This window comes from Pandoraea sp. NE5 (assembly GCF_024363545.1).
Classification (GTDB): domain Bacteria; phylum Pseudomonadota; class Gammaproteobacteria; order Burkholderiales; family Burkholderiaceae; genus Pandoraea; species Pandoraea cepalis.
On sequence record NZ_AP025517.1, the window covers coordinates 2,170,119 to 2,227,058 of the forward strand.

The 56,940-nt window shown below is 63.5% G+C and carries 51 protein-coding genes and 1 tRNA gene (1 of these 52 cut by a window edge); 34 read left to right on the forward strand and 18 right to left on the reverse strand.

Annotated features, from left to right (window positions below; translation table 11 throughout):
• Window positions 1-118: 118 nt before the first annotated feature.
• Window positions 119-598: a MarR family winged helix-turn-helix transcriptional regulator gene (locus tag PanNE5_RS09920; protein WP_017234766.1), complete on the reverse strand. Its 480-nt coding sequence runs from the start codon at window positions 596-598 to the stop codon at window positions 119-121.
• Between the two features lie 202 nt (window positions 599-800).
• Window positions 801-1,955, reverse strand: coding sequence for a porin (locus PanNE5_RS09925; RefSeq protein ID WP_017234765.1), 1,155 nt, complete (start codon window positions 1,953-1,955; stop codon window positions 801-803).
• Window positions 1,956-2,273: 318 nt separating this feature from the next.
• On the opposite strand from PanNE5_RS09925, the gene coq7 reads away from it, so the two are divergent.
• The 17 genes from coq7 (at window position 2,274) to lpxC (ending at window position 22,411) form a co-directional block, all read left to right on the forward strand.
• A complete protein-coding gene (gene coq7 / locus PanNE5_RS09930; protein WP_261939694.1) occupies window positions 2,274-2,930 on the forward strand; it encodes a 2-polyprenyl-3-methyl-6-methoxy-1,4-benzoquinone monooxygenase in 657 nt (218 codons plus the stop codon).
• A gap of 462 nt (window positions 2,931-3,392) precedes the next feature.
• Window positions 3,393-3,821, forward strand: coding sequence for a division/cell wall cluster transcriptional repressor MraZ (mraZ, locus tag PanNE5_RS09935; protein WP_026132111.1), 429 nt, complete (start codon window positions 3,393-3,395; stop codon window positions 3,819-3,821).
• Between the two features lie 46 nt (window positions 3,822-3,867).
• On the forward strand, window positions 3,868-4,797 hold the full coding sequence (gene rsmH / locus PanNE5_RS09940; protein WP_017234762.1) for a 16S rRNA (cytosine(1402)-N(4))-methyltransferase RsmH: 930 nt from the start codon (window positions 3,868-3,870) through the stop codon (window positions 4,795-4,797).
• A complete protein-coding gene (gene ftsL / locus PanNE5_RS09945) occupies window positions 4,794-5,138 on the forward strand; it encodes a cell division protein FtsL (protein WP_017234761.1) in 345 nt (114 codons plus the stop codon). The genes rsmH and ftsL overlap by 4 nt, the downstream gene beginning before the upstream one ends.
• Window positions 5,135-6,910, forward strand: coding sequence for a peptidoglycan D,D-transpeptidase FtsI family protein (locus PanNE5_RS09950; RefSeq protein ID WP_017234760.1), 1,776 nt, complete (start codon window positions 5,135-5,137; stop codon window positions 6,908-6,910). The genes ftsL and PanNE5_RS09950 overlap by 4 nt, the downstream gene beginning before the upstream one ends.
• The gene (locus tag PanNE5_RS09955; protein WP_261939695.1) at window positions 6,898-8,481 is read left to right on the forward strand and encodes a UDP-N-acetylmuramoyl-L-alanyl-D-glutamate--2,6-diaminopimelate ligase; all 1,584 of its coding nucleotides are present in this window, start codon (window positions 6,898-6,900) and stop codon (window positions 8,479-8,481) included. Before PanNE5_RS09950 ends, PanNE5_RS09955 begins: the two co-directional genes overlap by 13 nt.
• A complete protein-coding gene (murF, locus tag PanNE5_RS09960) occupies window positions 8,478-9,887 on the forward strand; it encodes a UDP-N-acetylmuramoyl-tripeptide--D-alanyl-D-alanine ligase (RefSeq protein ID WP_261939696.1) in 1,410 nt (469 codons plus the stop codon). Before PanNE5_RS09955 ends, murF begins: the two co-directional genes overlap by 4 nt.
• 15 nt (window positions 9,888-9,902) lie before the next feature.
• Complete coding sequence (gene mraY, locus PanNE5_RS09965; protein WP_017234757.1) at window positions 9,903-11,072, forward strand: phospho-N-acetylmuramoyl-pentapeptide-transferase; 1,170 nt, start codon at window positions 9,903-9,905, stop codon at window positions 11,070-11,072.
• A 153-nt stretch (window positions 11,073-11,225) separates the two neighbouring features.
• Window positions 11,226-12,761 (forward strand): UDP-N-acetylmuramoyl-L-alanine--D-glutamate ligase, encoded by a 1,536-nt coding sequence (gene murD, locus PanNE5_RS09970; RefSeq protein WP_261939697.1) that lies wholly within the window; start codon window positions 11,226-11,228, stop codon window positions 12,759-12,761.
• Entirely contained in the window at window positions 12,758-14,026 is a 1,269-nt protein-coding gene (ftsW, locus tag PanNE5_RS09975) for a putative lipid II flippase FtsW (protein WP_261939698.1), read from the forward strand. Before murD ends, ftsW begins: the two co-directional genes overlap by 4 nt.
• Entirely contained in the window at window positions 14,023-15,126 is a 1,104-nt protein-coding gene (murG, locus tag PanNE5_RS09980; protein ID WP_410007572.1) for an undecaprenyldiphospho-muramoylpentapeptide beta-N-acetylglucosaminyltransferase, read from the forward strand. Before ftsW ends, murG begins: the two co-directional genes overlap by 4 nt.
• A 1-nt stretch (window position 15,127) precedes the next feature.
• On the forward strand, window positions 15,128-16,537 hold the full coding sequence (gene murC / locus PanNE5_RS09985) for a UDP-N-acetylmuramate--L-alanine ligase (protein WP_261939699.1): 1,410 nt from the start codon (window positions 15,128-15,130) through the stop codon (window positions 16,535-16,537).
• A 46-nt stretch (window positions 16,538-16,583) separates the two neighbouring features.
• Window positions 16,584-17,522, forward strand: a complete 939-nt coding sequence (locus PanNE5_RS09990; RefSeq protein WP_051060240.1) for a D-alanine--D-alanine ligase — start codon at window positions 16,584-16,586, stop codon at window positions 17,520-17,522.
• A gap of 47 nt (window positions 17,523-17,569) precedes the next feature.
• A complete protein-coding gene (locus PanNE5_RS09995) occupies window positions 17,570-18,406 on the forward strand; it encodes a cell division protein FtsQ/DivIB (protein ID WP_017234752.1) in 837 nt (278 codons plus the stop codon).
• A gap of 22 nt (window positions 18,407-18,428) precedes the next feature.
• The gene (gene ftsA, locus PanNE5_RS10000) at window positions 18,429-19,661 is read left to right on the forward strand and encodes a cell division protein FtsA (protein ID WP_261939700.1); all 1,233 of its coding nucleotides are present in this window, start codon (window positions 18,429-18,431) and stop codon (window positions 19,659-19,661) included.
• A 106-nt stretch (window positions 19,662-19,767) separates the two neighbouring features.
• The gene (ftsZ, locus tag PanNE5_RS10005) at window positions 19,768-20,958 is read left to right on the forward strand and encodes a cell division protein FtsZ (protein WP_017234750.1); all 1,191 of its coding nucleotides are present in this window, start codon (window positions 19,768-19,770) and stop codon (window positions 20,956-20,958) included.
• A gap of 538 nt (window positions 20,959-21,496) precedes the next feature.
• Window positions 21,497-22,411, forward strand: a complete 915-nt coding sequence (lpxC, locus tag PanNE5_RS10010) for a UDP-3-O-acyl-N-acetylglucosamine deacetylase (RefSeq protein WP_017234749.1) — start codon at window positions 21,497-21,499, stop codon at window positions 22,409-22,411.
• A 143-nt stretch (window positions 22,412-22,554) separates the two neighbouring features.
• Here the strand turns inward: lpxC and PanNE5_RS10015 are convergent, their stop codons facing one another.
• On the reverse strand, window positions 22,555-23,022 hold the full coding sequence (locus PanNE5_RS10015) for a DciA family protein (protein WP_017234748.1): 468 nt from the start codon (window positions 23,020-23,022) through the stop codon (window positions 22,555-22,557).
• Window positions 23,023-23,327: 305 nt separating this feature from the next.
• On the opposite strand from PanNE5_RS10015, the gene secA reads away from it, so the two are divergent.
• From secA to PanNE5_RS10035, 4 genes are all read left to right on the forward strand, one after another.
• On the forward strand, window positions 23,328-26,123 hold the full coding sequence (secA, locus tag PanNE5_RS10020; protein WP_017234747.1) for a preprotein translocase subunit SecA: 2,796 nt from the start codon (window positions 23,328-23,330) through the stop codon (window positions 26,121-26,123).
• Window positions 26,124-26,286: 163 nt separating this feature from the next.
• Window positions 26,287-27,516 carry a bifunctional glutamate N-acetyltransferase/amino-acid acetyltransferase ArgJ gene (gene argJ / locus PanNE5_RS10025; protein ID WP_017234746.1) on the forward strand — a complete coding sequence of 410 codons (1,230 nt, stop codon included), beginning with the start codon at window positions 26,287-26,289 and terminating at the stop codon, window positions 27,514-27,516.
• 206 nt (window positions 27,517-27,722) lie between these two features.
• Entirely contained in the window at window positions 27,723-28,604 is an 882-nt protein-coding gene (locus tag PanNE5_RS10030; RefSeq protein WP_017234745.1) for an ATP-binding protein, read from the forward strand.
• A 110-nt stretch (window positions 28,605-28,714) separates the two neighbouring features.
• The gene (locus PanNE5_RS10035; protein ID WP_017234744.1) at window positions 28,715-29,188 is read left to right on the forward strand and encodes an NUDIX domain-containing protein; all 474 of its coding nucleotides are present in this window, start codon (window positions 28,715-28,717) and stop codon (window positions 29,186-29,188) included.
• A gap of 131 nt (window positions 29,189-29,319) precedes the next feature.
• Here the strand turns inward: PanNE5_RS10035 and yacG are convergent, their stop codons facing one another.
• From yacG to PanNE5_RS10080, 9 genes are all read right to left on the reverse strand, one after another.
• Window positions 29,320-29,514 carry a DNA gyrase inhibitor YacG gene (yacG, locus tag PanNE5_RS10040; protein WP_017234743.1) on the reverse strand — a complete coding sequence of 65 codons (195 nt, stop codon included), beginning with the start codon at window positions 29,512-29,514 and terminating at the stop codon, window positions 29,320-29,322.
• 4 nt (window positions 29,515-29,518) lie between these two features.
• A complete protein-coding gene (zapD, locus tag PanNE5_RS10045; protein ID WP_017234742.1) occupies window positions 29,519-30,274 on the reverse strand; it encodes a cell division protein ZapD in 756 nt (251 codons plus the stop codon).
• Window positions 30,275-30,414: 140 nt separating this feature from the next.
• The gene (gene coaE / locus PanNE5_RS10050) at window positions 30,415-31,029 is read right to left on the reverse strand and encodes a dephospho-CoA kinase (protein WP_017234741.1); all 615 of its coding nucleotides are present in this window, start codon (window positions 31,027-31,029) and stop codon (window positions 30,415-30,417) included.
• Window positions 31,026-31,868: a prepilin peptidase gene (locus PanNE5_RS10055; RefSeq protein WP_017234740.1), complete on the reverse strand. Its 843-nt coding sequence runs from the start codon at window positions 31,866-31,868 to the stop codon at window positions 31,026-31,028. The genes coaE and PanNE5_RS10055 overlap by 4 nt, the downstream gene beginning before the upstream one ends.
• Window positions 31,865-33,085, reverse strand: coding sequence for a type II secretion system F family protein (locus PanNE5_RS10060; RefSeq protein WP_261939701.1), 1,221 nt, complete (start codon window positions 33,083-33,085; stop codon window positions 31,865-31,867). Before PanNE5_RS10060 ends, PanNE5_RS10055 begins: the two co-directional genes overlap by 4 nt.
• 117 nt (window positions 33,086-33,202) lie before the next feature.
• Complete coding sequence (locus PanNE5_RS10065; protein ID WP_017234738.1) at window positions 33,203-34,399, reverse strand: GspE/PulE family protein; 1,197 nt, start codon at window positions 34,397-34,399, stop codon at window positions 33,203-33,205.
• 113 nt (window positions 34,400-34,512) lie between these two features.
• Window positions 34,513-35,805, reverse strand: coding sequence for an HlyC/CorC family transporter (locus tag PanNE5_RS10070; RefSeq protein WP_026132106.1), 1,293 nt, complete (start codon window positions 35,803-35,805; stop codon window positions 34,513-34,515).
• A gap of 241 nt (window positions 35,806-36,046) precedes the next feature.
• Window positions 36,047-36,123 (reverse strand) — tRNA-Pro (locus PanNE5_RS10075).
• A 23-nt stretch (window positions 36,124-36,146) separates the two neighbouring features.
• Window positions 36,147-37,076, reverse strand: coding sequence for a polyprenyl synthetase family protein (locus PanNE5_RS10080; protein ID WP_083902357.1), 930 nt, complete (start codon window positions 37,074-37,076; stop codon window positions 36,147-36,149).
• Between the two features lie 328 nt (window positions 37,077-37,404).
• On the opposite strand from PanNE5_RS10080, the gene rplU reads away from it, so the two are divergent.
• The 4 genes from rplU (at window position 37,405) to proB (ending at window position 40,533) form a co-directional block, all read left to right on the forward strand.
• The gene (gene rplU, locus PanNE5_RS10085; RefSeq protein WP_010803930.1) at window positions 37,405-37,716 is read left to right on the forward strand and encodes a 50S ribosomal protein L21; all 312 of its coding nucleotides are present in this window, start codon (window positions 37,405-37,407) and stop codon (window positions 37,714-37,716) included.
• 28 nt (window positions 37,717-37,744) lie between these two features.
• Window positions 37,745-38,005: a 50S ribosomal protein L27 gene (gene rpmA, locus PanNE5_RS10090; RefSeq protein ID WP_017234735.1), complete on the forward strand. Its 261-nt coding sequence runs from the start codon at window positions 37,745-37,747 to the stop codon at window positions 38,003-38,005.
• Between the two features lie 151 nt (window positions 38,006-38,156).
• Window positions 38,157-39,287 (forward strand): Obg family GTPase CgtA, encoded by a 1,131-nt coding sequence (gene cgtA, locus PanNE5_RS10095; RefSeq protein ID WP_017234734.1) that lies wholly within the window; start codon window positions 38,157-38,159, stop codon window positions 39,285-39,287.
• Between the two features lie 112 nt (window positions 39,288-39,399).
• Complete coding sequence (gene proB / locus PanNE5_RS10100; protein WP_150564265.1) at window positions 39,400-40,533, forward strand: glutamate 5-kinase; 1,134 nt, start codon at window positions 39,400-39,402, stop codon at window positions 40,531-40,533.
• Window positions 40,534-40,651: 118 nt separating this feature from the next.
• Here the strand turns inward: proB and PanNE5_RS10105 are convergent, their stop codons facing one another.
• Complete coding sequence (locus PanNE5_RS10105) at window positions 40,652-41,230, reverse strand: CNP1-like family protein (protein ID WP_017234732.1); 579 nt, start codon at window positions 41,228-41,230, stop codon at window positions 40,652-40,654.
• 142 nt (window positions 41,231-41,372) lie between these two features.
• Window positions 41,373-42,023 carry an RNA pyrophosphohydrolase gene (locus tag PanNE5_RS10110; protein ID WP_017234731.1) on the reverse strand — a complete coding sequence of 217 codons (651 nt, stop codon included), beginning with the start codon at window positions 42,021-42,023 and terminating at the stop codon, window positions 41,373-41,375.
• Window positions 42,024-42,236: 213 nt separating this feature from the next.
• Here PanNE5_RS10110 and PanNE5_RS10115 point away from each other — a divergent pair, with 213 nt between their 5' ends.
• A complete protein-coding gene (locus PanNE5_RS10115) occupies window positions 42,237-43,976 on the forward strand; it encodes a proline--tRNA ligase (protein ID WP_017234730.1) in 1,740 nt (579 codons plus the stop codon).
• 119 nt (window positions 43,977-44,095) lie between these two features.
• Here the strand turns inward: PanNE5_RS10115 and PanNE5_RS10120 are convergent, their stop codons facing one another.
• Window positions 44,096-44,644 (reverse strand): hypoxanthine-guanine phosphoribosyltransferase, encoded by a 549-nt coding sequence (locus PanNE5_RS10120; RefSeq protein ID WP_017234729.1) that lies wholly within the window; start codon window positions 44,642-44,644, stop codon window positions 44,096-44,098.
• A 110-nt stretch (window positions 44,645-44,754) separates the two neighbouring features.
• Window positions 44,755-46,119, reverse strand: coding sequence for a signal recognition particle protein (gene ffh / locus PanNE5_RS10125; RefSeq protein ID WP_017234728.1), 1,365 nt, complete (start codon window positions 46,117-46,119; stop codon window positions 44,755-44,757).
• Window positions 46,120-46,232: 113 nt separating this feature from the next.
• Here ffh and PanNE5_RS10130 point away from each other — a divergent pair, with 113 nt between their 5' ends.
• From PanNE5_RS10130 to PanNE5_RS10150, 5 genes are all read left to right on the forward strand, one after another.
• Window positions 46,233-47,117 (forward strand): inner membrane protein YpjD, encoded by an 885-nt coding sequence (locus PanNE5_RS10130; RefSeq protein WP_017234727.1) that lies wholly within the window; start codon window positions 46,233-46,235, stop codon window positions 47,115-47,117.
• Between the two features lie 6 nt (window positions 47,118-47,123).
• Window positions 47,124-47,402 (forward strand): PP0621 family protein, encoded by a 279-nt coding sequence (locus tag PanNE5_RS10135; protein ID WP_017234726.1) that lies wholly within the window; start codon window positions 47,124-47,126, stop codon window positions 47,400-47,402.
• Window positions 47,403-47,580: 178 nt separating this feature from the next.
• The gene (locus PanNE5_RS10140; RefSeq protein WP_026132105.1) at window positions 47,581-48,093 is read left to right on the forward strand and encodes a DUF1269 domain-containing protein; all 513 of its coding nucleotides are present in this window, start codon (window positions 47,581-47,583) and stop codon (window positions 48,091-48,093) included.
• 460 nt (window positions 48,094-48,553) lie between these two features.
• Window positions 48,554-49,153, forward strand: coding sequence for a 1,6-anhydro-N-acetylmuramyl-L-alanine amidase AmpD (gene ampD, locus PanNE5_RS10145; RefSeq protein WP_261939702.1), 600 nt, complete (start codon window positions 48,554-48,556; stop codon window positions 49,151-49,153).
• 374 nt (window positions 49,154-49,527) lie between these two features.
• Window positions 49,528-52,482: a ribonucleoside-diphosphate reductase subunit alpha gene (locus tag PanNE5_RS10150; RefSeq protein ID WP_017234722.1), complete on the forward strand. Its 2,955-nt coding sequence runs from the start codon at window positions 49,528-49,530 to the stop codon at window positions 52,480-52,482.
• A gap of 111 nt (window positions 52,483-52,593) precedes the next feature.
• Here the strand turns inward: PanNE5_RS10150 and PanNE5_RS10155 are convergent, their stop codons facing one another.
• Window positions 52,594-53,556, reverse strand: coding sequence for a hypothetical protein (locus PanNE5_RS10155; RefSeq protein WP_017231516.1), 963 nt, complete (start codon window positions 53,554-53,556; stop codon window positions 52,594-52,596).
• A 544-nt stretch (window positions 53,557-54,100) separates the two neighbouring features.
• Between PanNE5_RS10155 and PanNE5_RS10160 the strand changes: the two genes are divergently transcribed.
• From PanNE5_RS10160 to PanNE5_RS10170, 3 genes are all read left to right on the forward strand, one after another.
• Complete coding sequence (locus PanNE5_RS10160) at window positions 54,101-55,243, forward strand: ribonucleotide-diphosphate reductase subunit beta (protein ID WP_017231515.1); 1,143 nt, start codon at window positions 54,101-54,103, stop codon at window positions 55,241-55,243.
• 375 nt (window positions 55,244-55,618) lie between these two features.
• Window positions 55,619-55,921: a hypothetical protein gene (locus PanNE5_RS10165; RefSeq protein WP_150550492.1), complete on the forward strand. Its 303-nt coding sequence runs from the start codon at window positions 55,619-55,621 to the stop codon at window positions 55,919-55,921.
• A 28-nt stretch (window positions 55,922-55,949) separates the two neighbouring features.
• A complete protein-coding gene (locus PanNE5_RS10170; protein ID WP_261939703.1) occupies window positions 55,950-56,561 on the forward strand; it encodes a histone H1-like DNA-binding protein in 612 nt (203 codons plus the stop codon).
• Window positions 56,562-56,675: 114 nt separating this feature from the next.
• Here the strand turns inward: PanNE5_RS10170 and PanNE5_RS10175 are convergent, their stop codons facing one another.
• A protein-coding gene (locus PanNE5_RS10175; protein ID WP_017231513.1) for a hypothetical protein crosses the window boundary here: on the reverse strand, window positions 56,676-56,940 show its 3' portion. 215 nt of this gene lie beyond the right edge of the window; only the last 265 of its 480 coding nucleotides appear in the window; its start codon lies off the right edge, out of view — the gene reads right to left on this strand; the stop codon is at window positions 56,676-56,678.

Below are 56,940 nucleotides of genomic sequence, written 5' to 3' on the forward strand. Positions count from 1 at the left end.
GCGAAGGGCGACACCGAGCCTTGAGCGTCAACGCGGCGCAGGTCGAACGTTGGAGATCCCGGATCTAAAGTGAGTGGCGGTGTCGCCGTTTCAGATGGGATACGGCGTCTCGCATCCCTCAGGCAATCACCGACTTCAGGTCGCCCAGCAGGGCATAAAGTTGCTTCTGCCTGTCTTCCGGCAGCCTTCCCAGGCGCTGCTCGATCCACTGTTCATGAGCACGAGCCATATCGGAGAACGCCTTCTTACCGCGTGGCGTGAGCTTGATCAGAAAGGCGCGCCGGTCATTGGCGACCGTCTGGCGCGTGACCCAGCCTTCCTTCTCCAACTGATCGGTAATACCCGTGACGTTTCCGCCGGTGACCATCATCCGCTTGCTAAGCTCCCCCATCTTCAGCCCCTCGGGGTGTCGGTCGAGTTGCGCGAGCAGATCGAAGCGAGGCAGCGTGCAATCGAAATCCTGGCGCAAGCGCGAGCGGATGTCTGTCTCGATCATGTTGGCGCAGGTGAGGAGGCGCAGCCATAGCCGCAGGGCATCGTGCTCGCGATCGTGGGCTCGGGTTTCGAGATCGAGAGAGTCGGCGTCGGCGAGGCTCATGGTGGGCAACGTAAAATTTACAGTATGGAAATTTTAGGTTTGAAATAAACCCTCGGTCAAGCTGGGGTCGTTACGAAGTCCTGGTGCACGCGATGCCAGCAACCGGCAAACGGTGGCAGCAGTTGCTGCTTCGCCGACACGATAAAAAAAGGGCACCCGAAGGTGCCCTTTCGTCAAAGCCTAAGTGACAGAAGCTGTCAGCTTAGAACTTGTGACGGATACCAGCCGTAACGGCGAACTGGTTCGTGCTGTTCGCGAAGCCTTGGCCGTTCATCGACGCGCCGCCAGGAGCGTCGTTGTTGGCGTGTTGCCACAGACCAACCAGGTACGTGTCCGTGCGCTTCGACAGGAAGTAGTCGACGCCCAGGTTGACTTGGTGGTACTTCGGCGAAATATCGGTCGTGCCCGATGCCAGCTTCGTCCAGGTGTACGTGTAAGCCAGGCCCAGTTGCAGGGCCGGGGTCAGCATGTACTTGCCGTTCAGTTCGACGTTGTCGAACTTCCAGCTGCCGCCGCCGATGTAGTCATACTTGCTGTGGCTGTAGACCAGGCCAACCGTAGCCGGACCGAAGGCGTACGAACCGCCTGCCGAAGCAATGTATGCCTTGTCGCTGGAGGCCAGGCCGCCGGCGGTCATCGCCGTGTTCTGGTCGCCGCTCAGCAGCACGCCGCTCGAGTTGCTGCCCGGTGCGCCGAGGTACAAGTAGCCAGCGCCCAAGGTCAACGGACCGTTGGCGTAGCCCATACCAACCGACCATGCACGGTTGTTCGCGAAGCCCGTGCCCGTCGAACCGTTGTTAGCCGAGTTCGAGAAGCCGTACAGAGCGCCAGCGCTGAAGCCGTTGTAGTTGGCGGTCGTGTACTTGATCGAGTTGTTGATGCGGAACGAGTTGTTCAGGTTGTCGTTATCGAACGGGTGAGCGCCCGAATACGTTGCCCATTGGCTGCCCGAAGCGAACGGACCAACGAAGTCAACTACGGAGTCGTACTGACGACCGATCGACACCGTGCCAGCCGTTGCGCTGCTCAGGCCAACGTAAGCTTGACGACCGAACAGGCGACCGCCTTGAGCCGACATGCCGTTGTTGACGTTGAAGCCGCTTTCCAGCACGAAGATCGCCTTCAGGCCGCCGCCCAGATCTTCAGCGCCCTTCAGGCCCCAACGCGAACCTTGCAGGTTGCCGCTGTTCAGCGAAATGTTCTTGGTGGCGTTGCCCGTGCCGGCAACGTTGCCGCCCGTCTTGTTCACGTACGTGAAGCCACCGTCGATGATACCGTACAGGGTCACGCTGCTTTGAGCGTGAGCAGCGCCAGCGAATGCGCCGAGCACACCCAGAGCGAGAAGCGACTTTTTCATTGAGTGATCTCCAAAGGATTGTGAGATTTGTTTAACAAGGTCACTAGTGATAACGTCCTTGCTAATCAACTTCGCGAGAAGTTGGACGTAATGTAACAAATTCACTGTGGGCGGCAAAGGAAAAGGCCGGTTTTGCGCGGGTTTGCGGCGTCCTTTGTTTCGTTTACGCAACAGCCCGCAAACCGGCGTCCAGCGGGGCTTTCATGCCTTTGCGCCCGCGCAAGGCGCGCCGGACAAAGGCGCGTATCATCCGTGACGGACGTGACGCAATCGTCTGGCGTCCCACATTGTGAAAAATCGAAGTGAGTTGAAAGTACGATGTTTTCCGACAGCCTGATCTCTGAACTTGACCGCGGCCTGCGAGCGATCGCCGGCGTTACGCAAGCCTCCCGCCCGACACCTGCTGTCGATGCTTCCCGCTCTACTATATTGAGTGACGCACCGATCGGCGACGACGCGTTGACGCCGCAAGAGCGGCGGCATGTTGCGGGCCTTATGCGCGTGAATCACGTGGGGGAAGTGTGCGCGCAGGCGCTTTATCAGGCGCAGAAGCTGGCGACAACGCGTCCGGAGCTGCGCTCCGCCTTCGAGCGCGCCGGCAAGGAGGAAGAAGATCACCTTGCCTGGACGGCGCACCGTCTCTCGGAACTCGGCTCGCGCCCGAGCCTGCTCAACCCGCTCTGGTATGCCGGCGCGTTTGCCATCGGCTTCGTGGCGGGCAAGTGCGGCGACAAAGTCAGCCTGGGCTTCGTGTCGGAGACGGAGCGGCAGGTCGAGCACCATCTTGATAGCCACCTCAACGACTTGCCACCGCACGACGTGCGCTCGCGCACCATCGTTGACCAGATGCGCCGGGACGAGATCGAGCACGGTCAGGCGGCGCGCGACGCCGGCGGGATTGATCTGCCCGCCCCGGTACAGCGCGTAATGCGCGCGGCCGCGAAAGTCATGACGACGACGGCCTACTATATATAGAGCACTTGAAATAGCGCGCCCGAAATAGAGCACTTGAATAGAGCCCCTGAAGCGTTTCCTCGATTGACCCCCACCTCCCGTGTCGATCTTCCCCTCGTGTGGCGCGTGCCAACCGGCAGTTGCCGCGCCTTGGCTCGGCGTAAGTGCGCACTACTCGCTAGCGATAGTGCTGGCGGGCCTCCCGCGAGGCAGTATCTAAAGTTTGAGGTTCCACATTCACTATCGCAGTTATGTCTTTAATTTTCCTGACAAAATTCCGTTTTCCGGCTTTAGGAAAGTGAGCTAAGTCATTGTTCTGCCTAACAAATTCCCTCCGAAAATCGGGTGAAACGCTTGACCGCCCAAACACTCTCCTCTAAAGTGGGAAATAGTGTGAGAAAGTGTATTTTTGTGTGGTGTAGAGCACAAAATCTTTCTCGTTCGGCATGACGGGCAGGCGGACGAAACCTCACGGGAGCGCATGTGTTTCAGGGAGCCTCGGCACTTTCACTGGATGCGAAGGGACGGATGTCGATTCCGGCCCGGCATCGTGACGTGCTGCAAGGCGACGCGCAAGGCAAGGTGACAATCACCAAGCACCCCGACGGATGTCTGCTGCTGTTCCCGCGTCCCGAATGGGAAATCTTCCGCGGCAAGATCGCCGCACTGCCGATGGACGCGCACTGGTGGCGACGCATCTTCTTGGGCAACGCTGCCGACGTCGAGATGGATTCGGCGGGACGTGTCCTGGTGGCGCCCGAGTTGCGCGCGGCCGCGGGCATGGACAAGGAAGTCATGCTGCTGGGCATGGGCAGTCACTTTGAACTCTGGGATGCCGCGACGTACGCCGCCAAGGAACAGGCGGCAATGGCGCAAGGCATGCCGGATGCACTGAAAAACTTCACTTTTTGACAGATCAGGTGGTCCGACGAGCATGACGCACGCGGTGGAAACGGTTATGCAGCACCGCACGGTCCTGCTTGAGGAGGCCGTGGATGCCTTGCTGTGGCGCGACGACGGCGTCTACGTCGACGGCACCTTCGGCCGCGGCGGGCACAGTCGCAGGCTTCTCGAGCGGCTGGGCGCCAAGGGGAGGCTGATCGCGTTCGACAAGGATCCCCAAGCGATCGCGGAGGCGGCAAAAATTGCCGATCCGCGATTTTCGATTGAACACGACAGCTTTGCGACGTTGCGCGAGGCGCTAGCCCGCCGCGGTATCGACAAGGTGTCGGGGGTGTTGCTGGATCTGGGCGTGTCGTCACCGCAGGTCGACGACCCCGCGCGCGGATTCAGTTTTCGTTTCGACGGCCCGCTCGACATGCGCATGGATCCCACGCGCGGTGAGTCGGCCGCCGATTGGCTGGCCCGGGCAACGCTGGAAGACATGACGGAGGTCATCAAGGACTATGGGGAAGAACGGTTTGCTTTTCAGATTGCAAAGGCGCTTGTTGCTCGCCGGGCAAACGCCGATCGCCTCGGTCCACTCGTCAGCACACGCGAGCTTGCCGAGATCGTGGCGGGCGCCGTCAAGACCCGTGAGAAGGGCAAGGACCCGGCAACACGCACCTTTCAGGCTCTACGGATTCACGTCAATCAAGAGCTTGCGGACTTGCAGATAGCCCTCGACGTAGCGGCCGATGTCCTCGAAACGGGAGGCAGACTCGTGGCGATCAGCTTTCATTCGCTGGAAGACCGCATCGTGAAGCGCTTCATGCAAGCGCGCTCGAGTGCGCCGGTGGTGGACCGCCGCGTGCCCTTGCGTGCCCACGAAATTCCCGAACCGCCGTTCAAGGCCAGCCGCAAGATCAAGCCGTCCGCCGCCGAGGTGGAGGCGAACCCGCGTTCGCGCTCGGCCATCATGCGGGTCATGGAGCGGGTGTCACCATGAGCCGGCTCAATGCGCTTCTGCTCGTGTTGCTCATCGGCTGCGCGCTGTCGCTGATCAATGCCCAGTATCGGGCACGCGGTACGTTCGTCGAACTCAATCGCGAGCAGGCGCTCGAGCATCAATTGTTGCAGGACTGGGATCGCCTCCAGTACGAGCAGAGCGCGCAAAGCAAGAGTGCCCGCATCGAAAGCGTTGCGCGCAACGACCTGAAAATGCAGGCCGTCTCGCCCGGTCGCACGCAATATCTGTCCGCACCGGCCGGTAGCGCCGGCGCGATGGTTGACGTGCCGGTGCCGAGCGCGAGTGCCGCGTCCGCGCCCGAGAGCGGAGGCAAGCGATGAATCGCCGCAAGGACGCCAAGGCCAAGACCAAGGATGTGCAGTTCTCTGCCAGCCCGGTCCTGTCCGTGCGTCTGCCGATGTGGCGATCGAAGATGCTCGTCTTCGTGATATTCGGTGCGTTCGGATCGCTGGTCGCGCGCGCCTTCTGGATTCAGGGCCCGGGCAATGCCTTCTATCAGCGCCAAGGTGAGAGCCGTTACGAACGCACACTGGAGATGTCCGCCACGCGCGGCAAAGTGTTCGACCGTAACGGACAGGTGCTTGCCACCAGTCTGCCCGTCAAGGCCATCTGGGCCATTCCCGAAGACGTGCCCGACGATATCTCGACGCAACAGGTGCGCCAGCTCGCGCGTCTGCTCGAGATGGGCGAGCCGGATCTGCGCCGGAAGCTGAATCAGGAAAAGAGCTTCGTCTATGTGAAGCGCCAGGTGTTGCCGGACGTGGCCAAGCAGGTCGCCGATCTGGACATCCCGGGCGTGTACCAGCGCAAGGAATACAAGCGTTTCTATCCGGAAGGCGAGATCGCGGCCCACGTGGTCGGCTTCACGAACGTGGAAGACATCGGGCAGGAAGGCGTCGAGTTGTCGATGCAGAAGGATCTGGCGGCCACGCCGGGAAGCCGTCGCGTCATCAAGGATCGTCTCGGCCGGGTGGTCGAAGGTGTCGACATCCTGGCGCAGCCGCGCGACGGTCATGACATCACGCTCTCGATCGACAGCAAGATCCAGTTCCTCGCCTATAGCGAACTGAAAGACGCCATCGAGCGCACGGGTGCGAAGGCCGGCAGCGCCGTGGTGCTCGATGTACGCACGGGTGAAGTGCTGGCGCTCGCGAACCTGCCGACGTACAACCCCAACAACCGTACCAACCTGACCGGCGCGCAGTTGCGCAACCGCGTGATGACCGACACGTTCGAGCCGGGCTCGATCATGAAGCCGATCACCATTGCCGCTGCCCTCGAAAATGGGCACGTGACGCCGACGTCGACGGTGATGACGACCGGCCGGGCCAACTTCTTCGGCGCGAACATCACGGACACGCACGACTACGGTCTGCTTACCGTGGCGGGCGTCATCCAGAAGTCCAGCAATATCGGCACCGCCAAGATCGCGCTGCAGATGAAGCCGCAGGAAATGTGGGACATGTTCACGAGCGTCGGCCTCGGCCAAGCGCCGAAGATCGGTTTCCCGGGCGCGGTGGCGGGGCGTTTGCGTCCGGCCAAGAGCTGGCGTCCGATCGAGCAGGCGACGATGGGCTACGGCTATGGCCTGTCGGCGTCGCTGATTCAACTGGCGCGTGCCTATACCGTGTTCGCGCATGACGGCGAGCTGCTGCCGATCTCCATTTACAAGACAGATGGCAGCGTCGTGAAGGGCACGCCGGTGATTTCTCCCGCGACGGCCCGCGAAGTGCGCAAGATGCTGGAAATGGTGACGTCGCCCGGCGGTACCGCCACGCGGGCGCAAGTGATCGGCTATCGCGTCGGCGGCAAGACCGGCACGGCGTACAAACAGTCGGGCAAGGGATACGACAAGAGCAAATATCGCGCGTCGTTCGTTGGCATGGCACCGATGTCCGAGCCGCGCATCATCGTGGCCGTCACGCTCGACGAGCCGGGGCGCGGGTCGCACTACGGTGGCGTGGCCGCCGGTCCGGCGTTCGCGGCGATCGTGGGCGGCACGTTGCGCGCGTTGAATGTGGTGCCGGATTCGCCGGTAACGAAGCTCGTCGTGAGCGACAAGGTGGAGGAGAGCGAGCCATGGGCACCGTGACCCCGACGCCGCACAACCCCGCCACGCTCGCGCTCATCGCCGACGCCGCCGAGCGCGCCACGCTGACGCAGGCGTGGGACTGGCTGCGCCGTACGGTGCCGGCCGGTGCAGCGCTGCAGGCTGACAGCCGTCGCGTGACGTCGGGCGATGTCTTCGTCGCGTACGCCGTCAAAGGCGCCGACAGCCGCGGTTTCATCGCCGACGCCGTGGAGCGCGGCGCTGCCGCAGTGCTTTGGCAGAGCGACGACTTCACTTGGCCAGCGTCGCTGGCCAGCCTCGCGAACGTGCCGGCGTTCGGCGTGCCGCGACTTGACTGGCTGGCAGGCCCGCTGGCGGCGCTCTGGTGCGGTGAGCCGAGCGTTGGCATGACGACGTTGGGCGTAACCGGCACAAACGGCAAGACATCGTGCAGTCAGTGGCTCGCGCAACTGTTGTCGAAAGCGGGCAAGCGCAGCGCGGTGATCGGCACGCTGGGTAGCGGCTTTCCCGGGCATCTGACGGTGACCGGGTTCACCACGCCCGATGCGGTCCAGTTGCAGCGCAGCCTGAGCGACCTGCGGGCGCAGGGCGCGGCGGCGGTCGCGATGGAGGTGTCGTCGCACGGTCTCTATCAGGGACGCGTGAACGGCGTGGCCTTCGACATCGCTGTCTTTACCAATCTGACGCAAGACCATCTCGATTACCACGGCACGATGGCCGAGTACGAGGCGGCGAAGACGCGTCTGTTCGACTGGCCGGGCCTCAAGGCGGCCGTCATCAATCGCGACGACGCGATGGGGCAACGCCTGCTCGCGCGTCTGGCCGGGAAGACGCCGGTCTATGAATACGGCCTGCATGGCGACGCGAAGTCGGCGCATGGCAACGTTGTGCTGCGCGCCGAGGATATCCGCGCGACCACTGCAGGTACGCGCTTCACGCTGTATCTCGGTGATCACAGTCAGCAGATCACTGTGCCGCTCATCGGCGAATTCAATGTGAGCAACGCGCTCGCCGTGCTGGGTGCGGCGCTCGCCGCCGGGGCGCCGCAAGACGCCGCCATTGCCGGGCTTGCCGCGCTCACCCCCGTGTCCGGGCGTATGGAGCAAATCGGACAGCCGGGGCAGCCGCTGGTCGTCATCGACTACGCGCACACCCCCGACGCACTCGATAAGACGCTCGACGCGTTGCGGCCGGTAGCCTCGGCGCGTGGCGGCAAGCTCGTCTGTGTCTTCGGCTGCGGGGGTGACCGCGATACGGGCAAGCGTCCGCAAATGGGCGCGGTGGCGGAGCGCCTGGCCGACGCCGTCGTGCTCACGAGCGACAACCCGCGCACGGAAGTGCCGGCCGACATCATGGCGCAAATCGCCGCGGGCCTTGCGCACCCGGGCGCGGCACGTTGCATCGAAGACCGGGCGAGCGCGATTCTGCAGGCCGTGCGCGGTGCGCAAGCCGCCGATGTCGTGCTCATCGCCGGCAAGGGACACGAAAGTACGCAGGAAATTATGGGTAAGAAAAGGCCGTTCTCCGATCAGGAGCATGCGCGTCTGGCACTCGCCGCGCGTGCGACCACCGTGCGCGGAGGTGGCGAATGACGATGATGTGGCAATTGAGCGATGCCCAGACCGCCGTTCGCGATTCGCACGTGACGGGCGCCCCAGCGACCGCCTTTGCGCGCATCGTGACCGACAGCCGCGCGGTGCAGCCGGGCGATCTCTTCGTGGCGATCCGGGGCGAGCGCTTCGACGCGCACGACTTCCTGGCCGACGTGGCGCGTGCCGGGGCGGCTGCGGTGGTCGCGTCGCGCGTGCCGGAAGGGTTCGCGACGCCGGCGCTCATCGTGCCCGACACGCGCATCGCGCTGGGCGAGCTGGCCGCTGCGTGGCGCCGCCGCTTCGCGATTCCCGTGGTCGCCGTCACCGGCAGTAACGGCAAGACGACCGTCAAGGAAATGATCTCGGCGATCTTCGCCGAGGCGGTGGGGGCCGAGGCGCGTCTGGCGACCGCCGGCAACCTGAACAACGACATTGGCCTGCCGCTCACGCTGTTCCGTCTGAACGGCAGCGACAAGCTGGCGGTGCTGGAGCTGGGCATGAATCACCCCGGCGAAACGGCGTACCTCGCGGCGATTGCACAACCGACGGTGGCCGTCATCAACAACGCGCAGCGAGAACATCAAGAGTTCATGGTGAGCGTGGCCGCTGTCGCCGAAGAGCATTCAGCCGTGCTGGCAGCGCTGTCCCACGACGGGGTTGCCGTATTCCCTGCGGAGAGCGAATTTGCGCCGATGTGGCGCGAGATCGCAGGCAAGCGCCGTGTGCTCGACTTCGCGCTCGATGGCCGCGCCGCTGTCTCCGGACGCTACGACGTCGCAACGCGCGTACTGCGTGTAACGTCGCCGGCCGGTGAGTTTTCGCTTGCATTGCCGCTGCTCGGTGAGCACAACGCGCGCAATGCGTTGGCTGCGATTGCCTGTGCGTTGGGTGCGCATGTCGACATTGGCTCGATCGTGCGGGCACTCGAAGGGTTTTCCGCCGTCAAAGGCCGTCTCCAGGTGTCAACGCTCTCCAAGGGGCCGCTCGCGGGTGTCACATTGATCGATGACACCTATAATGCGAACCCCGATTCGGTCCGCGCCGCGATCGACGTGTTGGCGCAGACGCCGGCCCCACGGGTGCTGGTGCTCGGCGACATGGGCGAAGTCGGCGACAACGGACCGGCGTTTCACCGCGAGGTGGGCGAGTACGCCGCCCAGCGCGGTATCGATCGTTTGCTCGCGATGGGCGACCAGACGACAGCCAGTGTCGCGGCCTTCGGTGACGGCGGCGAGCATTTTTCCGACGTGACGGATGTGGCGCCGCTCGTGGCCGAGCTGAATGCCACGTTGAGCGCGCCGGCCACGATATTGGTCAAGGGAAGCCGCTTCATGCGGATGGAGCGCGTGCTTGAGCAGTTGCGCGCGACGAGTGAAAGCGGGGGCGGCAACGCCCCTGCCAAGTGAAAAAGGATTGATGGAATGTTGCTGACGTTGGCGCAATGGCTGCAAGCGGATGCGAGCTATTTGCGCGTGTTCAACTACCTGACGTTTCGGGCCGTGATGGCAAGCCTCACGGCGCTGGTGATCGGGCTCGCGTTCGGGCCGATGGTCATCCGCAAGCTCGCCGAAATGAAGGTGGGCCAGGCGGTGCGTACCGATGGCCCGCAGACTCACCTTGTGAAGTCGGGCACGCCCACGATGGGCGGTGTGCTGATTCTCATCGGTATCACGGTCGCCACGCTGCTGTGGGCGGACCTGAGCAACCGCTTCATCTGGATCGTACTGACCGTTACGCTGGGCTTCGGCATCATCGGCTGGATCGACGATTACCGGAAGGTCGTCTACAAGGACCCCCGCGGCATGTCGTCGCGCGAGAAGTACTTCTGGCAGTCGATCATTGGTCTGTTCGCCGCGATCTATCTGGCGTTCTCTGTGTCGGAGACGAGCAATCTGAAGGTCTTCGAGCTGTTCATCAGTTGGGTGCGTAATGGCTTCCCGCTTGATCTGCCCCCGAAGGCCGACTTCATCGTGCCGTTCTTCAAGACGATGAGCTACCCGCTGGGCGTGTTCGGTTTCATTGCGCTCACGTATTTCGTCATCGTCGGCTCGTCCAACGCGGTGAACCTGACCGACGGTCTCGACGGTCTCGTCATCATGCCGGTCGTGCTGGTCGGCGCGGCCCTCGGCGTGTTTGCGTATGTGATGGGTAACGTCGTGTACTCGAAATACCTGCTGTTCCCGCATATTCCGGGCGCGGGCGAATTGCTCGTGTTCTGTTCGGCGATGTCGGGCGCGGGGCTTGCGTTCCTCTGGTTCAACACACACCCGGCCCAGGTGTTCATGGGCGACGTGGGGGCGCTGGCGCTCGGCGGCGCGCTCGGCACGGTGGCCGTGATCGTGCGTCAGGAAGTCGTGCTCTTCGTGATGGGGGGCGTGTTCGTGGTGGAAACGTTGTCGGTGATGCTGCAGGTGACCTGGTTCAAGTACACGAAACGGCGCTTCGGAGAAGGGCGACGCATCTTCAAGATGGCGCCGCTGCACCACCACTTCGAATTGTCCGGATGGAAGGAAACGCAGGTGGTGGTTCGCTTCTGGATCATCACGCTGATGCTGGTGCTGATCGGTCTGTCGACGCTGAAGCTGCGCTGACGAGGCCCGGGGCCCGCGAAAAGGCGACCTTGTGAAATGACAATGTCGCCTTTTCGCAAAGCAGGACTCAAGGTAAGGCCGCTCGCGCCGATAGCGGAATATCGGCGACGTTGAGGTGATGCATTCGTCGGTGGTGTGAATCGATAAAAGGGAATGAGCGACGTGTTCGGCGAGAAGTTTGGTGAATCCTGGCAACCGCGTGTCCTGATCCTGGGTCTGGGAGAGTCCGGCCTGGCGATGGCACGTTGGTGCGCGCGTTACGGCTGCCGTGTGCGGGCGGCCGACACGCGCTTTGCGTCGTCGGAGACACCGCCGAATGTTCTCGCCTTGCGTGCCGACGCCGCGCAGGCCGAATTCGTCGGCGGTGCGTTCGGGGCTCAGGTCGACACGCTGCTCGCCGACATCGAACTGATCGGTATCAGCCCAGGCCTCTCGCCGCTCTCCGCCGATGTGGCGGCGCTGCTGGCGGTGGCGGCCGAGCGGGGCATTCCCGTGTGGGGCGAGATCGAATTCTTCGCGCAGGCGCTGCGCCACATGCACGCGACGAGCGGCTACGCACCCAAGGTGCTGGCCATTACCGGCACGAACGGCAAGACGACGACCACGAGTCTGACGGGGTTGCTATGCCGTCGCGCCGGCAAGCGCACGGCGGTCGCGGGCAATATCAGCCCGACGGCGCTCGACCGTCTGAGCGAATGCATCGCCGACGCCACGTTGCCCGATGTCTGGGTGCTCGAACTTTCCAGCTTTCAGCTCGAGGCCACGCATTCTCTCGCGCCCGATGCGGCCGCGATTCTCAATATCACGCAGGACCATCTGGACTGGCATGGCGATATGGAGGCCTATGCCAAGGCCAAGGCGCGCATTTTCGGCCCGCAGACCGTTCGCGTGCTCAATCGCGACGATGCTCGCGTGATGGGTTTCGCCACGCCCGAGGCCAATGTCGTGACCTTCGGCACCGGCAAGCCCGAGGCCGTGGGCGACTTCGGCCTGGAGATGGAGGGCGGGATGTCGTGGCTGGTCGAGGGCTTCTCGCGCGACGACGCCCCGCCGGCGCCGAAGCGCCGCAAGGCCGGTGCCGTGGAGGCGACGCTCGAGGTGATCGGCAAACGCCTCATGCCCGCCGACGCGCTGCGCATCCGCGGTCAGCACAATGCCGCCAACGCGCTGGCGGCGCTCGCGCTCACGCGCGCCATCGACCTGCCGATGGCCAAGCTCTTGCACGGCTTGCGCGAATACCCGGGCGAGCCGCATCGCGTGCAGCTCGTCGGCGCGATCAACGAAGTCGAGTATTACGACGACAGCAAGGGCACCAACGTGGGCGCGACGGTTGCGGCCATCAACGGCCTGCAGAAGACGTTGCTCCTGATCGTCGGCGGCGACGGCAAGGGGCAGGACTTCTCGCCGCTGGCCAACCCCGTGGCGCATCACGCGCGCGCGGTGTTGCTGATCGGCCGCGACGCGCCGCAGCTGCGCGAAGCGCTGGCCGACACGGGCGTCGATCTGATCGATGCCCCGACGCTCGAAGCCGCCACGCGAGACGCTGCGAAGCTGGCCCAGCCGGGCGACGCGGTGCTGCTCTCGCCGGCCTGCGCGAGCTTCGACATGTTCCGCAACTACGAGCATCGCGCGCAAGTGTTTCGCGACACCGTGGTTGATCTGGCCGCCGACGCGGGGGTGATGCTATGAACCGTATCAAGTCGTTCTTCAGCAAGAAGCGTCAGGCCGGCTTTGCCGGGGCAGGTACGGCGGCCGCTCCGGGCGCCGCGACCCATGCCGCGAGCCGTACGCTCGGCAGCATCAAGCCGACCCGCTCGCGCATGCTCGAATACGATCACGCGCTCGTCTGGGTGGTGATTTCGCTGCTGTCGCTGGGGCTGGTGATGGTGTATTCGGCATCGGTCGCGCTGCCGGACTCACCGAAGTACAGCGGATACACGACGTACCACTTTCTCGTGCGTCACATCGTCTCGCTGACGATCGGACTGGTCGCGGCCCTCATTACGCTGCGTATTCCGGTCAAGACACTCGACAAGCTCGCGCCCAAGGTCTTTCTGCTGGCGCTGATGTTGCTCGTGATCGTGCTGATCCCGCACCTGGGCAAGGGCGTGAACGGCTCGAAGCGCTGGATTCCATTCGGAGTGCTCAATCTGCAGCCGTCGGAAATCATGAAGCTCGCGGTCACGCTGTACGCCGCGAACTACACCGTTCGCAAGCAGGAATTCATGCAGAGCTTCCGCAAGGGCTTCTTGCCGATGGGCGTCGCCGTTGTGTTCGTCGGTATGTTGCTGCTGCTCGAGCCGGACATGGGCGCCTTCATGGTGGTCGCGGCCATCGCGATGGGGGTGCTGTTCCTCGGCGGCGTGAACGGTCGCCTGTTCGGCGGACTGGCGCTCACGGCCGTGGGCACGTTCGCCATGCTGATCTGGTTGTCGCCGTGGCGTCGCGAGCGGATTTTCGCGTATCTCGATCCGTGGCGCGAGGACTACGCGCTCGGCAAGGCTTACCAGCTCACGCATTCGCTCATCGCGTTCGGACGCGGTGAATGGACTGGCGTGGGGCTGGGCGGGAGCATCGAGAAACTGCACTACCTGCCCGAAGCGCACACCGACTTCATCCTCGCGGTGATCGGCGAAGAGTTCGGCTTCGTGGGCGTGCTGGTCGTCATTCTGCTCTTTTACTGGATGGTGCGCCGCGCGTTCGAGATCGGCCGTCAGGCACTGGCGCTCGAACGCACGTTCGCCGGCCTGCTCGCGAAGGGCGTGGGCGTGTGGCTCGCTTCGCAGACCTTCATCAACATGGGCGTGAATCTGGGCTTGCTGCCGACCAAGGGCCTCACGCTGCCGCTGGTCAGCTACGGCGGCTCGGGCATCTTGCTCAACTGTGTGGCCGTGGCGATTCTGCTGCGGGTCGATTACGAGAACCGCGTGTTGATGCGGGGAGGAAAAGTATGACCGAGCGCGCCACCGCGATGTCGGCCCCGGAAACGAAGACGCGCACGCTGCTGGTGATGGCCGGCGGCACGGGCGGTCACGTCTTCCCGGGGCTCGCGGTCGCCAACTTCCTGCGTGTGCAGGGGTGGCGCGTGGTGTGGCTTGGGAATGCGGCAGGCATGGAAGCGACGCTCGTGCCGAAGTACGACATTCCGATGGCGTTCGTGAAGTTCGGCGGCTTGCGCGGCAAGGGCCCGATGACCAAGCTGCTGCTGCCGCTCAATCTGCTGCGCGCGTTCTGGCAGAGCTTCCGCGCGATCCGCCGCGTCAAGCCGAACGTGGTGCTCGGGATGGGCGGCTACATCTCCTTCCCGGCGGGCATGATGGCGTCGCTACTGGGGCGTCCGCTCGTGCTGCACGAGCAGAATTCGGTGGCCGGCATGGCGAACAAGGTCCTTGCGCGCGTGGCCGACAAGGTGCTGCTCGCGTTCCCCGACACCATCGCCGGCGGCGAATGGGTCGGCAATCCGATCCGTGCCGACTTCGACGAGATGGTGCCGCCGGCAGAGCGCTACCGCGCGCGCACCGGGCCGCTGCGTATTCTGGTGGTGGGCGGCAGCCTCGGCGCGACGGTGCTCAACGAGATCGTGCCCAAGGCGCTGGCGAAGCTGGCGCGCGACGCGCGTCCACAAGTCACGCACCAGGCGGGCGTTAAACATATTCAGACGCTGCAGGCGAACTACGCGGCAGCGGGGGTGACGGTCGATGCCGTGCCGTTCATCGACGACATGGTCGCGGCTTACGCGGCGGCGGATCTGGTGATCTGTCGGGCGGGCGCGATGACGGTGGCCGAAGTTGCGGCGGCGGGCGTGGCGGCGTTGTTCGTGCCGTTCCCGCATGCCGTCGACGACCATCAGACAACCAATGCGCGTTTCCTCGCCGACAAGGGCGCGGCAACGCTGATCGACCAGCGCGAGCTGTCGGTCGAGACCCTGGCCGAGTGGTTGCGCCGTCAGACGCGCGAATCGCTGCTCGCGATGGGAGAGAAAGCCAGGGCGCTCGCCAAGCCGGACGCCACCGAACAAGTGGCGCGCGTGTGCGCGGCTCTGGCCAAGGATTGAAATGAAACACATCGTCAAACACATTCACTTCGTCGGCATTGGCGGCTCGGGCATGAGCGGCATTGCCGAGGTGTTGCTCAACCTGGGGTATCAGGTGAGCGGCTCCGATCTCGGCGACAACGCGGTGACGCAGCGCCTCGTCAGTCTTGGCGCGCGCGTGGCCCGCGGCCACGCGGCCGAGCATATCGAAGGGGCGGACGCCATCGTCGTGTCCACCGCCATCACGGCGGACAATCCGGAAGTGCTCGCGGGGCGTGCCCGCCAGATCCCCATCGTGCCGCGCGCGCTGATGCTCGCCGAACTCATGCGCCTGAAGCAGGGCATCGCCATTGCCGGCACGCACGGCAAGACAACCACGACGAGTCTCGTGGCGAGCGTGCTTGCGCAGGGTGGGCTCGATCCGACGTTCGTGATTGGCGGCCGACTGAACAGCGCCGGCGCGAACGCCAAGCTCGGCACGGGCGACTTCATCGTGGTAGAGGCCGACGAATCGGACGCCTCGTTCCTGAACCTGAATCCGGTCATTGAGGTCATCACGAACATCGATGCCGATCACATGGACACCTATGGACACGACTTCGCGCGTCTGAAGCAGTCGTTCGTGGCGTTCACGCAGCGCCTGCCGTTCTATGGCATCGCCGTGCTGTGCGTGGACGATTCGAACGTGCGCGAGATCCTGCCGTTCGTCTCCAAGCCGATCGTGCGTTACGGCCTGTCGGAAGACGCACAGGTGCGCGCCATCGATGTGCGTGCGGACGCCGGCCAGATGCGCTTCACCGTGCTGCGCCGGTTCGGCGCCGGTGCCGCGCCCCTCGACATCACACTGAACCTGCCGGGTGAGCACAACGTGCGCAACGCGCTGGCGGCGATTGCGATCGCGACCGAACTTGAGGTGCCGGACGCTGCTATCCAGCAAGCGCTAGCCGAATTCAACGGCGTGGGCCGGCGCTTCCAGCGCTACGGCGACATCGCGCTGCCGAAGTCGAGCGGCGGCGGCACGTTCACGTTGATCGACGACTACGGACATCACCCGGTCGAGATGGCGGCAACGCTCGCGGCGGCCCGCGGCGCGTTCCCGGGACGTCGCATCGTGCTGGCCTTCCAGCCCCATCGATACACGCGTACGCGCGATTGCTTCGAAGACTTCGTGAATGTGTTGTCCGACGCTGACGCCGTGGTGCTCGGCGAAGTCTATTCGGCCGGGGAGGCGCCCATCGTGGCGGCCGACGGTCGGGCCCTGTCGCGCGCCCTGCGCGTGGCGGGCAAGGTAGAACCGGTTTTCGTGGAAGACGTTGCGCAACTGCCCGACGCCATTCTGCAAGTCGCCCGTGCGGGCGACGTCGTGATCACCATGGGTGCCGGCTCCATCGGCGCGGTGCCCGGCAAGTTGCAAGTTCAGCAAGGAGTTTGAAGTGAGTGCTTTCGATCCGAAACGTTTCGGCAAGGTGGGCGTCCTGATGGGCGGGCGCTCGGCCGAGCGTCAGATCTCGCTGATCTCGGGCAATGGCGTGCTCGAAGCCCTGCGCGCGCGCGGGGTGAATGCGCATGCGTTCGATACCGGCATGCACGACCTCGCGGCGCTCGCCGCGCAGAAGTTCGACCGGGTGTTCATCGCGCTGCATGGCCGCTATGGCGAAGACGGCACGCTGCAAGGCGTGCTCGAGCATCTGGGGGTTCCGTACACCGGCAGCGGCGTGTTGGCCTCCGCGCTGGCGATGGACAAGGAGATGACCAAGCGCGTATGGATCAACGAAGGGCTGCCGACGCCGCGCTTCGCGATGCTGAGCGCCGACAGCGACTTCGATGCCGTGGCCCGCGATCTCGGCCTGCCGCTCATCGTCAAGCCGTCGCGCGAAGGCTCGACGATTGGCCTGACAAAGGTCACCGAGGCGTCGCAACTGAAGGCGGCCTTCGAGAAGGCAGTCGCCCTGGATCCGGACGTCCTCGCCGAAGAATTCATCGATGGCGACGAACTGACCGTGCCGGTGCTTGGCGTGGGCACGAAGGGCGCGGCGGCCGCGCGTGCGCTGCCGGTGATCCGCATCGTGGCGCCAGACGCGAACTACGACTACCAGAACAAGTATTTCAAGGACGATACGCGCTACGAATGCCCGCCGCCGCTATCGGTGTCGTTGCAGGAGGAGGTGCAGCGCCTGGTGCTGCGCGCCTATCTCGCGCTGGGCTGTCGTGGTTGGGCGCGCGCCGACGTGATGCTGCGCAAGCGTGACAACAAGCCGTTCCTGCTGGAGATCAATACCTCGCCGGGCATGACGGGCCATTCGCTGGTGCCGATGTCGGCGCGCGCGGCGGGGCTGTCGTACGAAGACCTGGTTGTCGAAATCCTGGCCACCGCGACGCTCGATCTGCATCCGAACGCGCAGTGGAAACCCGAGTAAAACCTTGAACGCGTTGAAGAACGCCCCGATACGGAAAGCAAATCGCCATGTGGCAAAACGTACGCCTGCTCAACGCCATCGCGAGTGCGCTCGTCGCACTCGTCGTGCTGGCGGCGCTCGCTGCGGGCGGCCATTGGCTGATTCAGCGGCCGATCTTCACGCTGACGGCGGTGCAGATCGATGGGGACGTGTCTCACATCAACGGTCCGACCTTGCGCGCGAATGCCGTCTCGCGCCTGAAGGGCAATTTTTTCACGATCGATCTGGACGCCACGCGAGCGGCGTTCGAGGCCGTGCCGTGGGTGCGCCATGCAAGCGTGCGACGTGTGTGGCCGAACCGGCTCTCGGTGACGATCGAGGAATACAAGCCGCTGGCCACGTGGAACGATGGCCGTCTGGTGAGTGTGGACGGCGAGCTGTTCGCGGCGAATCTGGCCGAAGCCGAGGACGACGGCAAGCTGCCCGAGTTCGCCGGCCCGCCGGGCAGCGAAAAGGATGTGACGGCGCGGTACTACGACTTCGTGAGGTGGTTCGCGCCGCTGAAAATGAAACCCGAAGCGGTCACGCTGTCGAATCGTTACGCATGGAGCGTACGGCTCTCCGGGGGAGTGCAACTGGCGTTGGGACGGGAGCGAACCGCCGAATCCCTCGCCACACGCAGCAGGCGTTTCGTACAAGCGTATCCGCAGGTAGCGGCGCGCTGGGGAAATCAGATCGAGTATGCCGATCTGCGTTACCCGAACGGTTTTGCCGTGCGTGCCGCGGGCATGCGTTTCTTGAGCGAAGACCAGGCCAAGAAGCTTGCCGCGGCACCGGTGCAAAAGCGGGATTCGCAAAAGCCGGCCGTTGCACAACCTGCCGCGCGGCAGAAGCGAAGCCAGTGAGACTTCAGGACTTACACACGCTATGAGCAAAGATTACAAGGATCTGTTGGTCGCCCTCGATATCGGCACGTCGAAAGTCGTGGCGGTGGTGGCCGAACTGCGCCCTGAAGGCCGCTATGAAGTGATTGGCCTCGGCCAGAGCGAATCGCGCGGGCTGAAAAAAGGTGTCGTGGTGAACATTGAGGCCACGGTGCAGTCCATTCAGCGTGCACTCGAAGAAGCCGAGTTGATGGCCGACTGCAAGATCACCAACGTGTTCACAGGCATTGCCGGCAGCCACATTCGCAGCTTCAATTCGAGCGGCATGGTGGCGATCAAGGACAAGGAGGTGACGCAGGCCGACGTGGCGCGCGTCATCGAGACGGCCAAGGCGATCAACATCCCGACTGACCAGCAGGTGCTGCATATCCTCACGCAGGAATTCATCATCGATGGTCAGGAAGACGTGCGCGAGCCGATCGGCATGAGCGGCATCCGCCTTGAAGTGAAGGTGCATATCGTGACCGGCGCCGTCTCGGCGGCGCAGAACATCGTGAAGTGCGTGCGCCGGTGCGGCCTCGAAGTGAACGACCTGATTCTGCAACCGCTCGCGTCGAGCATTTCGGTGCTCACCGAAGACGAGAAGGAACTGGGCGTGGTGCTGATCGACATCGGCGGTGGCACGACCGATATCGCGATCTTCAGCGAAGGCGCGATTCGTCACACGGCCGTGATTCCGATTGCGGGCGATCAGATCACGAGCGACATCGCGATGGCGGTGCGCACGCCGACGCCGGATGCGGAAGACATCAAGATTGCGCACGGCATCGCCAAGCAGTCGCTGGCCGATCCGGACGAAATGATCGAAGTGCCGGGGCTGGGCGAGCGCGGTCCGCGCACCCTCTCGCGTCAGGCGCTGGCGGCGGTGATCGAGCCGCGCGTCGAAGAGCTGTTCTCGCTGGTGCAGCAGGTGGTGCGCGAGTCGGGGTACGAAGAACTGCTGTCCTCGGGCATCGTGCTCACCGGCGGCGCGGCGATGATGCCGGGCATGGTCGAGTTGGGCGAGGACATCTTCCTCAAGCCGGTGCGCATTGGCGTGCCGGAGTATGCGGGCGGCCTGGCCGACGTGGTGCGCAGCCCGCGCTACGCGACCGCGATGGGGCTGCTGCTCGAAGGACGTTCCCAACGCATGCGCGGGCGCAAGGTCGCGGTGCAGTCGGGGCAGGCGAATCAGGTCTGGTCGCGCATGCGCGACTGGTTCTTCAGCAATTTTTAATGGTGTTTTTTGAGGGGTGTGGATTCGGTGTTGAAAACACGCGTGGCTTACCCGAGCTGCCCGTGACCCGCAATACCGGATCTGCTTTTATATCACTGGAGGCGCTATGAACTTTGAAATGTTGGAAACGGAAACCAACGGCACCATCATCAAGGTGGTGGGTGTTGGTGGCGCTGGCGGCAATGCCGTCCAGCACATGATCAACCGGGGTGTGCAGGGCGTGGACTTCATCGCCATGAACACCGACGCTCAGGCACTCGGCCGCTCGCAGGCCAGCGTGAGCATCCAGCTCGGCAAGACCGGTCTGGGCGCAGGCGCCAAGCCGGAGATGGGACGTGCGGCGGCTGAAGAAGCCCGTGAGCGCGTGGCCGACGCCCTGCGTGGGGCGCACATGGTGTTCATCACCGCCGGTATGGGCGGCGGCACGGGCACGGGCGCGGCACCGGTGGTGGCGCAGATTGCCAAGGAAATGGGCATTCTGACCGTCGGCGTGGTGTCGAAGCCGTTCGAGTTCGAAGGCGGCAAGCGCATGCGCGTGGCCGAGACGGGCGCGCAGGAGCTGGAAGACAACGTCGATTCGCTGATCGTCGTGCTCAACGACAAGCTGTTCGAAGTCATGGGCGACGACGCCGAGATGGACAAGTGCTTCCAGTGCGCCGACGACGTGCTGCATAACGCCGTGGCCGGCATCGCCGAAATCATCAACGTCGACGGTCTGGTGAACGTCGACTTTGAAGACGTGAAGACGGTGATGGGCGAACAAGGCAAGGCCATGATGGGGACGGCGACGGTGGCAGGTGTCGATCGTGCGCGTCTGGCGGCCGAGCAAGCCGTGGCGAGTCCGCTGCTCGAGGGTGTGGACTTGTCGGGTGCGCGTGGCGTGCTGGTCAATATCACGGCATCGCGTTCGCTGCGTCTGTCGGAAACGCGTGAAGTGATGAACACCATCAAGAGCTACGCTGCCGAAGACGCGACCGTGATTTTCGGTACCGTCTACGACGACAAGATGGGCGATGCGCTGCGCGTGACTGTTGTGGCAACCGGCCTGGGCCGCGCTGTCGCGAAGAAGGCTGCCGCACCGATGACGTTGCTCAAGACCGGTACCGACAATATGCCGATCGCCACCGGCCACGTGCCGAATGTCGGTCAGGCGGGCGGTACGGACTACGGCGCGCTCGATACGCCGGCCGTGTGGCGCAGCACGCGCGAGACCGCGGCGTCGCACGTTGCCGCATTGCAGGAAAAGGGTGTCGACACGTACGACATTCCGGCCTTCCTGCGCAAGCAAGCCGACTGACAGGGTCGCGCGCGGACCAGGTGCCAGTGCCTGGTGCCGCCGCACCTTGGGAATCGCGAGGCCTATGCAGGTCGTCGTGAGGATTCGTCGTCGCTCCAACGACCATGCCGTGTGGCGTGGGGATGGCGCGCCGCAGTACGAGTCCGCATGACGATACGGCGAGGTTGTGAAGACGCGAGATGCCGTATCGCTGCGACAACCAGCATCGCAAGCGGTGTCTACCCTTCACAGGTCACGAACGTTACGGGTAAGCGTTCGGATCCCTGACCCGGTCTCGCGGATCTGTCCCCCGACCGCTGCGGCATGCCTCCGTCGCGGCGGCCGGGGTGCCCCGACGATGGGCGACGCCCGGGCTTTGGCCTGATGTCGATTTTTGAAACGGCCTATTTCGTGTCGCGATAGGGATGTGGACGAATCGATGCGGCAGAATTCGGAATGTTTAGTAACGAAGCGTTGCGTTTGTGGCACAGCGATGAAGGCTTCCATCTGGTATAATTGCATCTATGGTCACTAGCGTCTGATAGTTTAAATAAATAGCATGCTCAAGCAGCGCACTCTCAAATCCATCGCCAAGACAGTCGGCATCGGCTTGCACTCCGGTCGCAAGGTCGAGTTGTCGCTGCGTCCGGCGCCGCCCAACACGGGCATCGTCTTCTGCCGTACCGATCTGAATCCTCCTGTGGAGATTCCGGCGTCGGCGATGGCGATTGGCGACACGCGTCTTGCGTCGGTGCTGCAGAAAGAGGGCGCGCGGGTCTCCACTGTGGAGCACCTGATGTCGGCATGCGCGGGGCTGGGCATCGACAATCTGTATGTCGATGTGACGGCCGAAGAAATTCCGATCATGGACGGCAGCGCAGCAACGTTCGTCTTCCTGATTCAGTCGGCGGGCATCGAAGAGCAGGCGGCCGCCAAGAAATTCATTCGTGTGACGAAGCCGATCGAGATTCGCGAAGGCGACAAGTTCGCCCGTCTCGAGCCGTACGAAGGCTTCAAGCTCAAGTTCACCATCGATTTTCGTCACCCGGCGGTCGATCGTACCGGTCAGGCGCTGGAGATCGACTTTGCCGATACGTCCTACGCGAAGGAGATTGCGCGCGCCCGTACGTTCGGCTTTGCGCATGAGGTCGAGATGCTGCGCGAACTGGGCCTGGCGCGCGGCGGCAGCATGGACAACGCCATCGTGCTCGACGAGTACCGCATCCTGAACAACGACGGTCTGCGTTACGACGACGAGTTCGTGAAGCACAAGATGCTCGACGCCATCGGCGACCTGTACGTGATTGGCCATCCGCTGCTGGCGTCCTACACGGCGTACAAGTCGGGGCACGGTCTGAACAACCAGCTCTTGCGCGAGCTACTCGCACAAGAGGCCTATGAGATTGTCACGTTCGAGCACGCCGAAGACGCACCGCGCGGCTTCCAGTTCGAGCCGCAGACCCAGTTCGCGTAAATCGCGCAGGCCATAGGAAGCGCCGGCGGGTGGGGCGCGGATGTAACAAAACGAAAGCGCCGACTCTGCGGCGCTTTTTTATTTGACGCGCGTGCCAAATCGGCGTTGCGCTTGAATGCGTCGCGCCATGGCGACCGACGGATTCAAGGCTTGCGCGGACCGCCGTAGGAATGGCGGGCCACCAGGCGAGCCAGGGCATCGCGAAGCGGGGATGGCTCCAGCGCGTCGCGCAGATCGCGCAGGCTGACAAGGCCCTGCCGGGACAGGCGCGCCTCCTTGGGCGGCTTCTGGGGTTCGGGCGCCGTGATGCTCACACGGATCCGGATCGTGCGAATCAGCCAACCGCGTGTCGCCAGCCCCTCGATCAGTGACGGCGTTTGCTGGCGCAGCCGAGCCGCCAGTGCATTATTGGCGACGAGGAAGACCAGGGCGCCCTCGCGCGGCGGTGCTAGCCGGACGCTGCCGCTGAGCGCGGCGGGTAACAACGCGTGTACGTCGCGCTCGAGTCGACCCAGTTGTTCGGCGGCGGCCAGCAAAGAGCCGGCGCCGTCGGAGGCGCACAGCAGATCGGTGAGCGGGCGGGCAACGCGGGGAGCTTTGGGTCGTTTCATATGATGAGACAGAGGTTGCCGCGTATTTTACCCCGCCATCGGGCGTCACCTCGGTCCGAACGCCGAAAACGCCGGACGGCCCGCGTCCGAGGCCAGCGGGACGCGCCATGACAGCATGCTAGAATCCTTTTTTTAGTATAGGTATCGAACCGGCGAGAGGCCTGAGTGCCAAACACCGGTGACCCGCAGCGCGCAGGCGCGTTGGGCGATTCGGCACGCGTGGGGCAAAACCCCTGAAGCGTTGCGAAGTTTGCCGACCGACTGCACGATTGCGAACGACATTTGCCGCCCTAACCAGTGATCCGATGATTCCCGGTCTTCTTAAAAAAGTATTTGGCAGCCGTAACCAGCGGCTTATCAAGCAGTACCAGAAAACCGTCTCGGCGATCAACGCCCTCGAGCCGCAGATCGCCCAGCTGAGCGATGAGCAACTGCGCGGCAAGACCGAGGAATTCAAGCAACGTATCGCCCAGGGGGCGAGCGTGGATTCGTTGCTGGTCGAAGCCTTTGCGGTGTGCCGCGAAGCCGGCAAGCGCGTCCTCAAGATGCGCCACTTCGACGTTCAGCTGATTGGCGGCATGGTGCTGCACTTCGGCAAGATCGCCGAAATGCGCACGGGCGAAGGCAAGACGCTCGTTGCGACATTGCCCGCCTATCTGAACGCGCTATCGGGCAAGGGCGTGCACGTCGTGACCGTCAACGATTACCTGGCCCAGCGCGACGCCGAGTGGATGGCACGTCTGTACAACTTCCTCGGCCTGTCGGTGGGTATCAACCTGTCGCAGATGCCGCATGACGAGAAGCAGACAGCGTACGCGGCCGACATCACGTACGGCACGAACAATGAGTTCGGCTTCGACTACCTGCGCGACAACATGGTCTACGAGACCGAGCAGCGGGTGCAGCGCACGCTGAACTACGCCATCGTCGACGAAGTGGACTCGATCCTGATCGACGAGGCACGTACGCCGCTCATCATCTCCGGCCAGGCCGAAGATCACACCGAGCTGTATGTGAAGATGGATCGCTTGCCGGCGATGCTCGAGCGTCAGATCGGTGAAGAGAAGTCGGACGGCACGGGCGTCGAGGTGCCGGGCGATTACACGCTCGACGAGAAGGCGCGTCAGGTGTTCCTGACCGAGCGCGGCCACGAGAAGGCTGAGCAACTGCTCGCCGAGTGGGGCATGATCGCCGAGGGCGACAGTCTCTATGCGCCGCAGAACATTACCCTCATGCACCATGTGTACGCCGCCCTGCGCGCGCACACGCTGTTCCACAAGGACCAGCATTACGTGGTGCAGAACGACGAGATCGTCATCGTCGACGAGTTCACCGGCCGTCTGATGGCCGGTCGCCGCTGGTCCGAAGGTCTGCACCAGGCGGTGGAAGCGAAGGAGCGCGTCTCGATCCAGCATGAGAACCAGACGCTGGCCTCGATCACGTTCCAGAACTACTTCCGCATGTACGCCAAGCTCTCGGGCATGACCGGGACGGCGGATACCGAAGCGTTCGAATTCAACGAGATCTATCGCCTCGAGACGGTGGTGATCCCGACCAACCGCCCACCCAAGCGGATCGACCGTCAGGATCAGATCTACAAGACGGCCAAGGAAAAGTACGACGCGGTCATCAAGGACATCCGCGATTGCGTGGAGCGTGGTCAGCCGGTGCTGGTGGGCACGACGTCGATCGAGACGTCGGAGTACCTCTCGCAACTGCTCACGAGCGCGAAGCTGCCGCACCAGGTGCTCAACGCCAAGCAACACGCGCGCGAAGCCGAGATCGTCGCGCAGGCGGGGCGTCCGGGCGTCATCACCATCGCCACCAACATGGCCGGTCGTGGTACCGACATCGTGCTGGGCGGCAACGTCGAGAAGCAATCGGGTTTCATCGAAATGGATGCGAGCCTGTCCGACGCGGACAAGCAAGCCCGCATCCAGCAATTGCAGGACGAATGGCAGGGTCTGCATGAGCAGGTGAAGACGGCAGGCGGTTTGCACATCATTGGTACCGAACGCCACGAATCTCGCCGTATCGACAACCAGTTGCGCGGCCGTTCGGGCCGTCAGGGCGATCCGGGCTCGTCGCGTTTCTACCTGTCGCTGGAAGATCCGCTGCTGCGCATCTTCGCCGGCGACCGCGTTCGTTCGATCATGGATCGGCTGAAGATGCCGGAAGGCGAAGCCATCGAGGCGGGCATTGTCACGCGTTCGATCGAGTCGGCACAGCGCAAGGTCGAAGCGCGAAACTTCGACGTGCGCAAGCAACTGCTCGAATACGACGACGTGTCCAACGATCAGCGCAAGGTGATCTACCAGCAGCGCAATGAACTGCTCGAAGCGCAAGACGTCTCGGACACCATCGCCGGCATGCGTCAGAGCGTGTTCCAGGATCTGGTGCGCACCTGCGTGCCGGCCGGTACGGTCGAAGAACAGTGGGACCTCAAGGGGCTGGAGACGGTGCTGCGCGAAGAGTGGCAGCTCGATTTGCCGCTGCAGTCGCGTATCGAAGGCTCGGAAGAAATCGACGACGAGGACATCCTCAAGGAAGTGATGGACGCCGCCGAAGCGTCGTATCAGGCCAAGGTTGAACTGGTGGGACGCGAGTCGTTCTCGGGGTTCGAGCGCTCGGTCATGCTTCAGAGCGTGGATTCCAACTGGCGCGAGCATCTGGCCGCGTTGGATCACCTGCGTCAAGGCATCCATCTGCGCGGTTACGCGCAGAAGAATCCGAAGCAGGAATACAAGCGCGAAGCGTTCGAATTGTTCGCCCAGTTGCTTGAGACCATCAAGCTCGAAGTCACGCGCGTCATCATGAACGTGCGTATCCAGTCGCAGGAGGAGCTCGAGCAGGCGACGGAAGCGCTCGACGACAGCGCGGGCGGTCTGATCAACGTCGAGTTCAAGCACGACGAACTCGAGACGGTGGGCGGCGACGGCGAAATCGACGAAGACGCGGGGCGTCCGGTGGTTTCGGCGCTGGCCCAGGCGGCAAGCGCGGCGATGGCCGGCGGCGACTTGTTGCCGAAGGTTGGTCGCAACGATGCCTGCCCGTGCGGCAGTGGCAAGAAATTCAAGCACTGCCACGGCAAACTGTCTTAAGATGTGAACCGATCGACGCGGCGCCGACTCAGGATCGGCGCCGCGTCGTTTGTAGCGCCGGTTTTTCGACCGGCCGCACCGATCAACCGCCGCCCCGGCGGAGTGTCGTGCCGACATCGCCAGGGCGGGAGCTGTAACGCTCATCTCTCGCGGGCGAACCCACATGGCCGTCAATTTCCCCTCGATCGAAGCCTCCCAACTGCGCGCCGTGCCCGGCGTCGAACTCGGCTGGGCCGAAGCCAATATCCGCAAGCCGAACCGTAAGGACGTGCTGGTCATGCGACTGGCCTCCGGTAGCACGGTGTCAGGCGTTTTCACGACGAACCGCTTCTGCGCGGCGCCGGTGACGGTCTGCAAGGCCCATCTGGCCGCGCAGGCGGGCATTCGTGCGCTTGTCGTCAACACGGGCAACGCCAACGCGGGCACCGGCGAACCAGGCATGGTCGCCACGCGGGCAACGTGCGACGCGCTCGCCAAGCTGCTGTCGGTCAATCCGAACCAGATTTTGCCGTTCTCGACCGGCGTGATCCTCGAACCGCTCCCGGTTGACCGTTTGGTCGCCGGTCTGCCTCAAGCCATTGCCAATCTGGCGTCTGCGCACTGGTACGAGGCAGCGCAATCGATCATGACAACCGATACGCTGCCGAAAGCCGCCTCGCGTGAGATCGTGATCGAAGGCAAGACCCTCGTCCTCACCGGCATCAGCAAGGGGGCGGGCATGATCAAGCCGAACATGGCAACCATGCTCGGCTTTGTGGGCACCAACGCGCGCGTGGCGCAGCCGGTGCTCGACGCGCTCGTCAAGTACGTGGCGGATCGTTCGTTCAACGCCATCACCATCGACGGCGATACGTCGACCAACGATTCGTTTATCGTCGCGGCCACGGGTCAGACCGATCTGCCGGAAATCGCCAGCACGGACACGCCTGCCTTTGCCGCGTTCCGCGACGCCTTGCTGTCGATCTCGCAGGAATTGGCGCAATTGATCGTGCGCGACGGCGAAGGCGCGACCAAATTCATCACCGTGACGGTCGAGGGCGGCCGCGATGTGGCGGAGTGCCGTCAGATCGCCTATGCCATCGGGCATTCGCCGCTGGTGAAGACGGCGTTTTACGCGTCCGATCCGAATCTGGGCCGCATTCTGGCCGCCATCGGCTATGCGGGGGTGAACGACCTCGACGTCAGCAAGGTCGACCTCTATCTCGACGACGTGCTGGTCGCCCGCGCGGGCGGCCGCAATGCCGACTATCGCGAGGAAGAGGGACAGCGCGTGATGAAGCAAAGCGAAATCACGGTCCGCGTGGTGCTCGGGCGCGGCGACGCCGCCGCCACGTTGTGGACGTGCGACCTCTCGCACGACTACGTGAGCATCAACGCGGATTACCGTTCCTAAGCCCTGACGCGAGCGCCGCGCGCCTCCCACCGGGGGCGCAGCGTGTCGATGCCCGATCGGCGTCGGCCCTGCGTCAGCGGCACTGGCCGGCAGTATCGGCCCATCGCCGGCAGGTGACAAAAGCACCGCGGCGGGCAGCGAAAGGAAACGACAACACGACGAAGCATCGACACAAGCGCCCGTGAGCGGCGCGGGGATTTCGAAGCATGGACAAGTTGGAGCAGTTCCTCACGCGCGCGGAAGGCGTGCTGGCCCGGCTGGAGGTGATGTTGCCGCCGGCCACTCCCGAGATCGACTGGAGCGCCGCGGTGGCCTTTCGCTGGCGCAAGAAACAGGGGCGCGGATTTCTGCAGCCCGTGGCGCATGTGTCGACGATCACGCTGGGCGATCTGCAGAATATCGAGCGCCAGAAAGGGCTGATCGAACAGAATACGCGTCAGTTTGTGCATGGCGAGCCGGCCAACAACGTGTTGCTCACCGGTGCGCGCGGCACGGGCAAGTCGTCACTGATCAAGGCTTGCCTGAATCAGTACGCCTCGGAAGGCCTGCGTCTGATCGAAGTCGACAAGGATGACCTGGTCGATCTGGGGGATATCGTCGATCTGATTTCGCAGCGTCCCGAGCGCTTCGTCGTGTTCTGCGACGACCTGTCGTTTGAAGATGGTGAGTCGGGCTACAAGGCGCTGAAGGTTGCGCTCGACGGCTCGGTGGCCGCGCAGTCGGACAATGTGCTGATCTACGCGACGTCGAATCGCCGTCATCTGTTGCCCGAGTACATGAAGGACAACGAAAGCTATCGCCACACCGATGACGGTGAGATTCATCCGGGTGAAGTGATCGAAGAGAAGATCTCGTTGTCCGAGCGATTCGGGCTGTGGGTGAGCTTTTACCCGTTCAAGCAGGACGACTACCTGACGATCGTCGGCCACTGGTTGCAGCATTTTGGCGTGCCGGCGGATCAAACGGAATCGGCGCGTCATGAAGCCCTGATCTGGGCGCTCGAGCGCGGTTCGCGTTCGGGGCGCGTGGCTTTCCAGTTCGCTCGCGACTGGGCGGGCAAGCTTCGGAGTGCGTCACACGCCTCGTAACGTGCGGTCGAGCGGGGCGCCGTGGGCCATCGGCCATGACATGCACCGTTCGACCGGGAAATCCGCAGGCAGCGCAGAGTGCGCAGATGGCGCAAGGATGGCGAAGGACTATGACAGTGTCGAAACGATATGCGCCCGATGGGCGTCCCATCACGGAAGTGGCCGTCGGCGTGATGGTGCGCGCGGATGGCTCGGTGCTCCTCGGTCAGCGTCCGGCGGGCAAGCCGTACGCGGGTTATTGGGAGTTTCCGGGGGGCAAGCTGGAGGCGGGCGAGTCGGTCGCCGCGGCGCTCGCGCGTGAACTGCACGAGGAACTGGGGGTGACGGTGGAGCGTTGCGCGCCGTGGCGCGTCCTCGAACACGATTACCCCCATGCCTATGTGCGTCTGCATTTCTGCAAAGTCACCGCATGGCAGGGCGAGCCGCACGGCAAGGAAGGGCAGGCACTGGCATGGCAGCGCCCGCCGGTGAGCGTGGAGCCGTTGCTGCCGGCGGCGCTGCCGCCGCTGAGCTGGCTCTCGGAGGAGCTCGCCGCAAAGTCGTCGGGGGCGGCCGTAGCGGCCAGTCGCGACGCTGCCGAGTGATCGATTGACCGGTTGACCGGTGACGCCGCGGTTCCGAGCGCGCTCCCAGACGCACAAAAGGCACCCGCGAGGGTGCCTTTTGCGTTGGGTGGGATGAGGGTCGTCCGTGCGCGCTGTGCGGCATCAGCGCATCAGCGCTGCGTCGGATCGAGCGGGGCGTCTTGCGAGGGATCGTCGGGCGAGTCGGCGGGGATCGTGTACTTCTCTGCCGCCCAAGCGCCGATGTCGATCTGCTTGCAACGCTCCGAGCAGAACGGGCGGAATTTCGCCTCGGGTCCCCAAACCACTTTCTTGCCGCAGGTCGGGCAGTTGACGACGGTCGTCATGGATTTAGAGATTGCAGAGCGTGAGCAGGAACGGCACGTCGCTGTCGACCGGACGCGGTTTGAGATCGCCGTCCTGTGTGGTGAAGCGCACCCACAGCATGTACTTGTTGGCGCTGGCTTCGGGAATGACCCGCAACTCGGGCGCCACTCTCACCTGCATCAGTTGATAGACACGGCCGGTCAGCATCTGCTGGTAGCTGCCTTGCTGCGCCATCGCCTTGCTGGCGTGACCGGACTCCCGGGCGAGCCCCAGCACGATGCCAAGGGCGTCGCGTATCGGAAACAGCGGGCCGATCCATTTATCGATGTCCTGACGGCGCTGCTCGGCATCGTTGTGACGCCACGCGTAATACGACGGAAGGTCGAAGCGGCACGTGCCGCCGGGGATCACCGAGCGGCTGCGAATGCTGGCTAGCCATTCGTTGTCGTTCAGATGCTGGCCGGGCTTGCCGGGAATCTGGTTGAGGTTCGCGATCGCCAACTCGACTTCGCCGATGAACTGTTCGAGTGCGTCGGAGGCGATATCGGGATTGCCGCGATAGGTGGTCAGCGTCTGACGTTGCCGGTCGAGTTCCTTGACCAGTTCGTTCTTCAGGTCGGTGCGTCCGGCGATGTCGGCAATCTCGAACATCGTGATCAGCGCCGCGTGATGATCGAGCGGCTGATCCTGCCCGACGAAGAAGGCAAAGCGCCCGAACAGCTCTTCCAGCCGAAGCAGCGTGCGAATGCGTTCGTTGAGCGGATATTCGTACAGGATCAAGCGCGTTGGCCCAGAAGTTGGCGCTTTTCAGCGTAATGGCGACATTCTAATGCCGGAATCTGTCGAGGCGCAACGCGCGTGGGCGCTCAATCGAAGGCGGGGCGTGCGAGCGGCGCTGTTCATGCGAACGCCGGCGTCGATCAACGGCCTTCGGCCTGCGCCGCAAACTTCAGATACGCCGCATGCAAACGGTCGACCTGTGGGGCGAGTGGGGCATGCTGGGCATCGTTGTCGATGACGTCGTCGGCGGCGGCGAGCCGCTGCGCCCGACTTGCCTGACGCGCCATGATCGCCTGCACCTGATCGCGCGTGAAGCCATTACGGGACATGACGCGCGCGATCTGCGTCTGCTCGGTGCAATCGACGACGAGCACGCGCTGCACGCGCTCTCGCCACTTCCCGGATTCCACCAGCAGGGGCACGACGAAAATCAGATAGGGCCCTTGGGCGTCGCTGGCGGCACGCTCGCACTCCGTGCGAATCAACGGGTGGGTAATGGCCTCCAAACGCGCTCTGGCCGCATCGTCCGTGAAGACGGCGTCGCGCATGCGTGCGCGGTCGAGCGAGCCGTCCGGGGCGACAAACGCGTCGCCGAACTCGCGCCGGATCGCGGGCATGGCCGCGCCGTTCGGAGCGGTGATGCTGTGCGCAATGGCGTCGGTGTCGATGATGGCGATGCCGTGCGTGGCGAACAGGTTGGCGACCGTCGTCTTGCCGCTGCCGATGCCGCCGGTCAGGCCGATGGCGTAAGTCATGGCGTTCCTCCAATCCAGATCAACAGGCCATTACCGCCAAACAGCGTGGCGATGCCTGCGGCGGCGAGAAAGGCGCCGAAAGGAAACATTTGATCGCTGCGCAGCCGTCCGGTGAGCCAGGCGGTGCCGGCGATCACGATGGCGAGCGCACAGGCGAGCAGCAGAATCTGTAGCAGGGCGGTCCAGCCGAACCACGCACCCAGCGCCGCGTAGAGCTTGAAGTCGCCGAAGCCCATGCCCTCACGCCGACGCAGCCACCAGTACACCCAATACAACGCCCACAGGCTCAGGTAGCCGGTCGCGGCCCCGACGACCGCCGCCGGGAGCGCGGCGAACCAGTGCCCGAGGTTGCACAGCAGGCCTGCCCACAACAGCGGCAGCGTGAGGATGTCGGGCAGGAGTTGCGTATCGTGGTCGATGTACGCGAGCGCAATGAGTGTCCAGACGAGTCCGAGTGCGCCGAGGCTCTGCCAGGTCGGGCCGAAGCGCCACGCCACGGCGACGCTCAACGCGCCGCTGAGGAGTGAGAGTTGCCAGCGGCGAGGCGCGGCGGCGTCTGCCAACGGGGCGGGAGGTGCTGCGAGTGGGGCGGTGAGCGCTATCGAGGCGGACGGCGGGGCAGCTTGATGAAAGGGAGCGCGCAGGGCCGATGCGTTCGTGGCATCGACTGCCTGCATCTCTTCCAGCCACGCCCGTTCGATCGCCGCGGGCACGCGCCGCACGACGGCATCGAGACCGAGCCCGGCGACGACGCCCAAGGCGGCGAACAGCGCAAGGCGCCAGTGAGGTGCCAGTTCCGCCAGCCAATCGACCCGTAGCAGCTCTGCGTAACCGTTCATGCGACACCGTATCCGAGTTGGAACATCGGCAGGTACATGGCGAGGACCATGCCGCCGATCAGCAGGCCAAGAAGCGTAATCATTATCGGTTCGAGCGCCGCACAGGCACTGACCAGCGCGTGCGAAGCGTCTTCGTCGAGCAGGCCGGCGGCCTGGTTGAGCATGCGCCCGAGTGTACCCGATTCCTCCCCGATCACGGTCAGTTGCGCGATGATCAGGGGCCAGTGTGCATTGGCCTCGAGCGAGGTCGCCAGACGGGCACCTCGGGCGACTTCCCGGTGCACGTCGTGCGCCGCGCGCTGCATGACGAGGTTGCCGCATGCGCTCGCAGCGGCGTCCATCGCGTCGGGAAGCGCGACGCCCGCGTCGAGCAACGTGCCAAGGGTTCTGGCCCACCGGGCAGCGCTCAGCATGCACAGGATGCGTCCTGCACCCGGCAGTTGCAAGAGCAGGCGATCCCGGAGACGCCGCGTTCGGGGGCTGCGGCGCAATGCCGCCGCGACGACCAGCCCGGCGGTGCCCAGGCCGACCAGCAGCCACGGCCCGTTTGTCAGCGACGCTCGCGAGAGGTCGATGAGCCATCGCGTGAGCGGCGGCAGGGGCATGCCGCCACCGGCGGCGCTGGCGAACAGACGCTCGAACTCCGGGATCACCCACTGCAGCAGCGCCATCACGACGGCCAATGCGACGACCAGCACCGTCAGCGGATAGGCAAGCGCGCGCTGGAGCTTCTCTCGCACCGTTCGTGTGTGATCGTAGTGCGCACTCAGACGCGCCAGCGTTGGGCCGAGCTGACCGCTCAGTTCGGCGGCGGCAATCAACTGACAGTCGACGCCGCTGAATCGGTGGCTGGCCTGCGCCATCGCGTGTGCCAACGGATGCCCGCGCCCGACGTCCAGTCCGATATCGGACGCGAGCCGCTTGAGCCCTCGCGTATGGGCGCCACGCGCGAGTACGTCGAGGGCTGACGTGAGCGGCACCCCTGCACCGAGCAACGTGGCGAGGCGTCGAACCAGATCGGTGGCATCTGCCGTTCCGACGCGTCCGGAGGGCGTATGCCGGCGACCCGGCCGCAAATGCGTGATCGTCATGGGCTGGCCGCGCAGCAGCAAACGCGCGGCGGCTTCACCGTGGGCGAGCACCTCGCCGCGCCGGCGTTGCCCCTGGGCATCGCGACCTTGCCAGTGCCAGCGGCGGGGCTGCGTTATACGCGACATGGTTCACCCCTGCGCGTTGTGACGCGCGGCGATAGGCGGCTCGACCCTACTGCGGCCTGGCACGCGGCATGTGCCGATGGCATCGACGTGTTAGTCCGCGCGCGCGGTAGATGAGCATCAGGCGGGCGTCGTCGCATCGACATCCTCCTCGCTTACGGTGCCTGTCGCGCAATGCCAGAGACCGGCTTCGCGCAGGGTCATGACACCTTCGCGCTGCGCTTGCGCCGCGAGTGCGTGCGGGCTTCGGGCCTGTGCAATGTTGGTCGCCTGCGTCGCGCTGATCGGCATGACCTGGAACGCACCGATGCGCCCGGCGAATCCGGTGCCGTGACAGCGCATGCAGGGCGGGCCGGCCCGGGCGATGTCCTCTGGCGCACGACCGGGTTCGCAACCCGCCGGGCACCGACGCCTGAGCAAGCGCTGTGCGCTGATGAGCAGCAGCGTCGATGACAGATTGAACGGTGCGACCCCGAGATCGAACAGTCGGGCGAGTGTGCTCGTCGCGTCGTTCGCGTGGACGGTTGCGAATACGAGGTGTCCGGTCTGTGCCGCCTGCACGGCGATCTCGGCGGTTTGGGTATCGCGAATCTCGCCGACGACGAGCACGTCCGGATCCTGTCGAAGAAACGCGCGCAAGGCGGTCGCGAAGTCGAGCCCGGCGCGCTCGTTGAGATTGACCTGCGTGACCCCTGGCAAGCGGATTTCGACCGGGTCTTCGATGGTGACGATATTGCGCGAGGTGTCGTTGAGCCGCTTGAGGCAACTGTAAAGTGAGACGGTCTTGCCGCTGCCGGTTGGGCCGGTCAGCAGAATCATGCCGTGTGGTCGGGCAATGGCGCGCGTGAGCGCGAGGTACTGCTTTGGCGTGTAGCCGAGTCCTTCCAGCGAGAGCGGAACCTTCGCGCCATCGAGCAGGCGCACGACAAGCTTCTCGCCGTGCAGCGTGGGCAATGCGCTGACGCGGCACTCCACGGGTTCGCCCGCTTCGCGCCACACCATGCGCCCGTCCTGCGGCAGACGCTTCTGGGCGATATCCAGATTGGCGAGCACCTTCAGGCGTGAGACGAGCATGTCGCGCCACGGCAGCGGCACATCGCAGTGCTCGTAAAGATGGCCGTCGATCCGCAGTCGAATGCGAAAGCGTTGTGCCATCGGCTCGAAGTGCACATCGGACGCGCCAGCCCGAACCGCCTCGCCCAGCATCTGTTCGAGAAACTGCAAGGGGGTGGTGGCGTCGAGCGGTGCGCGCGACGTGGCCGCGAGCGGCTCGGTGGCTGTCGCCGTGGCGGAGAATTCAGAAGAATGAAATGACATGACAGGGTCTGACGAGTGCTGCGTGAAACGTCAGTCTCGTCAAAACCTTGGAGCGGCTCAATCGGAATTGCCCGAAAAATGGGCGGGTGTCACGTGCAGTGAACGACGGCGACTCAATCCTGCGACGGCGTTCGTGTGCCCGGCTTGAACAGGCGCACCATTTTGATCGCCTGATTGTCGATTTGCACGATTTCCATGCGAACGCCGCTGATCTCGAGGCTGACGGTGGCCTCGGGAATCTCGCGCAGCACTTCGAGGATCAGACCATTGAGCGTCTTCGGACCGTCGGTCGGCAAATGCAGGTTCAGTCGGCGATTCAGGTCGCGCAGCCCTACGCCGCCGCTGACCAGGCAATCGTCATCCGAGGTCCAGCCTGACCGGCTTCCCCCCGTACCCGGCATGCTCGTCGTGAATTCGCCGATGAGTTCCTCGATGATGTCCTCGGTGGTGAGCAGTCCCTCGACTTCGCCGTATTCGTTGACGACCAGCCCGATGCGCCGATGGTTCTCCTGGAAATACTGCAGTTGCCGCAACGCGGGCGTGTCGCTCGGGATGAAATACGGCTCGACGAGCAACGCGCGCAACGTGTCGGCCGAGAGATCGTCCGGGTGTTGCAGGGCGGCCAGCGTGCGGCGCACCGGCAGAATGCCGATGACGCGATCGATGTCGCCGTCGTAGACCGGCAGCTTGTTGTGATAGCAGGTCGCTAGCTGCGAGAGCAGCGTGTCGAGCGGTGCCGAGATGTCGAGTGCCTCGATGCGCGCGCGCGGCACCATCACGTCGTCGACCGCGATGTTTTCAAGATCGAGCAGATTGAGCAGCACACTGCGCGGCTTGGTCGGCATGTAGTTGCTGGCCTCGAGCACGATGGTGCGCAGTTCTTCCGTCGTGAGACGAACTTCGCCGGCTGCGCGACGTGTGTCGATGCGCAGCACGCGCAGCATGCCGCGCACGAAGCCGTTGAGCACCCACACGAGCGGCGCGGCCAGCGTCACGATCGGCTTGAGCAATCGGCTCGTCGGCAGTGCAATGCGTTCGGGATACGTCGCACCGACGATCTTCGGTCCGATCTCGGCAAAGATGATGATGAGCAGCGCAATGAGTGCCGTTGCGACCGAGAGCGTGATTGCGTCGTTGCCAAAGTAGCGCACCGCGATCGACGTGGTGAGCACGGGGACGACGGTATTGATGACGTTATTGCCGACGAGAATCGTCGAGAGCAGGTCTTCGGTGCGAGCGAGCAGGCCTTGCGTTGTCCTGGCACCGTGCGCGTTCATCCGGACGAGGTGTTTCAGGCGATGGCGGTTGAGCGCCATCATGCTCGTTTCGGAAATGGAAAAGAATCCCGAGCAGATGATCAGGAGGGCGACGGCGCAAATCTGCGCCCACAAGGGCAGGGCTTCCAAGCGTTTGGGTGCGTAAATGGCACGGGCGGGTGGCAATGAGTTGCCACTATAGCAGAGGGGGATGCGGCGGTCGGCCGCGTCGGGCACCGGGTGCGCTGTACAAGCCTGATGCGTTGGACGCCAAGCGATTCGAGGCCTGGACGCATCGCGATGATGCGCCGATGATGCGTGCAACAGGCATAAAAAAACCGCCGGACACGTCCGGCGGTTTTTTTGCTTTGCTCGCAAGCAAAGGTAATTCTGGTCGGGGTGAGAGGATTCGAACCTCCGGCCTCTACGTCCCGAACGTAGCGCTCTACCAGGCTAAGCTACACCCCGCTTTCGATACTGCTACTTCGCCGTTAAGTGCGTCGCGCTATCGAGTAAGAACACAATTCTAGCAGGCTATTTTTGTATTGGGAAGAGGGTAGCGCTGAAATTGTTTGTGCCGCAGCGTCGGCTTCTTCTTTGGCACGTGCCAGCGTGTAATCGAGCGCGCCCGTGCGCGTGATCGCGGCGAGGATCGGTTCGAACTTGTCGGTGCCGCCATTCTCGATGGCTTCACGCACGAGTGCGCGCTCGTCGTCGGTGCCATGTTGCAGCACGTGAATGAGCGGCAGCGTCGGCTTACCCTCGCGCAGATCGTCGCCGGCGTTCTTGCCCATCGCGTCGGTGTCGCCTGCGTAGTCGAGCCAATCGTCCATCAACTGGAATGCGGTGCCGAGACGTCCGCCGTATTCGCGCACGGCTGCTTCGGTTTGCGCGTCGGCGTTGGCGAGCACGGCAGCGAGTTGCGTTGCCGCTTCGAATAGCGTGGCCGTCTTGTACTGGATGACCTGCAGATAGCGCGCTTCGTCGACGTCCGGGTCGTGCATGTTCAGCAACTGCAACACTTCGCCTTCGGCAATCACGTTGGTGGCGCGCGCGAGAATTTGCATCACGCGCATGTTGTCCACGCTCACCATCATTTCGAAGGAGCGTGAATACAGGAAGTCGCCCACCAATACCGAAGCCGCGTTGCCGAACAGCGCATTCGCCGTTTGCTTGCCGCGACGCAGGTCGGATTCGTCGACGACGTCGTCGTGAAGCAGTGTCGAGGTATGAATGAACTCGATGACCGCCGCCAACTCGAAGCGATGCGGTGAGCTCACGCCAAGCGCACCGGACACGAGCAGCAGCAACGCCGGGCGCAGCCGTTTGCCGCCCGAATTGATGATGTATTCCGAGATCTGATTGATCAGGACCACCTCGGAGGCCAGCCGGTGGCGGATAAGCTGGTCGACGGCACGCATGTCGTCGGCGATGGCGGCCAGTACGTTCTGGGAAGAAGTCGAAGCAGTCAAGACAAGGCTCGGGTGAGGAAAATTTCGCCCCAAATTATATAGTGGGCGCGGCGACTTTCGGGGACCAGCCCCGCGGTTTGACAGGTTTCACGGAAGTCTTTGACGCAAAAGGAGAAAGTCTGTATAATCTCCGGTTTTCGTGCGCGCATTCGTTGCGACAAGTCCGGGAATACCTAGGTATGACGGTCTGCGGCGGTGCGATGGGCTGGTAAGTCGAGTCCTTTCGGGACCCTCGGCCTGCGCGGAAAATTCTCTTGTTTATGAGTGAGGTTCAACAATGTACGCGGTCATAAAAACCGGCGGCAAGCAATATAAGGTTGCTGCTGGCGAAAAACTTAAAGTAGAACAGATACCGGCTGACATTGGCGCTGAAATCACCATCGACCAGGTTCTCGCCGTAGGCGAGGGCGAATCGATTAAGTTCGGTGCGCCGTTGGTCAGTGGGGCTTCCGTCAAGGCTACCGTTATCGCCCAGGGTCGTCACCCCAAGGTGAAGATTTTCAAGATGCGCCGTCGCAAGCACTACCAAAAGCGTCAAGGCCATCGCCAAAACTACACCGAGCTGCGTATCGACAGCATCAACGGCTAATCGATCGAGCTAGGTAAGGAGTTAAGTCATGGCACACAAAAAAGCAGGCGGATCGTCCCGTAACGGCCGCGATTCAGAGTCGAAGCGCCTCGGCGTGAAGGTGTACGGCGGTCAGGCGATCCTGGCTGGCGGCATCATCGTTCGCCAACGTGGTACTCGTATGCATGCCGGCGAAAATGTCGGTATTGGTAAGGACCACACGCTGTTTGCACTGGCCGACGGCCATGTGCAATTCGCCATCAAGGGCGCAGCGAAGAAGCAAGTGGTTAGCGTGGTGCCGGCAGCGTAAGCTAAGCCTTTTGCCACCAAAAGGCTCCGCTCCCATGCGGAGCCTTTTTTGTTTTTCCCGCCGGAGCGCGGCGAGCATTTTGCGCGTCGGTCGGGCCATTACACAGCGTTAGGATCGTCTGCGGACGGTCGATTGAGCGGAACGGACCCCCATGAAATTCATTGACGCAGCGCGTATCGAGGTGATCGCCGGGAACGGCGGCAACGGCTCGGCATCGATGCGCCGCGAGAAATTCGTGCCGTTCGGCGGACCCGACGGCGGCGACGGCGGTCGCGGCGGCAGCGTGTTTGCCGTGGCGGATCGCAATATCAACACCCTGATCGATTACCGCTACGCGCGGAAACACCTCGCAAAGCACGGGGAATCCGGTCGAGGCGCAGATTGCTATGGCAAGGGGGGCGAGGATGTCTACCTGCGCATGCCGGTCGGCACCATCATCAGCGACATGGACACCGGCGAGACCATTGCCGACCTGACCGAACACGGTCAGGAAGTCGTGCTCGCCCAAGGGGGCGCGGGCGGTCTGGGCAACCTCCATTTCAAGTCGAGCACGAACCGCGCGCCCCGTCAGAAGACGGACGGCAAGCCGGGCGAGCGTCGCATGCTCCAGCTCGAGCTGAAGGTGCTCGCAGACGTCGGTCTGCTCGGCATGCCCAACGCGGGCAAGTCGACGTTCATCGCTTCGGTGTCGAACGCGCGCCCGAAGATCGCCGATTATCCGTTCACGACGCTGCACCCCAATCTGGGGGTCGTGCGCACCGCGCCGGGCAAGAGCTTCGTGATTGCGGATATTCCCGGCCTGATCGAAGGCGCGGCCGATGGGGCCGGCCTCGGTCACCAGTTCCTGCGTCACTTGCAACGCACGGGCCTGTTGCTACACATCGTGGATATTGCGCCGTTCGACGAGGGTGTCGATCCGGTGGCGGATGCCAAGGCCATCATCCTTGAGCTCCAGAAGTACGACGAGGAACTGTTCCAGAAGCCGCGTTGGCTGGTGCTCAACAAGGTCGACATGGTGCCGGAAGCGGAACGCGCCGAGCGCGTTGCCGACTTCCAGAAGCGCTTCGCCTGGGACGGTCCGACGTTCGAGATTTCCGCCTTGACCGGCGAAGGTTGCGAGAAGCTGTGTCTGGCCGTGCAAGAGTATTTGTATCAACAACGCGGTGCCGTGGAAGAAGCGATGGAAGATGCTGCACAGGATCCGCGTTTTCGCGCGGGCAGTGCCGCCCCGGCGGCCGACGTCGCCCCGCAGACGCCCCCGGACGACGCGCCAAAGGCGTAAACTCCGTCTCACTCAAACGCTGGCGATGGCGCTGCCTGTCATCGCGCCAATGCCAGCGATCCGGCTGCGATAGCGCCGACTTCCCAATACATTCGCAGGAGAATCCAGTTCCATGCGTTCGGTCATCGCCGATGCCAAGCGGCTCGTGGTGAAAGTGGGATCCAGTCTCGTGACCAACGACGGTCGCGGGCTGGACGATGTCGCGATTGCGCGATGGGCACAACAGATCGCCGCGCTGCGGCATGGTGGCGATGGTCGTCCGCCAAAGCAGGTGGTGCTCGTCAGCTCGGGTGCCATTGCCGAGGGCATGCAGCGCCTCGGCTGGGCGCGCCGTCCGACCGCCATCGACGAATTACAGGCGGCGGCGGCCGTGGGACAAATGGGCCTCGCGCAGGTCTATGAGACGCGCTTCGCCGAGCACGGCGTGCGCACCGCGCAGATTCTGCTCACGCACGCCGATCTGGCCGACCGCGAACGCTATCTGAACGCGCGAACGACCTTGCTCACATTGCTTCGTCTGGGTGTGGTGCCGATCATCAACGAGAACGACACGGTCGTGACCGACGAAATCAAGTTCGGCGATAACGACACGTTGGGCGCACTCGTGACGAATCTGATCGACGGCGACGCACTGGTCATCCTGACCGATCAGTCGGGCCTGTACACGGCCGATCCGCGCAAGGACCCCAAGGCCGAGTTCGTCCACGAGGCCGATGCGGGTGACGAGCGTCTCGAAGCGATGGCCGGTGGCGCGGGCACCAATATCGGACGCGGCGGCATGCTGACGAAAATCCTGGCGGCCAAGCGCGCAGCGACCAGCGGCGCGCATACCGTGATCGCGTCGGGGCGCGAGGACGACGTGCTTGTGCGTCTGGCGAGCGGCGAGGCCATCGGCACGCAGTTGGTCGCGCGCACGGCCGTGCTCACCGCCCGCAAGCAATGGATGGCCGATCATTTGCAGGTGCGCGGTCGCGTGGTGATCGATGCGGGCGCGTGCAAGAAGCTGACGCAAGAGGGCAAGAGCCTGCTGCCGATCGGTGTGATCGATGTCGAAGGCACGTTTGCTCGCGGCGAAGTGATTGCCTGCGTGGACGAGGGCGGCCTTGAAGTCGCGCGCGGGCTGTCGAATTACAGCGCCTCGGAGGCGCGTCTGATTCGGCGTCACCCGAGCAGCGACATCGAGCAGGTGCTGGGCTTTGCGAACGAGCCCGAGCTGATCCATCGCGACAATCTGATCTTGCGCTGAGCCGCACGGCGGGGCGATGGCCTCGCGCCTGACAGACAAAACGCCGGCACGCATTTGAACTGCGTGACCGGCGTTTTTCATCTCGACGGTCAATCGTTATCGACCGTGCGTCGGCGGCTTAACGATAGTTCTGGTTCTGATCGAACTTCGGGTAGCGCAGGTTCTGCACGATTTCCTTGGCGTCACCCAATGGGGCCTTGTCCCGACAGAGATAGTCGCGGAACAGGATGCCCTGATAGGCGGTTGCACCATACGGACGAATCGGACGCCATTCGCTGTTGCGCGCCGCAACCCATGTGCCATCCGGTCGGCCCGTTGCGTACAGACGCGACTCGAACGACGAGCAATGAATGCCTTCGAACGAGACGTTGCGCGCCCCTTGCTTGCTGCGGATCACGGCAACGTAGCGGACTACACCGTCGTCCGTCACCTGCACCGACTTCGTGTCGATGGCGTAGTCGAGGGTGGCGCTCGGCAGGGTGGGGAAGCTCACGAGATCGGCGTCTTGCGGGGCTTTCGCCGGCAGGGTGAATTCAGCTTCCTTCCACTTGCCCTTGGAGGCTTCCTGCTGGGCGATGTATTCGTCGTAGTCCTGGACGGGCTGCATCATGCCGCTACAGGCGGTCATCAGCGCCAGTGCGGCCAAAGGGGCCAGGGCGGTCAGGCGCGGGGCGTGGCGAGCGAGGGAAAGACGCATGGAATGGGATCGAGAAGTCGGTTGGGCGGCGGATCAACGATAGCGGACGATCCGCGCGGCATCCCGGAGGATGCTAGGTCAAAAGGAAGGCGCGGGCATGGTGCCCGCGACCGATGATGGGACACGCCGGCGGCGGCCCGGTTCAGTGCTCCCGAGGCGGTGTGCCGACACTGGCGGCACCTGCCATTTCGCTGGCCTCGTCGACACAACTGCCGCCGTCGCAGGTGTCGTCATCCGCAATGCTCGCGCCCGGCGGCAATTCGCCGACCCGGGCCCCGGCGCGCGGAAAGCGTCGCCGATCCTGTTGCGCGCGCGCCGCCGAGCGTCGCAGATAGCGCGAGAGCTCGTTCAGCGCGAGTTGGTAGACCTCGCGCTTGAACTCGATCACGGCGTCGAGCGGCACCCAATATTCGTTCCAGCGCCAGGCATCGAACTCCGGATGCTCGGTCGCGCGCAGGCAGATATCGCAGTCGCGACCGACCATGCGCAGCAGGAACCAGATTTGCTTCTGGCCCCGGTAATGTCCGCGCACTTCGCGCTTGATGAATTTGTCCGGCACCTCATAACGCAGCCAGTCGCGCGTGCGACCGATGATTTTGACGTGTTCTGGCTTTAGCCCGGTTTCTTCGTGCAATTCTCGGAACATGGCTTGTTCGGGCGTTTCGCCGTACTTGATGCCGCCTTGCGGGAACTGCCAGGAGTGCTCGCCCAGCCGCTTGCCCCAGAACACTTCATTGCGTGCGTTTAAGAGGATGATGCCGACGTTCGGGCGAAAGCCTTCACGGTCAAGCATACAACCACCCTTGAATCCTTTAAAATTGCTTCGATTATAAACAGATAATCACCGGCGCGGCGGCCGGCGGCGGCTCGGGTGACCGGGGCGGCGCGTACGGCCGGCGGGTGTCTTGGGCGCCGTCGCGACGTCGGGGCGTGCCCCGGCCCCGTTCCCGGCAACACCCCGAACCGCTGTGCGCGCCGTTGACCCTCATTTTTCCCGGAAATCTGCATGAAAGCCTCTCGTTTCTTCATCGGCACCCTCAAGGAAGCGCCCGCCGACGCCGAGATCGTCAGCCACAAGCTGATGATGCGCGCCGGCATGATTCGCCGCGTGGCCGGCGGTATCTATGATTACCTGCCGATCGGCCTGCGTTCGATCCGCAAGGTTGAAGCCATCGTCCGCGAAGAAATGAACCGTGCCGGCGCGCTCGAACTGCTTATGCCCGCCGTCCAGCCCGCCGAACTGTGGCAGGAGTCGGGGCGCTGGAAGCAGTACGGTCCGGAATTGCTGCGACTGAAGGATCGCCACGACCGCGATTTCGTCGTCGGCCCGACCCACGAGGAAGTGGTGACGGACATCGCGCGCCGCGAGATCAAGAGCTATCGCCAACTGCCGGTGAACTTCTATCAGGTACAGGCGAAGTTCCGCGACGAGATTCGTCCGCGTTTCGGCGTGATGCGCGGGCGCGAGTTCATCATGAAGGACGCCTACTCCTTCGATAAGGACCGTGCCGGCCTGCAGGTTTCCTATCAGAAGATGTTCGACGCCTACGTGCGCATCTTCACGCGCCTAGGGCTGGCGTTTCGCGCCGTGGTGGCCGACAACGGCTCGATTGGCGGGTCCGGCTCGCACGAATTCCACGTGATCGCCGATACCGGTGAAGACGCCATTGCCTACTGCCCTGCGTCCGACTATGCGGCCAACGTCGAAATGGCCGAGGCGCTTGCCCCGCAGGGCGAGCGCGCCGCGCCCGCCGAGGCGCTGACCAAGACGGCCACACCGGGCAAGGCCAAGTGCGAAGCCGTCGCGGAACTGCTCTCGATCCCGCTGGCGCGCACGGTCAAGTCGATTGTGCTTGCCACCGACAGCGAAGAGGCCGGCACGACCGTCTGGCTGCTGTTGCTGCGCGGCGATCACGAACTGAACGAGATCAAGGCGAGCAAGGTGCCGGGACTGGCGGACTTCCGCTTCGCGAGCGAGGCCGAGATCGTCGATCGGTTCGGCACACCGCCGGGCTACCTGGGCCCCATCGGTACGAAGCAGCCGGTCAAGCTCGTGGTCGATCGCACGGTCGCTAAGATGAGCGATTTCGTGGTTGGCGCGAACGAGGTCGACTTCCATATCACCGGTGTGAACTGGGGGCGCGATCTGCCCGAGCCGGAAGTCGTGGCCGATCTGCGCAACGTCGTGCCTGGCGACATGTCGCCGGATGGCAAGGGCGAGATTGCCCTGTGCCGTGGCATCGAAGTGGGGCACGTGTTCCAGTTGGGGACCAAGTATTCGGATGCCATGAATGCCACCTTCCTCGACGAGACCGGCAAGCCTGCGCCGATGGAAATGGGCTGCTATGGCATTGGCATCACGCGAATTCTTGGCGCGGCCATCGAACAGAACTTCGACGATCGCGGCATCATCTGGCCGGAATCGATTGCGCCGTTCGAAGTCGTGCTTTGCCCGATGGGCTATGACCGCAGCGACGCCGTGCGTGCGACGGCCGATAAGCTCTATGACGACCTGGTGGCTGCGGGCGTCGACGTGATTCTCGACGACCGTGGCGAGCGTCCCGGCGTGATGTTCGCGGATTGGGAGCTGATCGGCGTGCCGCATCGCGTGGTGATCGGTGACCGGGGGCTGAAGGAAGGCAAGCTCGAGTATCAGGGCCGCCGCGACGCACAAGCGCAGTTGCTCGACGTCGCCGCCGTGGCGGATGTCGTCGTCGATAAGGTGCGCGCCGCCAAGGCGATCTGATCGGGTGTCATGCCGGTGGGCGAGGGCTCGCCGGCGCACCCAAACGACAAAGGGGCCTCGCAGGCCCCTTTGTCGCTTTGTCGCATGGTGGATACGGAACGTTGTCCCGCTGGCGGCGCTCAGCGCGGCGTGGTCAAGGCGCGGATCGCCGGCAGGTTGCGCCAGTAGCCCTTGGCATCCATGCCGCAGCCAAAGACGTAGCGGTCTGGCACCGTAAAGCCACAGAAATCCGGATGCGAGGGCTTGTCCTTCGTCAGGATCTTCTCGCACAGCACGGCGCTGTAGAACTTCGAGGCGCCCATCTCCAGGATTCGATCGCGAATCGCTGCCATGGTGGCGCCTTCGTCGAGAATGTCGTCGAGCACGAGCACCACGCGATCGCGCACAGAGTCGCGCGGCGCCACGCGCCATTGCATCGCGCCGCCTGTCGTGGTGTTGTTGTAGCGCGAGAGGTGGATGTAGTCGAACTCCAGCGGGAAGTCCAGGCGCGGCAGCAGCATGCCGGTGAAGACGGCCGCACCGCCCATGACCGAGAGCACCATCGGGAATTCGTCGCCAACGGCCGCCTTGATGGCCTTGGCCATTGTGTCGACGGATTGGCTCACCTCGTCGGCCGAGACGATCTCTTCGGAATTACGGAAAACTTCGAGGGCTTCTTCGCGGTTCATATGGGGCGACCCTGGGGAACGTGTTGCGGGGAGATGTCGCTATGTGCGGCCCGGAGTATATACGGAATGCCCGCCCGCGTGACGGGGGGGCAACCGGGCATCGGATCCGTTCAGCGCATACCGGGCATCATGCCTTTCATGCTGCGCATCATCTTCATCATGCCGCCGCCCTTGAGCTTCTTCATCATGGTGCGCATCTGGTCGTACTGATTGAGCATGCGATTGACCTCCTGCACCTGAACACCCGCACCGGCGGCGATGCGGCGCTTGCGGCTCGCCTTGATCAATTCCGGCTTGGCGCGCTCGGACGGCGTCATCGCGTTGATAATGCCCTCCATGCGGCGCACCTGCTTCTCGGCCTGATCCATATTGGTCTGGCTGGCGGCGGCCTGGAATTGCGCGGGGAGCTTGTCCATGAGCGACGACAGGCCGCCCATGTTCTTCATCTGGCCGATTTGCGCCTTGAAGTCGTTCAGGTCGAAGTCACCGCCCTTCTTGACCTTCTCGGCGAGCTTTTGCGCGGCCTGAACGTCGACGCCCCGTTGCGCTTCCTCGACGAGCGCGAGAATGTCGCCCATGCCGAGAATCCGGTTCGCCATACGATCCGGGTAGAAGACCTCAAGGCCGTCGAGTTTTTCGCCCACACCGACGAATTTGATCGGCTTGCCGGTGATGTGACGCACCGACAGCGCCGCACCGCCGCGCGAGTCGCCGTCGAGCTTGGTGAGCACCACGCCGGTGAGCGGCAGCGCGTCGTTGAAGGCGCGGGCCGTGTTGACGGCATCCTGGCCGAGCATGGCGTCGACGACGAACAGCGTTTCGATCGGTTTGAGCTCGGCATGCAGGGCGCTGATTTCCTGCATCATCGCTTCGTCGATGCCCAGACGGCCGGCCGTGTCGACGAGCAGTACGTCATGGTGATGGCGTCGCGCCCAGTCGACGGCCGCACGGGCAATGTCCACCGGCTTCTGATCGGGTTGCGACGGGAAGAAGTCGGCGTCGACCTGCTTCGTCACCGTCTCCAACTGGGCAATCGCGGCGGGACGATAGACGTCGGTGGAAACCGTGAGGACCTTCTTTTTCTGCGCGCGCAGCAGCTTGGCGAGCTTGCCGACGGTGGTGGTCTTGCCGGCGCCCTGCAGACCGGCCATCAGGATGATGGCGGGCGGCGTGGTCGCGAGATTGAGTTCGGCGGCGCGGCCTTCGTAGTCGCCGCCCATGAGCGCGGTCAGTTCGCGTTGCACCACGCCGACAAGCGCCTGGCCCGGCGAGAGGCTGGAAATGACTTCCTCGCCGAGCGCCTTTTCCTTGACCTTGGCGACGAAATCGCGCACCACGGGCAGGGCGACGTCGGCCTCGAGCAGCGCGAGACGCACTTCACGCAGCATTTCCTGCGTGTTGGCCTCGGTCAGGCGGGCTTCGCCGCGCAGCGTCTTGACGACCTTGGCGAGGCGCGTAGTGAGATTGTCGAGCATGAAACGTATCCTGTAAGACCTGCAGCGGCCCCGTTCGCCCTGCCGTTCGGCCCCGGAGGGGGCGGTGGCGGGGACGGCAGCGCGCCCGTCATGGGCTGGTGTAAACTTCAAACATGACTATTTTACTGTATGCGCTGACCGCCATCCTCTATGCCGGATTGGCGGTTTGTTCGTGGCAAGGATATCGACGCAACGCTGCGCTCGCACTGGCGGGCGGGCAGGTCGCGCCTGCGCCGGTCGCGGGCACGCCGTCGCGCTGGCCGATGCAGCTTTCGCTGTTCGTCACGCTCGTGCTGCACGGGGTGTTGCTGCATCAAACGATCTTCCGCTCGGACAGTATGCACTTCGGTTTCGCGTACATGCTCTCGGCCATGCTGTGGCTCTCGGTCGGCATCTACTGGATCGAGAGTTTCTTCTTTCCGCTGGACAGCCTGCGGCTGATGGTCACCCCCGTGGCCGCGGTGACCTGTGTGCTGCCGATGATTTTTCCGGATGTACGCATTCTCGGCTTCGCGGCGGAACCGATTTTCAAGGCGCACTTCATCATCGCCAACATGGCCTACGGGCTGTTCGCGCTGGCGGCGCTGCACGCGCTGCTGATGCTCTACGCCGAGCGGCAGCTGCATCCGTCGCGACGCGGCGAGACGACCGGCTGGCTGGCGCACTGGCTTGAGACGCTGCCGCCGCTGCTCACGATGGAAAAGTTGTTGTTCCGGCTGATCGGCGCCGGGTTCGTGCTGCTGACCCTGACGTTGATCTCCGGCGTGATGTTCTCCGAGGCGCTGTTCGGGCGCGCGGTGCGCATCGATCACAAAACCGTGTTCGCGGGGGTGTCGTGGCTGATGTTCGGCGCGGTGCTGCTGGGACGGCATTTTTATGGGTGGCGCGGCAAGGTCGCGCTGCGTTGGGTTCTGGCGTCGTTCGTGGCGCTGTTGTTGGCGTATGTCGGTTCTCGCTTCGTGCTTGAGGTGGTGCTGCATCGCATGACGGAGACTTGAAGCGCGATGCGCAATATCCTGTTGTTACTGGTGCTCCTGATCGTTGGCACGTGGTGGATGCGAAGCAACGAGCGCAAGCGCAATACCGAGCGCACGCGCCCGCCAGGCGCAAACGATGCGCGCACGTCGGCGCGTCAGGCGCTGCCGCCCGCCGAGCGCATGGTGCGATGCAGCGAGTGCGATACCTACCTTCCCGAGAGTGAATCCGTCGCTGGCGCGGGCGGCCAGCATTTTTGCAGCGGTGAACACCGCGACGCCTATCGGATGCGCGAACACCGCATCTGAGTCGCGCTGCGCGGCCACGCTGCGCAGCGATGATCTCGTTCTCCCGTCCTTCGCGCCGTGGCACTTGTACGTGCCGGCTTGCGCATGCCTGCTGCATGCACTAAAACACAGTAACCGGCCCCGCTCACAAATAGAATAATCATCGAGGGGCGCGACGACAGGAGGGCGCAATATGCTAATGCGCAGACGGATGTATTTTCTGCTTCCCGATCTGGCGAGTGCCCAGCGCACGATGAGCGATTTACTGCTCGCCCGGGTGGAGGAGCGTCACATCCACTTTATGGCACGTGACGAAATGGACCTGGAGGGACTGCACGAGGCTAACCTGCTACAGACTTCCGATATCGTGCACGGCGCCGAAGCCGGGCTCGTCATCGGCGGGTTCTGTGGTCTGGCAGTCGGTGCAGTCGCCGCGTTTTTCCCCATCGTGGGCACACGTCCCCAGTGGGAGTTGATGATTGTGACGGCACCGCTCGGTGCGCTCTTTGGCGCCTGGGTGTCGAGCATGATCGGCGTTTCGGTGCCGAACTCGCGACTCAAGACGTTTCGTGAGCCGCTCGAGCGCGGCATGATTCTGCTGATGGTGGATGTGCGCGACGGTCGCGTCGATGAGATTCGCGAGATGCTCAAGGCCCATCACCCCGAAGCGCACATGGAAGGGGTGGAATCCGCCATTCCTGCCTTTCCTTGATCGATGGCGATCATGGCAATAAGCGAGGGCACCGTATCGAAAGCGATGACAGCGTTGGCGAAGACGATCAGTGTCACCGGCCGGAAACGGTCCAAAGCGTCGCACCTGTGAGCGGCGCGGGATGGTGAGCGTGTCGATCGACACGCGAGCGACATCATCCCTGGGCGTGGTCACGCCTACAGAAGCCTCTCGGCCAGGCAAGGCGGGAGGCTTCTTCATTGGGCATCCCCTTTCACCGCATGACGACGGTTGACGAAGCGCCGCCCACCCGTGAACGGGCTGAGCGTTGCCCGCGCCGGGCATGCCGCCGACGGCGTCACGCCAAGTGGGCTACAATGGCGCCCCTCGCTCTACGGGAGCCCGCTGTGCCCGACATGTCCCAGTCATTCGCGTGCGCCAACACTGCGCTCCGGTCGTGTCATCGCGTCACGATGCGTGCCTTGCTGCGGCGAGGTGGCGCATGAGCGCGCCGACCCATGTCCCGATGCTCACGCTCGATACCGACGGCTGGATACGCGAAGCCGAGCGACTGCCGTCACCCAACTTCGATGGGCGTCCGGCGGGCACGCCGACCGACCTGCTCGTGGTGCACAACATTTCGCTGCCGCCAGGACAATTCGGGGGCGGCGAGATCGCGGCGTTCTTCCAGAACCGGCTCGATCACGATGCGCATCCCTTCTTCGATGAGATCCGCGGTGTGCGGGTCTCGTCGCACTTCCTCGTACGACGTGATGGTGCGTTGCAGCAGTTCGTGTCGTGCAACGCGCGGGCCTGGCACGCGGGGGCGTCGTCGTTCGAAGGGCGAACGCGGTGCAACGATTTTTCGATCGGCGTGGAGCTCGAGGGCACCGACGACGTGCCCTATGCGGCAGCGCAGTACGTCACGCTGGCGGCGCTCACGCGAACGTTGCGTGAGCATTATCCGATTCAAGCGGTGGTCGGACATGCCGATATCGCACCGGGACGCAAGACGGATCCGGGACCGTACTTCGAGTGGCAGCGATTGCGCCGGATGGCGGCGCTGAGCCCCCAGGCATTGCCGTTTCAGCCGGCCGACTAATCCCCATCCGGGGACAGGTTTTGCTTGACACGGCGATGCCACGGGCCTTCCCGGCGAGAGAAATTTTTGGGTTTGCGGAGTGCGTCATCTCCACTATACTTAGTGAAAATTCCGGTGCCGACCACTACATCTAGTGGTTGATGTCAGGTTCGGCACAGGATGCAATCGCCATCAATACCGTGCTTTTCCTGCGGCGTTTTTGCGGGGCGGCACAGCAGCAAAGCCGTGCAGCGGACACCTGAACCCTTGGCCGTCCGTCGGTCGTGCGGTATCCAGCACTTCGCTCCATCGGCGTCCCTAGGGCGCATTTTTGCCGGCCGTAACCTGGTAAGAACGCGCTAACAGCACCATCTCATTGGAACGGGAGTTTTTACATGCAGACTAACGAAAACCTCACCCGCCCGACCCCGACGCCTGCCGCGACTTCCGGCAATGGTGCGGGTGCGTCGGCGCCCCAGACGACGGGCGCCTTCGAGCCGGCGACCAACGCCGACTTCAAAGTGATTCGACGCAACGGCGCGGTGGTGGGTTTCGAGCCGTCGAAGATCGCGATCGCCGTGACCAAGGCGTTCCTTGCCGTGAACGGCGGCCAGGGCGCGGCGTCGGCCCGCGTACGCGAACTCGTGGAGCAGTTGACGGGGCACGTTGTGCGCGCCCTGATGCGCAGCCGCCCGAATGGCGGCACGTTCCACATCGAAGACATCCAGGATCAGGTCGAACTCGCGCTGATGCGTGAAGGCGAGCACAACGTGGCGCGAGCCTATGTGCTGTACCGCGAGAAGCGTTCGCAAGAGCGCGCGCACGCGGTCGAGACCACGCAAGAAGCGGCTACGCCCGATGGCCCGGTGCTCAATGTCACCGACAACGGCGTGGTGCGTACGCTCGATATGTCGGTGTTGCGCGGCGTGGTGCAGGCTGCCTGCGAAAATCTCGGCGACGAAGTCGTGGCCGAGCCGATCGTGACCGAGACCCTCAAGAACCTGTACGACGGCGTGCCGCTGTCGCAGGTCTACGACTCGGCGATCCTCGCCTCGCGCACCCTCATCGAGAAGGAACCGGCGTACAGCCAGGTCACGGCGCGAATTCTGATGCACACGATCCGCCGCGAGATCCTCGGCGAAGAAGTGCCGCAGGGCGAAATGGCCGCGCGCTACATCGAGTACTTCCCGCGCTTCATCAAGCAGGGTGTCGACGCCGAACTGCTCGACGAGCAACTGCTCTCGTTCGACCTGGCCAAGCTGAGCGCCGCGCTCGACGCATCGCGCGATCTGCAGTTCAACTATCTGGGCCTGCAGACGCTCTACGATCGCTACTTCCTGCATATCGACGGTCACCGCATCGAGATGCCACAGGCGTTCTATATGCGCGTGGCGATGGGGCTGGCGCTCAATGAAGTCGAGCGCGAAGCGCGTGCGATCGAGTTCTACCAGATTCTGTCGAGCTTCGATTTCATGAGTTCGACGCCGACGCTGTTCAACTCGGGCACGCGTCGCTCGCAACTCTCGTCGTGCTACCTGACGACGGTCTCGGACGATCTGGAAGGCATTTACGAAGCCCTCAAGGAAAATGCACTGCTCTCGAAGTTTGCCGGTGGTCTGGGCAACGACTGGACGCAGGTTCGCGCGCTCGGCTCGCACATCAAGGGCACGAACGGCAAGAGCCAGGGGGTGGTGCCGTTCCTGAAGGTGGTCAACGACACGGCCGTGGCCGTGAACCAGGGCGGCAAGCGCAAGGGCGCGGTGTGCGCCTACCTGGAAACGTGGCACCTGGACATCGAGGAATTCCTCGAGCTGCGCAAGAACACGGGCGACGACCGCCGCCGTACGCACGACATGAACACGGCGAACTGGATTCCCGATCTGTTCATGAAGCGCGTGATGGAAGGCGCCGAGTGGACGCTGTTCTCGCCGGCCACCTGCCCGGACCTGCACGACAAGTACGGCAAGGCGTTCGAGCAGGCTTACACCGCCTACGAAGACAAGGCCGCGCGAGGCGAAATCAAGCTGTTCAAGAAGGTGCCGGCGCAAGCGCTCTGGCGCAAGATGCTGGGCATGTTGTTTGAAACCGGCCATCCGTGGATTACGTTCAAGGATCCGTGCAACATCCGCTCGCCGCAGCAACATGTGGGCGTGGTGCACTCGTCGAACCTGTGCACGGAAATCACGCTCAACACGAGCGAGACCGAAATCGCGGTGTGCAACCTCGGCTCGGTCAACCTCGTGGCTCACATGAAGCAGACCGCGAACGGTTACGAACTCGATCACGACAAGCTGCAACGTACCGTACGCGTGGCGATGCGCATGCTCGACAACGTCATCGACATCAACTACTACGCGGTGGCGAAGGCGCGTAATTCGAACCTGCATCACCGTCCGGTGGGCATGGGCATCATGGGCTTCCAGGACTGCCTGCACCTGCTGCGCACGCCGTATGCCTCGAATGCCGCCGTCGAATTTGCCGACCGTTCGATGGAAGCCGTGTGCTACTACGCCTACTGGGCGTCGTCGGAGCTGGCCAAGGAACGCGGTCAGTACTCGTCGTACAAGGGCTCGCTGTGGGATCGCGGCATCCTGCCGCAGGATTCGCTGGCGTTGCTGGCCGAAGCGCGTGGTGGTTATATCGAGGTCGATATGTCGGCCACGCTCGACTGGGACAGCCTGCGCAAGCACATCGCTGCGCACGGCATGCGCAATTCGAACTGCGTGGCGATCGCCCCGACCGCCACGATCTCGAACATCATCGGCGTCTCGGCCTGTATCGAGCCGACGTTCCAGAACCTGTACGTGAAGTCGAACCTCTCGGGCGAATTCACGGTGGCCAACGAGTATCTGGTGCGTGACCTGAAGGCGCGTGGCCTGTGGGACGAAGTGATGGTCGCCGACCTGAAGTACTTCGACGGCTCGCTCGCCCGTATCGACCGCGTGCCGGCCGACCTGCGCGAGATCTATGCCACGGCGTTCGAAGTCGAGCCGAAGTGGCTGGTCGAAGCGGCGTCGCGTCGTCAGAAGTGGATCGATCAGGCGCAGTCGCTCAACATCTACATGGCGGGCGCTTCGGGCAAGAAGCTCGACGAGACGTACAAGCTGGCCTGGACGCGTGGCTTGAAGACCACGTACTACCTGCGTACGATGGCCGCGACGCACGTCGAGAAGTCGACGGTGAGCCACGGCGCGCTGAATGCGGTGAGCTCGGGGGGCGTGACGCCGGGCGGAAGCTTCTCGGCCGAGCCGTCCTCGCCGCTGGCGCAGCCGATGCCGGACGCTGAAGGCGCGGTGTGCACGATGCGTCCGGGCGATCCGGGCTTCGACGAGTGCGAGGCTTGCCAATAAGCTTGCGCTTGCGGTGAGATTGGGGGCCAGTCCCGAGGTTTGCGCCTCGGCACTGGCCCCCAATTTATTTCGGCGCCGAGATGTTGAGGCGACACGCCTGTCGCCTAGTCCTCAGGCCAGATCGATACGCATCGACAGATCGAGCGTTTGCCCGTGCGCCACGACTACGTGATCGTCGTCGAACGCGCCGACCCGATGCGTCGACGGTTCCAGACAGAGGTAGGGACGTCCGGCGGGAGAGTGCACCACGAGCCAGCTGGCGTCGCTGCTGCGCACCGTGGCCGAGCGCAGGCCGCCGGCGTAGTCGAGGCGCGCGTCGAATCGCCCCGACTCGACCGGAGCTTCGGCGAACCAGGTGGACCGCCCCTCGGTATCGAGTCCGCCGCCGACAGACACGACCTCGATCTCACCGACGTGAACGCGTTGCTCGCTCGGCCATCGGATGTCCTCCGACGGCGAACGCCAGATCGCCTCCGCTTCGAACGTCAGGCGCGAGCCGGCAGGCCACTGAAAGTAGGGATGTAGCCCGAGCCCGGCGGGCATATCCTGCGTCGAGAGATTGGTGATCGACAGTTGCATGTCGACGCCGAGTGCGTCGAGCGTCACCGAGAGATACGCCTGATAGTGCCACGGCCATTCGGGTTGCGCGGGACTGTCGAGTTGGAGCACGCAACAGTGCGGGCTCTCGTCGACGACATCCCACGCGCGACGCAGCCCCCAGCCGTGCAGCGAACTCGATGCGGCCGGCGTCTCGCGAGCGACGATCGCGCGCTCGCGCCAGTGCAGCGTGTCGTCGCGCAGCATGTTGGTATACGGCAGCATCGGAAAGGCGCCGGCCTTCGGCCATTCGTCCGACGAGAACGGGTCGTTGCCGAGCGGCACAAGGTAGTCGAAAACGTCACCGTGCGTGTCGCGCCGAGCCAGTCGTGCGAGCCGCGCCCCGCAGCCCGGTTGAACCTCGGCCACGAGCGCGCCCGCCGCGAGGCGGATCGGTTTGCCGGGGGTGAGCGTGAGCGGTGTCGGGCCTGACGAACCGGCCGACGCCGGTGCGCCGTCGGCGCCTGGGAATGTCATCGTCGGTATCTCCTTCATCGACGTTCAGAAGTGGCGTGCGCCGGAATCTGTCGTTCCGGTTCGCCGTCGCGACAGGATACGCCAATGCGACGCAGCGCCCCCCCTCGACGCACCATCAGCGCTGTCGTGCGGCGCCGTTTCATGGCAAGATGCCGGTCCCGCAAGCCCGGCCGCCCGGCACTCGGGAGATGTTGCCAAACACTAGGTATAGTGGTCATCGTGCAGTGCGGCACTAGATATAGTGTTGCATGCTGGAACGAGTGACGTAATTGTGCTAAATTGGAGGCATTCCATTCGACGTCGGGAGGTCAGGATGTTGTTGCAGCTCTCGCGTCGGCGTTGTTGTTCAAAACTGCGCAATTGCGCATCTGCATCACCCCCGAAATATGGCAATGCTCCCGGTGGACTTCGTGCTCCCGGTGATCGCTTGCCGGCCGCCGGATCGCAAATTTTTTGTCAGCCTTCGCACGCGAACGGCTGATCTGTCACTTCGGCGATGTGCGCGCGTGTGTGCATCGCATCAACCTGAACGGACTGAGACCCTATGCTGAACTGGGAAGAAGACACCACCACGGCCAACTCGGCTGCCCCCACCGCGGCTCCGGTTGCCGCGTCGAACGTGCTGGGCACGCAAGGGGAAACCCCGACTGTGATCGCCTCGCAGTCGACGCGTCGCGTGAGCGCCTCCGACAAGCGCGTGATCAACGGCACCACGGATGTGAATCAACTGGTGCCCTTCAAGTACAAGTGGGCCTGGGAGAAGTATCTGGCCGGTTGCGCGAACCACTGGATGCCGCAGGAAATCAACATGTCGCGCGACATCGCCCTGTGGAAAGATCCGAACGGTCTGACCGAGGACGAGCGCCGCATCATCAAGCGCAATCTCGGCTTCTTCGTGACGGCCGACTCGCTCGCGGCGAACAACATCGTGCTCGGCACGTATCGCCACATCACCGCACCGGAGTGCCGCCAGTTCCTGCTGCGTCAGGCCTTCGAAGAGGCGATCCACACGCACGCCTATCAGTACATCGTCGAGAGCCTGGGGTTGGACGAAGGCGAGATCTTCAACGCGTATCACGAAGTGCCGTCGATTCGCGACAAGGACGAATTCCTGCTCCCGTTCATCGAAGTGGTGGCGGATCCGTCGTTCCAGACCGGCACGCAGGAAGCCGACCAGAAGCTGCTGCGCTCGCTCATCGTGTTTGCGTGCATCATGGAAGGGCTGTTCTTCTACGTCGGCTTCACGCAGATTCTCGCGCTGGGTCGGCAGAACAAGATGACCGGTGCTGCAGAGCAATATCAATACATCCTGCGCGACGAGTCGATGCACTGCAACTTCGGCATCGATCTGATCAACCAGGTGAAGCTGGAAAACCCGAACCTCTGGACGCCGGAGTTCCGCGAAGAGATTCGCGAGCTGTTCAAGAAGGCGGTCGAGCTGGAGTATCGCTACGCTGAAGATACGATGCCGCGCGGCGTGCTCGGTCTGAACGCGGGCATGTTCAAGAGCTATCTGCGCTTCATCGCGAACCGTCGCTGTTCCCAAATTGGTCTCGAGGCGCTCTATCCGAACGAAGAAAATCCGTTCCCGTGGATGAGCGAGATGATCGATCTGAAGAAGGAGCGCAACTTCTTCGAAACGCGAGTGATCGAATACCAGACTGGTGGCGCGCTGAGCTGGGACTAAGCAGTAAGTGAAATTTGGATGCTGGCTGCAAAGCCAGTATCCATGCGGGTTTCGAGAGGATGGTGTGAGCGCGCGTGGCGCGCGTGAGCGCCAGCAAAACAAGTCGAAGAGACTGTGCGCGTCATGCACATCATCCTCACTCGCACGTCGTTACGCTCGCTTCGCACGCGTCGACATGCGAACACCATGTGCATCAAATACAACAGATTGACTTCTTCGTTGCGAACGTTGTGCGATTTTTTACGCGCAAAGTATTAACATCGCATCACAAAAGAATTATGATTCGCTCAAATAAATTGCAGTCTCGATGAACACACGAAAGCACATTGCTTTCCTCCCGCGACAGAGAGCTGGTAGTTACGGAGCGTAAAAACCTTGGTGCATAGCAAGCAGTATCGCTTATCCGCTATCGCAATCTCCTCCCTCCCGATGACGGGACAGGCAAGCTACCCCCCGAAGAATCTGGCGAATCCCCTTTCTCAAGACAATCGAATTGCTGGCGGCAATGTCGCCGGCAATTTTTTTGCGCGCGTGACCACTCACGGTCAGCGTCATGCGCGCAGCGCCGAATTCATTAGCGTAAGCCGTCGAAGTCCGATGCGTACGCCGATGAATAGCCCGCTCGCCGGCGGTTCGCCGCATGGTGGTCGGGTTTCCTTCTCAGGTGGTTTTGTTTGAGTGATCTCTCACGTTAAGGAGCAAAGTGATGGCTACTACTGCTAAGAAAAAACCCGCAGCCAAGAAGGCTGTTGCCAAGAAGCCGGTAGCGAAGAAGGCTGCCGCCGCCAAGAAGCCTGTCGCGAAGAAGGCTGTTGCCGCCAAGAAGCCGGTAGCGAAGAAGGCTGTCGCCGCCAAGAAGCCGGCAGCGAAGAAGGTCGCCGCCAAGAAGCCGGCAGCCAAGAAGGTTGCGGTGAAGAAGGTTGCCGCCAAGAAGCCGGTCGCCAAGAAGGCAGCGGTGAAGAAGGTTGCCGCCAAGAAGCCGGTTGCCAAGAAGGCAGCGGTGAAGAAGGTTGCCGCCAAGAAGCCGGTCGCCAAGAAGGCAGCAGTGAAGAAGGTTGCCGCCAAGAAGCCGGTTGCGAAGAAGGCAGCGGTGAAGAAGGTTGCCGCCAAGAAGCCGGCCGCGAAGAAGGCTGCCGTGAAGAAGGTTGCGGCGAAGAAGCCGGCGGCGAAGAAGCCTGCTGCGGCGGCGAAGAAGCCGGCCGTCAAGAAGGTCGCCGCCAAGCCTGCTGCGGCCCCGGCTGCAGCACCGGCAGCAGCACCGAAGACGGCGCTGAATCCGGCAGCGGCATGGCCGTTCCCGACCGGCAGCCGTCCGTAATTCGAGTGCCGAAGCAGGAACCAAGGCACTTAGGTGTCTTTTGATCGAGTAGGCCTACTCGATCCGAAACCCGCTGTGATGAGTGATCGTCGCAGCGGGTTTTTTCATGCGGCCTTAGTGCGTCACGCGCGTGACGCCGCCGCTTGAGAGCAGACGCACGCGCTGACCCGGCTGGAATGCTTCGTCCGCATCCTGTGTGATGGCGCGCAGCTCGCCGTTGTCGAGTCGCACGGTAATCTCCAGGCCCGCCTTCTTGCTCATTCGGTTTTCGACGGCTTGCCCCGCAACCGCACCCAACAGGCCGCCGATGATGCCCGTCGCGATCGAGCCGCGACCGCCACCAATGGCGCTGCCGCCGACGGCGCCCAGCGCACCGCCG

Coding starts and splice junctions, on each gene's coding strand:
- PanNE5_RS09920 (WP_017234766.1), bottom strand. CDS start 598: ATGAGCCTCGCCGACGCCGACTCTCTCGATCTCGAAACCCGAGCCCAC.
- PanNE5_RS09925 (WP_017234765.1), bottom strand. CDS start 1,955: ATGAAAAAGTCGCTTCTCGCTCTGGGTGTGCTCGGCGCATTCGCTGGC.
- coq7 (WP_261939694.1), top strand. CDS start 2,274: ATGTTTTCCGACAGCCTGATCTCTGAACTTGACCGCGGCCTGCGAGCG.
- rsmH (WP_017234762.1), top strand. CDS start 3,868: ATGCAGCACCGCACGGTCCTGCTTGAGGAGGCCGTGGATGCCTTGCTG.
- ftsL (WP_017234761.1), top strand. CDS start 4,794: ATGAGCCGGCTCAATGCGCTTCTGCTCGTGTTGCTCATCGGCTGCGCG.
- PanNE5_RS09950 (WP_017234760.1), top strand. CDS start 5,135: ATGAATCGCCGCAAGGACGCCAAGGCCAAGACCAAGGATGTGCAGTTC.
- PanNE5_RS09955 (WP_261939695.1), top strand. CDS start 6,898: ATGGGCACCGTGACCCCGACGCCGCACAACCCCGCCACGCTCGCGCTC.
- murF (WP_261939696.1), top strand. CDS start 8,478: ATGACGATGATGTGGCAATTGAGCGATGCCCAGACCGCCGTTCGCGAT.
- mraY (WP_017234757.1), top strand. CDS start 9,903: ATGTTGCTGACGTTGGCGCAATGGCTGCAAGCGGATGCGAGCTATTTG.
- murD (WP_261939697.1), top strand. CDS start 11,226: ATGAGCGACGTGTTCGGCGAGAAGTTTGGTGAATCCTGGCAACCGCGT.
- ftsW (WP_261939698.1), top strand. CDS start 12,758: ATGAACCGTATCAAGTCGTTCTTCAGCAAGAAGCGTCAGGCCGGCTTT.
- murG (WP_410007572.1), top strand. CDS start 14,023: ATGACCGAGCGCGCCACCGCGATGTCGGCCCCGGAAACGAAGACGCGC.
- murC (WP_261939699.1), top strand. CDS start 15,128: ATGAAACACATCGTCAAACACATTCACTTCGTCGGCATTGGCGGCTCG.
- PanNE5_RS09990 (WP_051060240.1), top strand. CDS start 16,584: ATGGGCGGGCGCTCGGCCGAGCGTCAGATCTCGCTGATCTCGGGCAAT.
- PanNE5_RS09995 (WP_017234752.1), top strand. CDS start 17,570: ATGTGGCAAAACGTACGCCTGCTCAACGCCATCGCGAGTGCGCTCGTC.
- ftsA (WP_261939700.1), top strand. CDS start 18,429: ATGAGCAAAGATTACAAGGATCTGTTGGTCGCCCTCGATATCGGCACG.
- ftsZ (WP_017234750.1), top strand. CDS start 19,768: ATGAACTTTGAAATGTTGGAAACGGAAACCAACGGCACCATCATCAAG.
- lpxC (WP_017234749.1), top strand. CDS start 21,497: ATGCTCAAGCAGCGCACTCTCAAATCCATCGCCAAGACAGTCGGCATC.
- PanNE5_RS10015 (WP_017234748.1), bottom strand. CDS start 23,022: ATGAAACGACCCAAAGCTCCCCGCGTTGCCCGCCCGCTCACCGATCTG.
- secA (WP_017234747.1), top strand. CDS start 23,328: ATGATTCCCGGTCTTCTTAAAAAAGTATTTGGCAGCCGTAACCAGCGG.
- argJ (WP_017234746.1), top strand. CDS start 26,287: ATGGCCGTCAATTTCCCCTCGATCGAAGCCTCCCAACTGCGCGCCGTG.
- PanNE5_RS10030 (WP_017234745.1), top strand. CDS start 27,723: ATGGACAAGTTGGAGCAGTTCCTCACGCGCGCGGAAGGCGTGCTGGCC.
- PanNE5_RS10035 (WP_017234744.1), top strand. CDS start 28,715: ATGACAGTGTCGAAACGATATGCGCCCGATGGGCGTCCCATCACGGAA.
- yacG (WP_017234743.1), bottom strand. CDS start 29,514: ATGACGACCGTCGTCAACTGCCCGACCTGCGGCAAGAAAGTGGTTTGG.
- coaE (WP_017234741.1), bottom strand. CDS start 31,029: ATGACTTACGCCATCGGCCTGACCGGCGGCATCGGCAGCGGCAAGACG.
- PanNE5_RS10055 (WP_017234740.1), bottom strand. CDS start 31,868: ATGAACGGTTACGCAGAGCTGCTACGGGTCGATTGGCTGGCGGAACTG.
- PanNE5_RS10060 (WP_261939701.1), bottom strand. CDS start 33,085: ATGTCGCGTATAACGCAGCCCCGCCGCTGGCACTGGCAAGGTCGCGAT.
- PanNE5_RS10065 (WP_017234738.1), bottom strand. CDS start 34,399: ATGTCATTTCATTCTTCTGAATTCTCCGCCACGGCGACAGCCACCGAG.
- PanNE5_RS10080 (WP_083902357.1), bottom strand. CDS start 37,076: ATGCGTGCCGTCGACCAGCTTATCCGCCACCGGCTGGCCTCCGAGGTG.
- rplU (WP_010803930.1), top strand. CDS start 37,405: ATGTACGCGGTCATAAAAACCGGCGGCAAGCAATATAAGGTTGCTGCT.
- rpmA (WP_017234735.1), top strand. CDS start 37,745: ATGGCACACAAAAAAGCAGGCGGATCGTCCCGTAACGGCCGCGATTCA.
- cgtA (WP_017234734.1), top strand. CDS start 38,157: ATGAAATTCATTGACGCAGCGCGTATCGAGGTGATCGCCGGGAACGGC.
- proB (WP_150564265.1), top strand. CDS start 39,400: ATGCGTTCGGTCATCGCCGATGCCAAGCGGCTCGTGGTGAAAGTGGGA.
- PanNE5_RS10105 (WP_017234732.1), bottom strand. CDS start 41,230: ATGCGTCTTTCCCTCGCTCGCCACGCCCCGCGCCTGACCGCCCTGGCC.
- PanNE5_RS10110 (WP_017234731.1), bottom strand. CDS start 42,023: ATGCTTGACCGTGAAGGCTTTCGCCCGAACGTCGGCATCATCCTCTTA.
- PanNE5_RS10115 (WP_017234730.1), top strand. CDS start 42,237: ATGAAAGCCTCTCGTTTCTTCATCGGCACCCTCAAGGAAGCGCCCGCC.
- PanNE5_RS10120 (WP_017234729.1), bottom strand. CDS start 44,644: ATGAACCGCGAAGAAGCCCTCGAAGTTTTCCGTAATTCCGAAGAGATC.
- ffh (WP_017234728.1), bottom strand. CDS start 46,119: ATGCTCGACAATCTCACTACGCGCCTCGCCAAGGTCGTCAAGACGCTG.
- PanNE5_RS10130 (WP_017234727.1), top strand. CDS start 46,233: ATGACTATTTTACTGTATGCGCTGACCGCCATCCTCTATGCCGGATTG.
- PanNE5_RS10135 (WP_017234726.1), top strand. CDS start 47,124: ATGCGCAATATCCTGTTGTTACTGGTGCTCCTGATCGTTGGCACGTGG.
- PanNE5_RS10140 (WP_026132105.1), top strand. CDS start 47,581: ATGCGCAGACGGATGTATTTTCTGCTTCCCGATCTGGCGAGTGCCCAG.
- ampD (WP_261939702.1), top strand. CDS start 48,554: ATGAGCGCGCCGACCCATGTCCCGATGCTCACGCTCGATACCGACGGC.
- PanNE5_RS10150 (WP_017234722.1), top strand. CDS start 49,528: ATGCAGACTAACGAAAACCTCACCCGCCCGACCCCGACGCCTGCCGCG.
- PanNE5_RS10155 (WP_017231516.1), bottom strand. CDS start 53,556: ATGACATTCCCAGGCGCCGACGGCGCACCGGCGTCGGCCGGTTCGTCA.
- PanNE5_RS10160 (WP_017231515.1), top strand. CDS start 54,101: ATGCTGAACTGGGAAGAAGACACCACCACGGCCAACTCGGCTGCCCCC.
- PanNE5_RS10170 (WP_261939703.1), top strand. CDS start 55,950: ATGGCTACTACTGCTAAGAAAAAACCCGCAGCCAAGAAGGCTGTTGCC.